General features: G+C 64.5%; 37 protein-coding genes and 2 pseudogenes. 20 read left to right on the plus strand and 19 right to left on the minus strand.

Translation table 11 applies throughout. The features are described 5' to 3' along the window. The first annotated feature begins 368 nt into the window (after nt 1-368). Entirely contained in the window at nt 369-1,127 is a 759-nt protein-coding gene (locus AWB94_RS10930) for a hypothetical protein (RefSeq protein WP_234811697.1), read from the plus strand. Nucleotides 1,128-1,137: 10 nt separating this feature from the next. Continuing rightward, the gene (locus AWB94_RS10935) at nt 1,138-2,073 is read left to right on the plus strand and encodes a DUF732 domain-containing protein (RefSeq protein WP_062658050.1); all 936 of its coding nucleotides are present in this window, start codon (nt 1,138-1,140) and stop codon (nt 2,071-2,073) included. Between the two features lie 76 nt (nt 2,074-2,149). Here AWB94_RS10935 and AWB94_RS10940 read toward each other — a convergent pair whose 3' ends face one another. The 3 genes from AWB94_RS10940 to AWB94_RS10950 all read right to left on the minus strand — a co-directional run bounded on the left by AWB94_RS10940 (nt 2,150) and on the right by AWB94_RS10950 (nt 3,775). Next, nucleotides 2,150-2,890, minus strand: coding sequence for an SDR family NAD(P)-dependent oxidoreductase (locus tag AWB94_RS10940; RefSeq protein WP_062658051.1), 741 nt, complete (start codon nt 2,888-2,890; stop codon nt 2,150-2,152). Between the two features lie 64 nt (nt 2,891-2,954). After that, nucleotides 2,955-3,314, minus strand: a complete 360-nt coding sequence (locus tag AWB94_RS10945; protein WP_062658052.1) for a nuclear transport factor 2 family protein — start codon at nt 3,312-3,314, stop codon at nt 2,955-2,957. 32 nt (nt 3,315-3,346) lie between these two features. Continuing rightward, nucleotides 3,347-3,775 (minus strand): MarR family winged helix-turn-helix transcriptional regulator, encoded by a 429-nt coding sequence (locus AWB94_RS10950; protein ID WP_165605356.1) that lies wholly within the window; start codon nt 3,773-3,775, stop codon nt 3,347-3,349. A gap of 414 nt (nt 3,776-4,189) precedes the next feature. Between AWB94_RS10950 and AWB94_RS10955 the strand changes: the two are divergent. Beyond that, nucleotides 4,190-5,481, plus strand: a pseudogene (locus tag AWB94_RS10955) (MMPL family transporter); the annotation flags it as partial. A gap of 30 nt (nt 5,482-5,511) precedes the next feature. Here AWB94_RS10955 and AWB94_RS10960 read toward each other — a convergent pair. After that, nucleotides 5,512-5,841 carry a hypothetical protein gene (locus tag AWB94_RS10960; RefSeq protein ID WP_062658054.1) on the minus strand — a complete coding sequence of 110 codons (330 nt, stop codon included), beginning with the start codon at nt 5,839-5,841 and terminating at the stop codon, nt 5,512-5,514. Between the two features lie 89 nt (nt 5,842-5,930). Here AWB94_RS10960 and AWB94_RS10965 point away from each other — a divergent pair, with 89 nt between their 5' ends. Continuing rightward, on the plus strand, nt 5,931-6,578 hold the full coding sequence (locus AWB94_RS10965; RefSeq protein ID WP_062658055.1) for a DsbA family protein: 648 nt from the start codon (nt 5,931-5,933) through the stop codon (nt 6,576-6,578). A gap of 568 nt (nt 6,579-7,146) precedes the next feature. Here the strand turns inward: AWB94_RS10965 and AWB94_RS10970 are convergent. Genes AWB94_RS10970 through AWB94_RS10985 form a run of 4 tightly spaced genes read right to left on the minus strand, consistent with a single transcriptional unit; the run spans nt 7,147 to nt 16,696 of the window. Beyond that, on the minus strand, nt 7,147-8,109 hold the full coding sequence (locus AWB94_RS10970) for a PD-(D/E)XK nuclease family protein (RefSeq protein ID WP_062658056.1): 963 nt from the start codon (nt 8,107-8,109) through the stop codon (nt 7,147-7,149). Next, complete coding sequence (locus AWB94_RS10975; protein WP_062658057.1) at nt 8,106-13,589, minus strand: DEAD/DEAH box helicase; 5,484 nt, start codon at nt 13,587-13,589, stop codon at nt 8,106-8,108. The genes AWB94_RS10970 and AWB94_RS10975 overlap by 4 nt, the downstream gene beginning before the upstream one ends. 16 nt (nt 13,590-13,605) lie before the next feature. Further along, the gene (locus tag AWB94_RS10980) at nt 13,606-14,529 is read right to left on the minus strand and encodes a hypothetical protein (RefSeq protein WP_062658058.1); all 924 of its coding nucleotides are present in this window, start codon (nt 14,527-14,529) and stop codon (nt 13,606-13,608) included. Then, entirely contained in the window at nt 14,519-16,696 is a 2,178-nt protein-coding gene (locus AWB94_RS10985; RefSeq protein WP_131805351.1) for a hypothetical protein, read from the minus strand. Before AWB94_RS10985 ends, AWB94_RS10980 begins: the two co-directional genes overlap by 11 nt. Before the next feature lie 332 nt (nt 16,697-17,028). On the opposite strand from AWB94_RS10985, the gene AWB94_RS10990 reads away from it, so the two are divergent. Together AWB94_RS10990 and AWB94_RS35780 are read left to right on the plus strand one after the other, a co-directional pair. Then, nucleotides 17,029-17,940: a NaeI family type II restriction endonuclease gene (locus tag AWB94_RS10990; RefSeq protein WP_234811698.1), complete on the plus strand. Its 912-nt coding sequence runs from the start codon at nt 17,029-17,031 to the stop codon at nt 17,938-17,940. 198 nt (nt 17,941-18,138) lie between these two features. Beyond that, a pseudogene (locus AWB94_RS35780) lies at nt 18,139-18,824 on the plus strand (integrase core domain-containing protein); the annotation flags it as partial. Here AWB94_RS35780 and AWB94_RS11000 read toward each other — a convergent pair. After that, nucleotides 18,799-19,251, minus strand: coding sequence for a very short patch repair endonuclease (locus AWB94_RS11000; RefSeq protein ID WP_084395314.1), 453 nt, complete (start codon nt 19,249-19,251; stop codon nt 18,799-18,801). The pseudogene AWB94_RS35780 and the gene AWB94_RS11000 overlap by 26 nt on opposite strands. A gap of 127 nt (nt 19,252-19,378) precedes the next feature. Here AWB94_RS11000 and AWB94_RS11005 point away from each other — a divergent pair, with 127 nt between their 5' ends. The 5 genes from AWB94_RS11005 to AWB94_RS11020 all read left to right on the plus strand — a co-directional run bounded on the left by AWB94_RS11005 (nt 19,379) and on the right by AWB94_RS11020 (nt 24,908). After that, the gene (locus tag AWB94_RS11005; protein ID WP_084395315.1) at nt 19,379-20,368 is read left to right on the plus strand and encodes a DNA cytosine methyltransferase; all 990 of its coding nucleotides are present in this window, start codon (nt 19,379-19,381) and stop codon (nt 20,366-20,368) included. A gap of 195 nt (nt 20,369-20,563) precedes the next feature. Beyond that, a complete protein-coding gene (locus AWB94_RS35515) occupies nt 20,564-21,289 on the plus strand; it encodes a hypothetical protein (RefSeq protein ID WP_201029575.1) in 726 nt (241 codons plus the stop codon). After that, nucleotides 21,286-21,864, plus strand: a complete 579-nt coding sequence (locus AWB94_RS35520) for a restriction endonuclease (RefSeq protein WP_201029576.1) — start codon at nt 21,286-21,288, stop codon at nt 21,862-21,864. The genes AWB94_RS35515 and AWB94_RS35520 overlap by 4 nt, the downstream gene beginning before the upstream one ends. Before the next feature lie 291 nt (nt 21,865-22,155). After that, nucleotides 22,156-24,570, plus strand: coding sequence for an AAA family ATPase (locus tag AWB94_RS11015; RefSeq protein ID WP_062658060.1), 2,415 nt, complete (start codon nt 22,156-22,158; stop codon nt 24,568-24,570). Continuing rightward, nucleotides 24,570-24,908 carry a hypothetical protein gene (locus AWB94_RS11020; RefSeq protein WP_062658061.1) on the plus strand — a complete coding sequence of 113 codons (339 nt, stop codon included), beginning with the start codon at nt 24,570-24,572 and terminating at the stop codon, nt 24,906-24,908. The genes AWB94_RS11015 and AWB94_RS11020 overlap by 1 nt, the downstream gene beginning before the upstream one ends. A 4-nt stretch (nt 24,909-24,912) precedes the next feature. Here the strand turns inward: AWB94_RS11020 and AWB94_RS11025 are convergent, their stop codons facing one another. Both AWB94_RS11025 and AWB94_RS11030 read right to left on the minus strand, forming a co-directional pair. Next, a complete protein-coding gene (locus AWB94_RS11025; RefSeq protein WP_062658062.1) occupies nt 24,913-25,542 on the minus strand; it encodes a DUF6308 family protein in 630 nt (209 codons plus the stop codon). Further along, a complete protein-coding gene (locus tag AWB94_RS11030; protein WP_062658063.1) occupies nt 25,539-25,952 on the minus strand; it encodes a hypothetical protein in 414 nt (137 codons plus the stop codon). The genes AWB94_RS11025 and AWB94_RS11030 overlap by 4 nt, the downstream gene beginning before the upstream one ends. A gap of 331 nt (nt 25,953-26,283) precedes the next feature. Between AWB94_RS11030 and AWB94_RS11035 the strand changes: the two genes are divergently transcribed. The 5 genes from AWB94_RS11035 to AWB94_RS11055 all read left to right on the plus strand — a co-directional run bounded on the left by AWB94_RS11035 (nt 26,284) and on the right by AWB94_RS11055 (nt 35,522). Further along, nucleotides 26,284-32,592 (plus strand): anti-phage protein ProA, encoded by a 6,309-nt coding sequence (locus AWB94_RS11035; protein WP_062658064.1) that lies wholly within the window; start codon nt 26,284-26,286, stop codon nt 32,590-32,592. After that, nucleotides 32,589-33,650: a DUF2510 domain-containing protein gene (locus tag AWB94_RS11040; RefSeq protein ID WP_084395316.1), complete on the plus strand. Its 1,062-nt coding sequence runs from the start codon at nt 32,589-32,591 to the stop codon at nt 33,648-33,650. Before AWB94_RS11035 ends, AWB94_RS11040 begins: the two co-directional genes overlap by 4 nt. A gap of 186 nt (nt 33,651-33,836) precedes the next feature. After that, nucleotides 33,837-34,193 (plus strand): hypothetical protein, encoded by a 357-nt coding sequence (locus AWB94_RS11045; protein ID WP_062658066.1) that lies wholly within the window; start codon nt 33,837-33,839, stop codon nt 34,191-34,193. A 150-nt stretch (nt 34,194-34,343) separates the two neighbouring features. Beyond that, nucleotides 34,344-34,634, plus strand: a complete 291-nt coding sequence (locus AWB94_RS11050; protein WP_062658067.1) for an ANTAR domain-containing protein — start codon at nt 34,344-34,346, stop codon at nt 34,632-34,634. A 39-nt stretch (nt 34,635-34,673) separates the two neighbouring features. Further along, entirely contained in the window at nt 34,674-35,522 is an 849-nt protein-coding gene (locus tag AWB94_RS11055) for an NAD(P)-dependent oxidoreductase (protein WP_234811699.1), read from the plus strand. Nucleotides 35,523-35,548: 26 nt separating this feature from the next. Here the strand turns inward: AWB94_RS11055 and AWB94_RS11060 are convergent, their stop codons facing one another. Together AWB94_RS11060 and AWB94_RS11065 are read right to left on the minus strand one after the other, a co-directional pair. Further along, on the minus strand, nt 35,549-35,932 hold the full coding sequence (locus AWB94_RS11060) for a type II toxin-antitoxin system VapC family toxin (RefSeq protein WP_062658069.1): 384 nt from the start codon (nt 35,930-35,932) through the stop codon (nt 35,549-35,551). After that, the gene (locus AWB94_RS11065; RefSeq protein WP_062658070.1) at nt 35,929-36,144 is read right to left on the minus strand and encodes a hypothetical protein; all 216 of its coding nucleotides are present in this window, start codon (nt 36,142-36,144) and stop codon (nt 35,929-35,931) included. The genes AWB94_RS11060 and AWB94_RS11065 overlap by 4 nt, the downstream gene beginning before the upstream one ends. Nucleotides 36,145-36,540: 396 nt before the next feature. Here AWB94_RS11065 and AWB94_RS11070 point away from each other — a divergent pair, with 396 nt between their 5' ends. Further along, nucleotides 36,541-37,599, plus strand: coding sequence for a DUF7159 family protein (locus tag AWB94_RS11070; protein ID WP_062658071.1), 1,059 nt, complete (start codon nt 36,541-36,543; stop codon nt 37,597-37,599). 3 nt (nt 37,600-37,602) lie between these two features. Here the strand turns inward: AWB94_RS11070 and AWB94_RS11075 are convergent, their stop codons facing one another. Next, nucleotides 37,603-38,340 carry an SDR family oxidoreductase gene (locus AWB94_RS11075; RefSeq protein WP_062658072.1) on the minus strand — a complete coding sequence of 246 codons (738 nt, stop codon included), beginning with the start codon at nt 38,338-38,340 and terminating at the stop codon, nt 37,603-37,605. A gap of 59 nt (nt 38,341-38,399) precedes the next feature. Here AWB94_RS11075 and AWB94_RS11080 point away from each other — a divergent pair, with 59 nt between their 5' ends. After that, on the plus strand, nt 38,400-38,810 hold the full coding sequence (locus tag AWB94_RS11080) for a MerR family transcriptional regulator (RefSeq protein ID WP_062658081.1): 411 nt from the start codon (nt 38,400-38,402) through the stop codon (nt 38,808-38,810). A gap of 19 nt (nt 38,811-38,829) precedes the next feature. Here AWB94_RS11080 and AWB94_RS11085 read toward each other — a convergent pair whose 3' ends face one another. The 5 genes from AWB94_RS11085 to AWB94_RS11105 all read right to left on the minus strand — a co-directional run bounded on the left by AWB94_RS11085 (nt 38,830) and on the right by AWB94_RS11105 (nt 42,491). Continuing rightward, nucleotides 38,830-39,417, minus strand: a complete 588-nt coding sequence (locus tag AWB94_RS11085; protein ID WP_308213695.1) for a lipocalin-like domain-containing protein — start codon at nt 39,415-39,417, stop codon at nt 38,830-38,832. 120 nt (nt 39,418-39,537) lie between these two features. After that, entirely contained in the window at nt 39,538-39,942 is a 405-nt protein-coding gene (locus AWB94_RS11090) for a hypothetical protein (RefSeq protein WP_131805352.1), read from the minus strand. Between the two features lie 119 nt (nt 39,943-40,061). Then, on the minus strand, nt 40,062-40,544 hold the full coding sequence (locus AWB94_RS11095; protein ID WP_131805353.1) for a hypothetical protein: 483 nt from the start codon (nt 40,542-40,544) through the stop codon (nt 40,062-40,064). Between the two features lie 93 nt (nt 40,545-40,637). Beyond that, nucleotides 40,638-42,182 (minus strand): DUF4185 domain-containing protein, encoded by a 1,545-nt coding sequence (locus AWB94_RS11100; RefSeq protein WP_062658075.1) that lies wholly within the window; start codon nt 42,180-42,182, stop codon nt 40,638-40,640. 3 nt (nt 42,183-42,185) lie between these two features. Then, entirely contained in the window at nt 42,186-42,491 is a 306-nt protein-coding gene (locus AWB94_RS11105) for a WXG100 family type VII secretion target (protein ID WP_062658076.1), read from the minus strand. A gap of 82 nt (nt 42,492-42,573) precedes the next feature. Between AWB94_RS11105 and AWB94_RS11110 the strand changes: the two genes are divergently transcribed. Together AWB94_RS11110 and AWB94_RS11115 are read left to right on the plus strand one after the other, a co-directional pair. Further along, the gene (locus tag AWB94_RS11110) at nt 42,574-43,482 is read left to right on the plus strand and encodes a haloalkane dehalogenase (protein ID WP_062658077.1); all 909 of its coding nucleotides are present in this window, start codon (nt 42,574-42,576) and stop codon (nt 43,480-43,482) included. A 194-nt stretch (nt 43,483-43,676) separates the two neighbouring features. Next, on the plus strand, nt 43,677-44,000 hold the full coding sequence (locus tag AWB94_RS11115) for a hypothetical protein (protein WP_133058218.1): 324 nt from the start codon (nt 43,677-43,679) through the stop codon (nt 43,998-44,000). Nucleotides 44,001-44,027: the final 27 nt, after the last annotated feature.

Consider the following 44,027-nt stretch of genomic DNA (forward strand, 5'->3'; position numbering starts at 1 on the left):
CTCATTTTCGAGAGACCTCGACCTCTATCCCGGCAACGACGCGCCAACCACCTCTACACCCTCATCTGTGAAGAGCCGTCAATGCATCGAACTACAAATTCTGTAGCAAATGCGGGTCGCCGATCGGTGTCGTGCCGTTTCCGGGCGACGACGACGTTCCCGATACGGCGGACGGTAGGGGTAGCCGGCGATCGTTGCTCGTAGGCGGGATCGTGCTCGCGCTTGTTGTCGCGCTCGCATGCGCCGCCGGAGTGACGCTGCTTTTCCGGTCCAATGACGAAGGATCAACAGAGGTGTCGCGAGGTGGGTTCACGACACCTAGTGCGGCTAGCCCGGCGACGCCAGCTGTCTGCTCGGAACCTCCGATCTTGGAGGTGGAATCGTTCGATATGACATCCGCAGGACTCGCGATTGGCACTGCGTTCTTTCCTGGCTGCGCGGGGGTGGAGGTGGAAGCGGGCAACGCGGTACGGGTGACGGTTGCAGACGGGCAGCGCGACATCGCGGCCGGAGAATTCGATTTCTCGGCGGCTCCGGTGGCCATGCAGGGCGGTGCGCCCGGTCATCAGACGCTCGTCTTCCCTGCGGGCATGTACTGGAGAACTCCTGACATGGTGGAGGGAGCTCCGACTCTGGTTGCGCACCGTGGGCAGGGCCGAACTGCAGCTGCCGCCGCGCAGCCCGGGGCGACGAGTGTGGTCGCGTTTGCGCCCGCGGCCCCCGAGCATGGCAGCGTGGACGGCGTGGCTGAGGCCGTGCTCAATGAGCTGCGCGACGCGGACTACCCATACGTCCGCAGCGTCATCGCCAACAGCTGGGTGCCACAGATCAGTTCAAAGCGAGCTGGACTGGTCATCAAGGGGCGAACGCTCACAGATGCCGACGTGCTGGCCGATCATCTCGCATTGCGACAGCGCTACAGCGGCGCACGCTTGGTGTACTCGGGTCAGTGGTCGACCTTCAACGCGCCTGACTGGTGGGTCACCGTAGTTGGCCCGTCATGGTACTTCGCGGCGGATGCCAATCGTTGGTGCGACTCCGAGGGATTCGACGTCGACGACTGCTTTGCAAAGTTTGTCAGCTCCATGTTCGGGGCTGAAGAGGGCACCACCGTGTATAGGAAATGAGTGCGAAGTCATGGGATTCTGCGTGTTCTGTGGAACGGCACTGATTGACGAAATGTCTTGCCATTCCTGCGGTGCCATCAAATCAGGTGAGACGTGGCATGAGGCGGGCCATGACAAGGTTGCTGCGCCGTATGGCGAAACAGGTTGGCGGCCAGACCCGACAGGCCGACACGAGGGGCGCTATTTTGTTGGTGGTCAGCCCACCGACCTGATACGCGACGGAGGTGCCGAAGCGCTGGATCCAGTTGGCAAGCAGCAGCTGGAGGGTTTTGGTGGTGAATCCGCCGCAGATGGAACACAATCTCGTACCGTCCGTCGACGCAAGGTTTGGATAGGCATAGCAGCAGCGATCGGAACCGTCGGTGCGGTCGTTGGAACATATTTCTATCTGCACCGTGATCGTGATAATCCCGAGGACCGATACCTTGCATCTCTGCGCGAGGAAGGCTTCGCGACGGACTTCAACTCTGACGCCAATGCAGTTGCACACGGCCGGCAGGTCTGCCGAAAGCTGGGCGAGGGTAATCCCCAACAAGGGATGCCGGCGGATCAGATTGCGGTTCAGAGCTTCTGCCCAGAATTTGCGAAGGGTTTCCACGTTCTTGAGACGGTGACCATCCACGGCACATTTACTCTCAACGACCCTGAGCCGAGTGCTTACTCGCAAGCCATAGAGGTGGATGGCTCGTCGTGTGCAGGCTCCGGTGGTTACGGTGATGTGGACGCCGGAACCCCAGTAATGGTGAAGAATGGCAAGGGTGAAATCCTCACGACCTCATACCTTGAGCAGGGTAGGGGTGGCCGCTACATGTGTACCTTCGGAATCACGTTCGACATAACTGAAGGTGAAGACCGCTACGTTGTGAGCGTCGGGCGCCGAGGTGAGCTGAGCTACTCGTTCGCCGATCTCAAGGCGGGCGGTGTTGCGATGGTACTGGGCGGTTGACTGTTTGCTTGACTCGTGTCTGTGCGGTGTCATCCGCGACTCGCCGTCGTCGGCGGATGACACCGCACAACCGCGATCAGACTTGAATCAGCCCACCATCGATGGGTAACTCGGCTCCCGTCATGAAGCTGCTCTGATCCGACGCCAGGAACAGCACGGCCGACGCGATCTCCTCGGGGCGGCCGAGCCGCTTCATCGGCAGCTGAGATGCCATGCCGTCCAGCAGATCCTGCTGTTGGTCGGCCGGTGCGAGGCCGGCGAGCCCGGGCGTCTCGATGGGGCCGGGCACGATGGTGTTGACCCGGATCTTGCGGTCGGCCAGCTCAGCGGCCCAAGTGCGGCCCAGCGACCGGATGGCCGCCTTGGATGCAGCGTACAAGCCGAATGCGGGTAGGCCTTCCGATGCTGCGGTGGACCCGGCCAGGATGATGGACGCACCCTCATTGAGCAGCGGCAGTGCCTTCTGGACGGTGAACACCGTGCCGGCCACGTTGCGGTCGAAGTTGTCTCGGTAGTGCTGGGGCGTCACGTCGGCCAGGTTGGCGAAGTCTCCTCCGCCGGCGTTGGCGAAGACGATGTCGAGTCCCTTGCCGTGCTGGGCGATCTCGGCCGCCAGCGCGTCGAGTTCTTCTGGCTTGCTGATGTCGCTGCGCACACCGTGGGCGCCGATCTTCTCGGCCGCCTCAGTCAGGCGGGTCTGGTCACGGCCGGTGATGAAGACGTAGGCGCCTTCGTCGGCGAGCCGCTGCGCGGTTGCCAGGCCGATACCTGACGTGCCACCGGTGACCAATGCTGTCTTGCCGTCGAGCTGTCCCATGATCCGACTCCGTTCTGATGTGGTTCTAGTGAGTTCGACGGCTACAACATAGGTGATGTGTCACCTATTCCGGGGTCAGGATGGTCCACAGTTTCGCAATCCGGCCGTCGACGATCTCGGCGACGTCGAAGCCGGAGGCGACGGTGGTGTCGTCGGGGGTGCGCACTTCCCAGGCGAGGTAGCCCAGGCCCCGGGTCTGGCGCACCGGTCCTGCCTTCACGAAATGCAGACCGGGCAGCTTCTCCTGCAGCTCAGCTGCCTTGGCATTCAGCTCGTCGGGGCCAGTCGCGATGCCCTCGTCATCGACCCACTGCACGTCGGCCGCGTAGGTCTGCGCGATGGCGGCGGCGCGGCGCTGCGGGTCGCGTTCGTTGAACACGGCCAGCAGGTTGGCTTCCATCAAGTCGGTGATGATGTCGCTCATAACACTCCTTGTAGGTGATTAATCACCTAATCCTAGCCGGGAGCTGGCGGCAGCGAGCTGTTGTGATTGAGGTTGACGTGGATGTGTTCCAGTGCCGCGGTGAAAGGGCCGAGCAGGTTCTCGGGCAGTGGGTCGAAGAACAGGCTGCGCACCAGGTCGACGTGTCCGGGCGCGGCCTCGATGATCGCCTGTCGACCGCTCGGGGTGAGCACGACGTTGGTGGTCCGGCCGTCATCGGTGCTGGGCTTGCGTTCGGTGAGGCCGCGTTCGTCCATGCGGCGCAGTTGATGTGAGAGCCGGCTGCGTTCCCAGCCGATCTGCGCGGCCAGGTCGCTGACGCGCATGCCGTCGTCCGTGGCACCGCTGAGGGCCACCAGGACGTCGTAATCCGCCAGCGACAATCCCGAGTCGGCCTGCAGTTGACGGTTTATCTCGTAGTTCATCCGCAACTGGACGCGCATGTACGCGATCCAGGCCCGCTGCTGCTTTGGGCTCAGCCACCCGCGTTTCGGTGATGTGTCCCGCACTCTTCTTGGCGCCACGGTGTGAGTATGCCGGGCCGATACCCGGTTGCAAACCGACGTTGGCAAACGAACGAAGCGAGACCGGGCCGACCGGTTGACACCAACAGTTCGCCGAGCTACGTATATTACGCGCGATAGCGCAACTGTAACGCCGACGAGCTCACGATGGGCGATGCGGGCCTGATCGGGAGGGTGCTGTCGGTGCCGTTGGTCGTCGGCTGGGTCTTGATCAACGTCGCCACCAATGTGCTCGTCCCACCGCTGGAGGAGGTGGGTGAGGCGCACACCGTCGGCCTCAGGTCACAGACCGCGCCGGCGATGATCTCGATGAAGCGCATCGGCGCGGACTTCGACACCATGAAGAAGATGCAGTCGTTCACTGCGCAGATGGCCGATACCACCCATTCCATGGTGCTCAAAACCACCAACATGACGGTGGATATCGCCGAATTACGGGACCACATCGCCGGTTTCGACGACTTCCTGCGCCCATTCGCAACTACTTCTACTGGGAACCGCACTGCTACGACATCCCGGCGTGCTGGTCGATCCGCGCGGTGTTCGACACACTGGACGGGATCGACACCATGACCGACGACATTCAGCAGCTGCTTCCTGATCTCAAGCACCTCGACACGCTGATGCCACAGATGGTGGCGTTGTGGCCCACCAGCATCGAGGTCATGGAAAGCATGAAGACCAATATGCAGACCATGTACCAGACCCGGAAGGGCATGCAAGATCAGGGCTCGGCCATGCAGGACAACTCCACCGCAATGGGGGAGGCATTCGACAAGTCGCTGAACGACGACACCTTCTATCTGCCGCCGGAAGCGTTCAACAACAACGACTTCAAGCGCGGGATGGGTAACTTCATCTCGCCCGACGGCAAGTCGGTGCGCTTCATCATCAGCCACGACGGTGATCCGGCCACGCCCGAGGGTATCTCGCGTGTGGACCCGATCAAGCAAGCCGCCCGGGAAGCGATCAAGGGCACGCCGCTGGAGGGCTCCAAGATCTTCCTGGCTGGAACGGCGGCCACCTACAAGGACATGCACGACGGCGCCCAGTACGACCTGATGATCGCCGGAATCGCGGCGGCCTCAATGATTTTCATCATCATGCTGTTGATCACCCGCAGTCTGGTCGCCGCGGCGGTGATCGTCGGCACCGTGCTGTTGTCGCTGGGGGCTTCGTTCGGAATGTCAGTCTTGTTGTGGCAGCACATCCTTGGCCTGGAACTGCACTGGATGGTGCTGCCCATGGCGGTGATTCTGCTGCTGGCAGTCGGGTCGGACTACAACCTGCTGTTGGTCTCGCGATTCATGGAGGAACTGCACGGCGGGCTGAAGACCGGGATCATCCGCGCGATGGCGGGCACCGGTTCGGTGGTCACCTCGGCGGGCCTCGTGTTCGCGGCGACCATGGCCTCGTTCGCGTTCAGCGATCTGAAGGTTATGGCTCAGGTGGGAACGACGATCGCGCTGGGACTGCTGTTCGACACGCTGGTGGTGCGCTCGTTCATGACGCCGGCGGTGGCAGCGTTGCTGGGCAAGTGGTTCTGGTGGCCGCAAGTGGTGCGGCCGGCGCATTCGGATCGACGGCTGGCCGCGGCCGGGATCGAGCCGGCTGCAGCTCGGTAGGCCGGGGCCGTTCGGCCCCGGCCACGTCCGCTACGGGCTGGAGCTGATGGTGACGTGCGGGGTCACCTGCGGGATCTGATCCTCGGACAGGCCGATGCAGGCCCCACTGTCGGCGCCGGTGCACGGGATGCCGTCGATCTCGGGGATGTCAGGGTTGGCTGCGGTGGTGGTGAAGCCTTCGGAGTCGGGGGAGTTCGGCACCAGGAACGGCGTGCACTGGGTGGTGAACTGGTCCTCTTCTTCCCCGTTGCTGCAGGCCGCTTGGGCGACCGCGGGGTTGATGGTAACCAGGGCGGCCGGAGTGCCGAGCGCGGCCAGGGCGAAGGCGGCGGCTAGCGCGCGCTTGGTCAGATCGTGCATGGGGGCGGCTCCTCGTTCTTGAATCAGTCGTCAGGATTGTACGGCTGAGTCACAGAAGCCACACGGGGAACTGACGGGGTTCATGCCGCCTGCATGATGGAGCCATGAAGTTTCGTGTTCTCACCGGCTTGGTCCTGACGTTGCTGATGTTGTTCCCGGGGGTGGCGTCGGCGGCCGTGGCGACGCCTTCCGGAGACGTCGTGGAGATCGGCGATCCCGACGCGCTGGGGCAGATCGATCTGTACGTGGACCCGCTCTGCCCGTACAGCGGAAAGATGATCCGCTCGCAGGGCTTGGAGATCGGCAAGCGCATCGAAGACGGGTCGCTGCGGGTGAACCTGCGATTCGTCTCGTTCCTCGAGAAGTACTCGGCCAGCGGCACTTACGATGCGCGGGCCATCTACGCGACGTTCGTGGTGGCCGGCCAGTCCGGGGCCAGCGACGTGGCATGGCGGTTCGTGCAACAGATCTTTTCCGCAGAGCGCCAGCCGCACGAGGGTGGGGCGAGCGATCTGTCGAATGACCAGCTGGCCGATGTGGCCGCCTCGGTCGGGGCGCCGGGCTCGGCGGTCGACCTGATCCGGTTGGGCGTGTTCTTGGGTTACGACCCGCATGCCATTGCCGCGTCCAACCTTGCGGTGTTGCACACGTTCCCCGAGCCCGGGGTGCCGACGGTGGTTCTCGGCGGCGAACCGCTGGACGGGGAGTCGGACTGGTTGGCGCGGTTGCCGCGGTGACGGTGTGCCGGCTGCGGGATGGTGGTGAGTGCCAGGCTTCGAGCGGCAAACGAGCTGTCGGTGCCCCGTGCAACGATCTGTGGCCTAGGTAGATTCAGTAGCGAGGATGTCGAAGAGACGACGCATTAAAGGTTGGGATCTGTGGCGGCGTCCAGGAGCTGCTGCACGCGAACAAAGCCAAATCCGGGAGTTGTTCATTTGCAAGAGCACTCGACGTCCCGGCGTGCCTGACAATCTCCTTCATTCGGTCGAAAATTGGCTGGTTGGTGAGCGCTGGCGTAGCGAAGTAGATGCTTCGTCGGCCACCCGTACTCCGGCGTGAGCGCGGTCCTGGACTACTCCGCCCTTCGGCCCCAACCTTATTCTTCCTGGCAGCATGGCTTTCTAAGAGCCTCTCGGACTGTATTCCGCCACTCTAGTTGGGCATCCGCTCGATTTAGAGTCCTCATAATCGAGTACCGCCTCGTTATCGCTCGGGTTGACGTCGGCCAGGTAGACGTACCGGTCCAGCAGAAGGTCGCCGACACCGGTATAGATGTCACATGGATTCTCGAAAGTCTAACGAGCTTTACATCTCTCGGACTTCGCTCACAGGACTCCATCGCCAGTTTACCGAGTCACCGTTCTTGTCCCGCGTTGCAGTGAGCCGCACAAAGCGAACGGTTGAGTCTGTGGCGGCGGTCAACACCGAATCCGGGATGCCACTTACCCATAGGTCGCCGCCGCTCGTCTGTAGCTGCGCCGCCACCAGCCCGTTCGCGGCGTGCTCCGTATGCGTGAGCCGACCTTCCACGCAGTCGCGGCCTAGCCAAGCAGCAGCGGCGTCCCAATGCGGTTGACAAATCATGCGCCGTCGGCAAAAGAAGCACGTCTCGGGAACGGGCTTCGCGATCGATCGATCGGCCACGTGAGCTGCTCGCAGTTCAGCTCGCGCGGCGTCGACGTCGGCCCTGGTTACCTGGACCGGGAGGCGCCCGCGGTTGGCGCTGAAGATTTCTACCCGTGACGGCAGACGACCGTAAGCGATCTCGACGAGATGCGCGTAGACCCGTAGTTGGAACATGGCCCACTGTGAAACCTCGTCGTTCTCCATCTCCTCTGTCTTGAGGTCGAGCAGCGCAACCCTGTCGCCGATGACAACGACGTCAGGCGTGCCCTCAATGCCCAGTGCCGTGTCGACGATTCGCTCTTCGGGGATGACCTGTGAGGTCGCCGACCCTTCCAAGGCTGCAACCAGCTCGCCCGCCCGGGCGCGGAGTCGCGAGCGGATCATCGTCCAGCGGGGCGGGGCAATGCCGCCTGCGGCCGCGAGCGCGCCATCGAGGGCGCGGGCCAGCGCGGCCTTCGGGTCGCTCTCGCGGAAGCCTTCGTCCTTGATCCACAACTCGAGCGCATCGTGCGCCAGCGTGCCTGCATTGCGCTGAGCGGTTGCCGGCCCGTTCCGCGGGCCGCTCGGGCCGCCCGAGGCGGGGCACTGCGTGAGGCGCCACGCGCGGCTCGGCGACAACAGTTCGACGCTTGGCGTAGTCACGGCTGGGCGTCGATCTTGTTGCACAGCTCGAACACGATGCCCGGCGAGCGATCAAGGGTGAAGGCATCCACGAACAGCGTCGCCCTCGTGCCGGCTGACGCCACCTCTGCGTCCGCGGCGATGTCCGCCAGGCGTTCGCTCATCAATATGTTCTCGGTCGCTTCAAGCGGGTGCTTGGCGACGAGCAGGTGGTCGCCCAGCTGCGGGTGTGTGAAGCGCAGGGCGCCGGGGACGCCCGGGACAGCAGTCGAGTCGTAGCCGCGTCCCCAGTTCGCCAGTGCTCGTTCCAGCGCCGACTCGTCGATGGTCAGACGCCGCTCGCGCAGGACCTCCAGGAGGTCGCCAGCGAGTCGCCAATCGAGCAAGGCGTGGTGCGACATGTTTCCGTAGTCGCGCAGGCACCGGTAACAGGATGCCGAGCATTCGGTGGCGTGCTGGGGATCGCCGAGATGGCGGAGGTACTTCTGGACCTCATCAAGCAAGGACTTGAATACGCCGTCCTGGCCGAGGTAGGTGCTGAACCCGGCGCCGTTCTCCAGGCTGTCCGCAAGGAACGCGTAGGGCGCGGGTTCGCCGTCGGACTCGCCCGCGAAGATGCCCGCGACCAGTTCCAAAGGCTCGACATCCAGCATGGCCGACGCAACCTTGCGCAGCAGGAAGGCGAGGGAGTACCATGCTCCGCGGCGACCGTCCGAACGATCCGGAGCGCCGCTCGGCTGCGATCCGGCCAGGAAGTTCAGCCGCAATTGCTGGGCGGCGATGATGTTCTTCTCCGCACCGACGAACAGGAAGTCGGTCGGGCGAACCGAACCGAGCGCGGCGCTGAACGCGTCGCCGGTGGCATCCCACGGGCCGACAAGGTTGCGGTCGTCCTTATCCAGCGCCTCCACGGAGACGTAGCCGCCCCAGAACGGCGCTGTGTCCGCTGCTCGCCGTAAGTTGAACAGCCGCCCGCCGTTGTCGTTGATCACGTACCGCATGCCGGTGCCCGAGTAGGCAACGGCGCCGCCGTCCTGACCCGGGTCGAGCTTGGACAGGTCCGCGAACGCTCGCGCAGCCATTGCCCGCGCGGACCACGAGAAGTTGCCATCGAAGTCGTGCGGGCGACGGCCAGCCCGAAACCCGGTTGGCTCGCGAAGCGGGAACCGCGCGAAACCCTCCGGGCCGTTGCCGCACTGCGGGCAGGTCGATTGTCCGTTCAGGTCTTCGGACGTCAGGTACGAACACGACCGACACAGGTAGATCTCGTGGCTCACGCCAAGCGCCTCGCCGACAGTACGGGGCCGGTTACCGGAGGGCTCGAAGCCGACGATGCCGACCGACGTGTAAACCCGGCCGTCTCGCACGACCTCGCTGAGCGGCGAGAACTGGCTCGATGCCATGGCCAAATCGCGGTCGATCACCTTGGACGGTGGCCATGGGTAGTTCGAGCGTGGCCGGTCGAGGTACAAGTACCGGACGCTTGTCGGGAAGCCGAACATTGGCAGCACGCCGTGCTCTGCCAGCAGCTGGCTGAGAGCATCATCGCCGGGCGACGCGACCGCCTCGGCGATTCGCTCCGGCAGCTGTGCCACGCACGCCGCCGCCAATTCAGCGGCCCGGGCAGCGAGCGACGTCCGATCGGTCAGTGAGGCTGCCGCCTCGTCAATGGCTGGCTGGTTGCTGGCGAGCCACGCATCCAGCCGGGGTCCGACGTCGTTCCACGCGGTACGGCTGCCGAACGGTCCGTGGACATTGACGCCAGGCTCCCAACTGCCACCGTCTGCCACGATAGCATCGCCGATTGTCGGCATCGCCATGCGCAAGATTTCGGAGTTCAGTGAGCGGCTCACGATTTCGGGCCGACCCGCCGCCAGGTACGGCTCAGGCGTGGGGTCGTTGGTGATCCGCTGCGGCTGGTCGAAGTAGTACTCGTCGTGGCTGCGACCGCGACAGACCGTCAGTGCCACGGCAACCGGCGTTCCGCGCCGGCCGGCCCGGCCGACCCGTTGCTGGTAGTTGAACCGGGTCGGCGGCATGTTCCCAAGCACGACCGCCGACAGGGAGCCGATATCAACGCCAGCCTCCATGGTCGTCGTGACACTCAGGAGGTCAATGCCGTCAGCGCGGGGGATCTCGGGGTCGGGCCCCGAGTCGAGGAACACGTCCTGGAACCGGGATTGCCGCGCCTGGGCATCAACACGGTCCGTCTGACCCGTTAGCTCCTCGCAGTTCAATCGGAAGCGTCCGGACCGTGTTGTCGCCTTCCACCCGTAGTAGTCCTGTTCGGCATTCACCGGTTCGGACTCGACTGGCAGCGGCCCGAAGCAGTTGGTGCAGAAGCCGCACCCGCGGGTCAGGTGCCGGCGGCGGCAGTTTGCGCAGGTCCACCACTCACCGGAGCCCCGGCGCAGCACGACCCGAGTCGGATCGATGAGGTATTGGCGGACGGCCGACCCGCAGCGAGTCAGGAACATCTGCTGCAGGTCGACCTCGGTCGGGCCACCAGCTTGTTCGATCGTCCGCCAGAAGCCCCGGAGCTTGGCGGGCGCGTTGTCGCTCGTCTCGCGCAGGCCGAAGAACCGGCGCTTGTGGGCCAGCACGCGCAGGCTGGCGCGGGCGTAGGCCAGGTCGCTGCCTGGCGGGATGTCGAGCGGCTCCGTGTCGTTCGCGAGTGCGAGCCAGCCGAGGCCGAGGGATTCGAAGTCGCGGCCTGCGCCGGAGAACAGACCCTCGAGCAACTCCGTGAGCAGGCTCTGATCAATCGACCGCTGGAGGTCATTTTGATCCGGCCCGAGATTCGCTCGCCGCGATATCGGGCTGGCGCCCCAGTCGTACAGGCCGGTCCACGGCCGCGTCGGCTGGTCCTCCGGTGGGTCCGTCTGCTGCAGGCTGGCCCGCGGACCGCCGGGATTCATGCCGAGGTCCAGCAGCTCCCCAGCGAGCGCGCCAGCGACCACGTCGAGCGTCGGCCCAGCATTGAATCGTGCAAGCAGCGCGGGTTCGTCCTCAGGCTTCGTCCCGGGGCGTCCCTGCCAGATCTCGACGAGCTGCCGCAGCACGTTCAGGTCGCGCACTTCGAGCCGCCCGATTGCATCCCACGTGCCTTCGACCCGTTCGTTTTTGGCGTAGAACCGCCGCGCAAGGTCGAGGTCGGCATTTGCATCGCCGCGGGCGTCCAGGTGCTCGTTGAGGAGCAGGCGTAACAGGTCCTGGTAGTGGCGCAGGCCGAGACCGGAGGACAACTTCGCCGCATCTTGCCGGCTATCCGTGAAGAGCACGACCTTGCGGTTCTGGTCACCGAGGTCGGTCGCCAGCTCGGTCGTGAGGACTTGGTTGACCTTCTCGAAACCGGTGCGCATGCCGCGGATCGGCGAGCGCTGCGTCAGCGGGTCGGTGGCCGGTCGTCGCCCACTTGGGCCGTACAAGATCGCCCAATCGTCGCCGCACGACGGGCACACAGTTGGGAAGGGGCTGACGTCGGTGATTTCGCGATCTCGGCGCCGGGCGGGTGGCAGGTAGGCGTGGAAGGACCATCCGGTGTGGTTGCCTGGCCCGCCGGTGTTGCGGATCTCGCCGCTCGCTGGGTTCAACGCGCTGCGGCGGAAGGCGTACTGGACGTTGCCGCTGTTCCAGCTCGGCCGATCCGGTGCTGTGAGCGAATCGACGGGGTTCGGCCAATAGACGAGGTAGTTGGCGGCGTTGCGTTCCAGCCGCACCTGGTCGGGCAACTTGGCGAGTTCGGGCACGTCTGCCAGCAGGAGTGTGCGCACTGACTGCCGTTGCGTGTCGCCGTCCGGCGTGAAGCCGCCGAGCATCACGTCGCCGCAGCTCTGGCAATACAGCAGTTCGAGGACGCGTGAGCCGCAGCCGCAGCGAGTCATGGGTTCGCCGTACAGCTTCCCGACGGGTCGGGGAGTACCGTCGGCGGGCACTTGGTCGCACGCGGGATCGGTACATGCCCAGACGCCGGGCACGTTGCGGAAGAAGTAATGCGCCCGCAGTTTCGGATCGGCCTCGGCCGGGCTGGCGCTCATGCTGCCGAGCAGTCGCGCCAATGCGGCGCCGCCGGTGGCGACGCCGGGGAACACACGGGCAGAGAGATCCGGTAGGAGCTTCGCCGACGTGGACTCGTGGCCCCCTTGCAATACATCGAGGAACGACCGACGCAGCGAGTCCATCAGGTTGCGATCACGAGCCAGCGCGACCACGTCGTCGTCGGACGAAGCGGTCTGGATGTCTGCGGCATCCTGCGCGGTTCCCGCAGGCGCGGCGGGCGGCATCGCGAGGCTGCCTTCGACGAAGTCGAACGAGGCGGCATCGACGCCGAAGAAGGTCTCTAGGTACGCCTGGTCACGCAGGGCGTCGATCGATGCCGAGGCTGCCAGGATTCGCAGCTGGTCGGGCCGGTCGTTGAGGCCGAGCCGGTGCTTTAGGTTCCGCAGCAGGAAGGCGACCTCCGTGCCGGCGGTGCCGCGGTACATGTGGAGCTCGTCGATAACCAGTGTGAATCGGTGAGTGGGGCTGGCGTCCAGCCATGCCCGAGTCTGATCGAAGAAGCTCCGCTCGCGTTCGCGCAGCAACATGATGTTCAACATCGAATAGTTGGTGACGAGCACGTCCGGCGGCGCCGCGATCATGTCCCAGCGCGAACGCATCTCGGCACCATCAAGACGAGGCACGAAGTACTGCACGTCCTCGTTACCGGTGGCGGCCGCGACCTGCGTGGCCCGTGCTGCTCGCCGTTCGGTTTCAAGCAGGCCCATTTGCAGGCGTTCGATTGCCCGCGGGTTCTCCGAGTTGCCGGTCACCGGCGTTGCACCGGTATAGCGGCCGAAGTAGAACCGGTGGCCCCGGCGATTCCGGTCGAGCCAGGTCCGCGCTTGCTGACTATCCAGGGCGCGGCGCATGCGCATCAGCTGGTCATCAACCAGCGCGTTCATCGGGTACATGATCAACGCGCGGACGGCCGCGCGTCGGCCGATCTCGCCGTCGCGCTGGGGCCGGAAGGTCCGCGGCGATGTGCGCCACCACGGAACGACTGGCGCGGGCGCGCCGCTCCACGTGCGCGATTCCTCGAGTAGCGACGCGAGGACCGGCAGCAAGAACGACTCGGTCTTGCCTGAGCCGGTGCCCGCGGTGATCACCATGTTGCGTCCGGCGGTCAATCCGGCCTGCAACGCGCGTTCCTGGTGGAGGTACAGTGCCCGTCCTTGGGGGATGAGGCCCGCCTCGGCGAAGGCGGCCAACTCCTCTGGTGCGGCGCAGTGCGCGACCGATTCGGCGATCGTGCGCGGCGCGTTGACGTACTCGGGCCGCAGCTCGATCAGCGGCTCGCGGTACACGCCGTTGTCACGGTCAAATAACCCCTGCCGCTCGTCCTGCAACCGCCTATCGGCGAGCCCGAATGGGGTGTTGTAGTACCGGAAGTACGCGTCCTTGAGACGGTCAAACGTCCCCGCGACATCGAGGCTTCGTTGCACCGGAGGAATGGGTTGCATGGGAGCTCGGACCTATCTATTGAGAAGCGATGCGTTGGCGGATGGACTGGGTGACACGGTCGGCAACTGACCGCGGGACGTTGTCGTAGCGGGCAGTCTCGGCGAGGTCGCTGAACTTCGCGACGAGACCGCTGCACAGCACGAGGGCCCGCGCCTGCAGCGGTGGCAGCGGGGCGCCGTGGTCAACAAACACCGTGCCGATTTCCTCGCCGCTGACGGTCCGCTCGTGGCGCCACCGGACGACTGACTCGCCCTGATCCGCGAGCGCCCAGAGCACACCAGTCGCGTGGTCCGTCTGGCGCCAGTCGTTACCGGTGCGGTAGGCGAATCGGGGCCGGTTTTCGACCTTCCAGCGGTAGAGGCCGTCTCGGTCTGGCTGTGCGGTGACGAACTGGATGCCCTGTGTTGGATCGACTGACAGCCGCTCAGTCGTTGCCGCCCACGACGGGGGCGCGGCAGGCGCTCCGAGCTCGATCTGAGGGATGAGCGCGGCGATGTGCCGAGCTGCGTAGCCTGCGTACTGCACGCCGATCTGGTCGAGGGCGGTTGTCATGGCGGGGACCGATTCGGTTTGGAGATAGACCGTCGGCGTCACCGCGAGACGGTTTGTCCCTTGGCAAGCCTGATCGACCACTTGATACGCGATCTCGTGCTCGTCGAGCTGATCGAGCAACGTCAGCGGGCGCGCACCGGTCAAGACCGCCGTGCCGCCGCCCATCGGCAGCAGCGCCGCCGCGGGAGGCGTCACTGCCCATCGGCCACGCCGCCAGTCCACCTCGACGTGCCCGAGGGTTGCCATGTCGCGCAACCATCGACCCGACTCATATGCCTGCGGGTTGTGAGCGGTCGTGCGGAAGAACCACTCGACCCGGCCGCGAAGGTCGCGGATATCGCCAGCGCCGGTCTCACTCATCCAGGCCAGGAGGATCTCAGCGCCCACGTGCCCGCCCCCATGCCCGTGCGTACAACTGCCAGAGCGGGTCAGCGTGCGGAACCGCAGCGCAGACCTCCGTCCATACCCGTTGCTCATCCGGCCCGAGCGACTGGAAAGCCGGCTCCTGGGCCTGCAGCCGGATCGCACACCAGCCAGTCGCGCGCTTCTGTACCAGCCACACCGCGCCCTGCGGCGCGATCTCGAACATGCTGAAACGCAGTTCAGGCAGTGCGGTCGGTTCCGGGGGGTCGGCCAGTGGCAGCACGCGGCCCGTGCGGAAGAGGAGCCAGCTCTCGATCGATCCGCGGCGAGCGAGGACCGGCGTATCGGTCGGGCCGTCAGTCGTAATCGCCCCGCAGATCTCCGCTGACTCAACCTCCTGAAGATGACCGCGTGACCACCCGATGCTGCCGGTACCCGGTGGCATCCGATCGTCGTCGGACGTGCGTACGACCTCGAAGGTCAGGGTTTCACCGTCGGCGCTGATGGTGTGCGCGCCCTCGGTGAATCCGCCGGTGAAGTTGTGGAACGGAACCGAGAAAAGCGATGCCTTCAGCTTTCCGTGCCGATTGTCGAGCGCCACGTCCACCATCCGCGGCGTCTCATCGAAGGGGAGCAGCAAGTCAGGCTCACCGCCCGACAGGTACAGCCGGTTGGTGAGGTGGCGCATCAACGGCAGGCCTTTGATCAAACGCGGGCGCAGCGTGGCACCGAGCCGCAGGCCCGCGGACACCGTGCTGGGCAGTGCCTTGAGCAGCGCATCGAGCCGGTCCTGGTCGGAGAACACCAAGCGGTCGAACACCGCGAAGCCCGGGCCGATCAGTCGCTGCGCGAACGCGCCCGGAAGTCGCCGCCAACCCTTGTCGGCTGCCGCCTCGACCGCTGCGCTGATCTGCGCGACCGCGTCCGCGGCGATGATGAAGGCGTGCTCCTCGTACGGCTGGATTGCATCGACGGATACCCAGCCACCTGCGTCAGCGCTGAGCGTCAGCACGAACACTTTCCGCGGTTCGAACTCGGCCACGGCTCGGTCACCACGGGCAGTGAATCCGGCGGTGAGCGTGGACCGCGTGACCTCCGGGAGGTTCTCGGCGTGATACATCGAGGTGTGGGGATCGGTCGCGATGATCGCCTCGAACGGCACGCCATTCGCAGTGCCCCGGAGGAGGTCGGCAGATACATCGTTGACGGACGGGATGACCCACCACGCCCGAGCATCGTCGAGATCGACTGCTAGGCGGATATCCAACGGGCGAAGTCCCTCAGGCGTGATGATCTTGCCGTCCCACGCCGTGGCCAGGTCATGAACCAACTGAGCTAGGAACGGACGAAGCTCCTCGTCGCCAAGGGCCGCCTCGAACTGCTCGCTGAGCCCGTGACTTCGGTAGCGCATCCACCGCTCAAGCCAGCTCAACACGGTCTCGGCCGCCGGCACGTCACCCGGCCGCAGCCGCGCCTGGGCGAAGAACTGGGACAGAGCTGCCCGTTCACTACGCCGCACCAAGGTCTGGGACAACGGATACCCGCGCCGCTTGTCGCGTTCGTGGCCGCGCACCGTTGAGGTGCCGTACGCACCGTCAGCTTCGTCGAGCCAGACCGCGAGGTACTCCCACATCGCGACGACCGGGAGGAATGCGCTGCCCTCGCGGAGACGCTGCCGGAGCATCCGGACAGCACTGTCGGTGCCGTCCGGCAGCAGAACCTCGGCAAGCCGGATGTAGTACGAGTTGCTGCTGTTCTGGCTGTCCCGGCGCATTTCTGACGCAGCCAGCACGCTCACGGCCAGCACCGGCAACGTCGGCGGGGGACCGTCGCACCCGGCGGCGAGCCACGAGTTTTGCAGCATTTCGACCTTGGCAAACATGTGCGCTGTGCTGCCGACATCGACAAGATCCCGCACCGCTGCGGCGAGAGATCGCGCGCCGTCCTCGTCGGGCGCACTCAGCCGGGTGAGCTCGTCGCGATCGACAAACAGCACCACGGGCTCGTCCGCGTGGTCATCGAAGAATGCCGACTCCAGGCGCTGCTGCCATTCTGCATAACGGCCTGACAGCACCTCGGTCTCGGAGTGGACGCTCACTTGCATCCGGCCATATTCGTCGCGCAAGTGCGCTGCGGGATCGCCCGTCCCAGCCAGATCGCCCCGACAAGATCTGCTTTCGACATGCAGCATCCAGCAAATGTCCCGGCACGAACGCCCGTTCCAGCGGCAGCGGTGTTCAAGATGTTCTGTATCCCCCGACAATCGTGTTCAGAAGCATGCCACGAGGTGCCGACAAGTTTGGGTCGAACGGCCAGAGCGTGTCTGGTTCGTGGTAATCATGGGACGCCATTGCCAGATCAGGATTGATTGCAGATGGGCAGCTTGCAGCCGTAGAACCTAATGAGTGAGTGCGGGCCCCAGCCATGGCTTGTTATCCAGTCGGGTCATCACGAGGTATGGCGCTTCCCGAAATAGCAGTGGGCGACGCCATGCTCTCAGCCACGTCCGGTAAGTTCCCGCGAGTGACCGAGGATCAGCACGTCGATTCGGCCGTTGAAGAGGTAGCCGCAGAGATTCTTGGTCTCGATCCAACGGGCGCGCGATGGGGCGCAGTAATACGGCATACGTACGACATGATTTACAACGGCCCCGAGACGGGCCGCTTCCGCTGGTCCCAGTTGATGAAAACTGAGAAGACCCACTTCGGTACGGTATTCGAGATCAATGCCCAGCGCGAGTTTGGTTTCGACGGAGGCGACAAAACTGACTATCGCATCGCGGGTCACCAGGTGGATGCCAAGTGGAGCCAGTCTGAAGGGGGCTGGATGCTTCCACCGGAGGTTTTCGATGAGATCGCTCTTGTCGCTACCGGAAGCGATCCTGATGCCCAGTTTTCACTAGGACTCATTCGTGTCGTCGAGGCGTATCGACGCGAAGGTGCCAACCGTGACAAGAAGAGTTCCCTAAACCCTGCCGGACGCCGGTCGATTAGATGGCTGTGGCGTAACGCACCGATTCCCGCGAGCATATTGTTGCAATTGCCCGATGAGGTCGTCACGCACATCTTCGCTAGTCGTTATGGCACGCAGCGCGTCAATCGATTGTTCCGCGCAGCCGAGGGCCGACTCGTGCATCGCAACACTGTACGAACCGTCGCGATGCAATTGGACGATCAGAAGCGAGTACGCATGAACGGTGGTGCCCGCAGTGCGTTAAAGCCGGAGGGCTACATCATCCTGAGCAGCTATCACACCCATCTCGCCAAAGCGCTGGGCGTTCCGCAGCCAGATGACAAGCACTACATCTCCGTTCGAGTAACACCTGGTGGCAACAACGATCCGCTGATCCAGGGATGCCGCTGGAAGCGGGCAAGCCCTGAGGATCCGATCTGTGAAGCACCCACATTGCCCGACCGAGGCGTCAGGGAGAACTAGACGGTATGGAGGCTGACTCGAGGCGTCGGGCTGCAATCGGACGTGGGTTGCCGGTGTCGAGTGAACACTCGCACCGGTAGAGCCCCAGTTGCAGGCCAGGAGGCCTCCGCTGTGTTTGAACGGTATGTGTGTGGTGTTGGACCTGCACGTGCTTTCGGTGGTTGCGCATACCGTGGATGAAGAAACGGGTCAGGTCGACCAGCGCGGATGAGCTACTTGCTGGGCATTCATCCCTCCACCGGCCTGGCCAGACTGTGATGGATTGAGCGACCGGCCCACCGGCGGATGGAGTTGGCTTATCCCGGTGATCTTGTGCACGTAGAGTTAAGAGGCTGGGCAAGATCCGCGCCGCCGGTGGTTGGCACTTACTCGCCCGCAGCGCCGGGAAGCGCAATTCCCGAGCGGACCGCAGCCCTAGCGTCCTCGATAAGCGCTAACGGCCTGCGCGCGGCTATCACTTTCTGCACCGCGATCGAGGCGCACCCGCCGCTGGCCTACAGCGAGCTGTTGACCGACGAGCGCAAACAAACGGCTGAGGCGTTCTGGTCACGCGCCAATAGTTGGCTCGCCCAGTGCGGCATAGCAGTGCAGAAAGTGTTGATTGACAACGGCTCCTGCTACCGATCGTTCGCATTCCGAGATGCCCTCGGCCTCATCGAGCACCGGCGAACCCGACCCTATCGGCCACAGACCAACGGGAAGTGGAGCGCTTCCACCATACCTTGACCGATGAGTTGGCCTACCCCCGGCTCTACCGCAGCCATGCCGAACGCTGCGCCGAATCTAGCGCTGGCCGCATACCTACAATTTTCACCGCGGCCACGCCCGCACACGGTCAAGCACCCGCTAGTCGCGTACCTAACGTCTCAGGTCAGAACAACTAGTCTCACCGCCGGGTGAACCGGAACGTAAGAGCTCATCGACAGCGTTGGCCACCAAGTCAGCGGGGTTGTGCGCCCAGAACCGCAGGACCGTCCAGCCGGCAGATCTGAGAGCTCCCGTTTGTTCACGATCCCGTTTGACGTTGCCTTCTAGCTTCGGAGACCAATACGCGCCATTAACCTTTGGCCGGTGGCCGTGCTCTGGGCAGCAATGCCAGAAACACCCGTCCACGAAGACCGCGACTTTGTGCTTGGTGAAGACGATGTCAGGACGGACGAGCCGCCCATCAACACGCAGCGGTAAGTCTTTCCGGAAGCGATAGCCACGGCGATGAAGCGCGGACCGCACAGCGACCTCGGGTTTCGTGTCGGTACGGCGGATTGCAGCCATATTGCGCGATCGACCTGGCGACGTCGTGTAGGCAGGCATCGTCGGCGTGGGTGCGCCACGTTTGGCAATCACCCGACTAATCTACGACGGTGCTAGCACTTGTCGGTGGGGTAAGTCATGATCGAGCCAAATCGAACATAGGTTCGATCCCTCACGGAGGTAACAGATGATGGACACACTCAGCTGCTTAGAAATCTGCGCAGGAGCCGGCGGACAGTCTCTCGGACTAGAACAAGCAGGTTTCGCGCACGAGCTAGCAGTAGAGATCGAGCCCGAACCTTGCGAAACGTTGCGGATCAATCGGCCGCAGTGGAAGGTCCACGAGGGTGATGTGCGCGAGATCGACGGTCGTCCGTATCGTGGGATCGACTTGCTTGCGGGCGGCGTGCCTTGCCCGCCTTTCTCGATCGCTGGCAAACAACTCGGGAAGGACGACGAGCGAGACCTGTTTCCGGAAGCACTCCGACTGGTGTCCGAAGCCAAACCGGCTGCGGTGATGCTTGAGAATGTTCGCGGGTTGTCGACTGCAAAGTTCGACGGGTATCGGCAATGGGTCCTCGACGCATTGGCTTCAATGGGTTATCGCGCTGATTGGCAAGTGCTAAATGCCAGCGATTTTGGCGTGCCGCAGCTACGACCGCGCTTTATCCTCGTTGCTCTCAAGAGCGCGTATTTCGACAGCTATCAATGGCCAACACCACATGCAAAAACTACGACGGTCGGTGAGGTGCTCAAGCCTTTGATGGCGAGAGACGGCTGGCCAGGCGCGGCAGCTTGGGTGAAAAGGGCGAACGATATAGGCCCAACGATTGTTGGTGGTTCGCGGAAGCATGGCGGGCCAGACCTCGGGCCGACTCGAGCGCGCGCGGCTTGGTTGGAACTCGGAGTCGACGGCAGGGGCCTCGCGAACTCCGGGCCAGACGCAAGTACGCCGTTTCATCATGTCCCGCGCTTAACTCTCGAGATGGCTGCGGCGATCCAAGGTTTCCCGAAGGATTGGGTGTTCTATGGACGAAAGACCGCCGCCTATAGGCAGATTGGCAACGCGTTCCCGCCTCCTGTCGCCGCAGCCGTCGGTGGGAGCATTGCCCAGGTGCTCGCGGGGCGACAGGCAAAAGCGCGCCAAAACAGCTCCTTGGTGGCGCGCAGCGCTTGAGAAGCTGAAACGGCGCGTCTGGACAGCCCAGAAAGAGTCACGTCGTATACCGATATGCGCTGTGGCCGTTGGGCACTGCACGCGGCGTCGATGACCAGATGTGCTGGTGCTGTTCGGCCTAGCGTCCAATCAATGCGGGACTGACATCCAAAGTCTTACTTCGTTTGACACAGAGTCTTCGCTACGGAGCCGGAGGTGACTGCGGTGGAGAAGGTTCCGTTCGGTCAGCTGGCGGCGGCTGACCTCGTCCTGGACCGCGTTTACTCGGGCGGAACTCACGGTCATGCGGGAGACGACGCGATCGGAAAACTCCTGCCGGTCGGCAACCAAGGAGGGTTTCGCTTCGCAGGAAGCGTAGTGAAAGAGACCGTGCGGCTCGTGGTGCTGTATACGTCGAGGGCGGAGGTTGACTGGCCCGACCAGATTGATCCTACGACAGGTGATTTCACTTACTATGGGGACAACCGGAAACCTGGCAGGGTTATTCACGATACCCCGCGAGGTGGAAATCTGCTGCTACGGAATATTTTTGCCGCATCTCGTGCAGGTGCAGACGAACGGCGAAAAGTGCCGCCCGTACTTCTTTTTGAAAAAGTCAGCGGCCGAGATGTCATTTTCCGGGGATTGCTTGCGCCTGGGTCTCCGCGCCTAACGAGTGACGAAGAACTTGTCGCGGTATGGCGTACTACGCGCAATCTGCGATTCCAGAACTATCGTTCCCACTTCACCGTTCTGCAGACGCCGATCATTCGGCGAGAGTGGCTCGATGAGGTTGTCGCGGGAAATCCACTCGGGGAAACTTGCCCCGCCGAATGGCGGCCCTGGTCAGAGCGAGGATCTACCGAGCGCTCGAAGCACCACGCAGCCTTACTGTGCGCAGCAAGGAAGAACAACGGCCGAAACCTAGTGATATGTGGATGATCCGTGCAGTCCACAGATATTTCGCCGACTCCCCATTCCAGTTTGAACACTTCGCGGCAGATATGTGGATTAACTCCGATCCGCATGTCGCGTCGGTTGAAGTAACACGGCCTAGTCGCGACGGTGGGCGGGACGCCATTGGCGAATTCCGTATCGGCCCGAATGAGGATCCCGTGCGGCTGCAGTTCGCCCTTGAGGCGAAGTGCTACGCCCCCGACGCTGGCGGTGTTGGCGTCAAGTTCGTGAGTCGGCTCGCCCGGATCAAGCACCGAGAGTTCGGGGTGTTCGTCACGACGGCATTCGTTGCCGCTCAGGCCTACCAAGAAGTTCGAGAAGACCAGGACCCAATCGTTTTCATGACGGGCAAAGATCTGGTTCAGGTCTTGCGCAGGATGGGTTTGTTCGACGAGAAGTCACTTGCCGCATACCTTTCGATGCAGTATCCGTTGGTGCCGACCGAGCATCGAGTAGGAGGCGTAGATGTTGCATGGCCGGAGGAGCCGATCCCCGTTGACAGCGCGTCAGAACTATCTGGGAAGCCAGAGGGGACACCTGCTAATGAGGCTAAGTTCTGAGGCGATGGAAGTGACTGTGCCAGTGCCGGAGTCCTATGTGCTGGCAGTTTTTAGCTGGTTATGGCCGATTAAGAACTGCGTACGTCAGGAAATCTGCGGCTGGCGGCAGCATTCACCGCAGCTGAGCGAATTTATCCTCGGGATGGGAGGAGAGTGGCTGTCGGCCGATACTGCTTCGCGTAACGCCGTGACTCGGTTCATCGATCGCGTACCGCGCCCGAACGTGTAAGCCGGGCCGCTGTGCTGACGATTCTGACTTCGAATGTCGCCTCCTCGTAGTTCAATCACCTTGTGGCGGAAACCGAACGTGATCCTGTTGACGACGCCGAGCAGTCCGTCCAGGACGCGATCCTGCAGTTATTAGACGCGGATAACGCGCTCGATGCGATGGCACGGGAAATCGTGTTGAGCGCCCTCGCCGACGTCGTTGACGAAACCGACGGCACCGCACAAAGCGGCTGGTCGGCGACTTATCTGACCAACATCACGGTGTCCGGTTTCCGCGGCATCGGCTCCACCGCCAAACTCGATCTTCACCCGGCCCCGGGCCTGACGGTCATCAGCGGCCGCAACGGTTCCGGAAAGTCCAGCTTCGCGGAGGCTGTCGAGCTGGCACTGACAGGAAGCAGCTACCGCTGGCGCGGCAAGCAGGCTCTGTGGTCGGAATCCTGGCGCAATCTGCATAAACCGAACCCCTGCGCGTTGCGGGTCGGGTTCACCCGCGAGGGCAATGGTCCGGTCGTGGTCGGGGTGGACTGGGAAGCAGACGCAGACCTGGCGGATCGCACGCTATGGACACAGCACGACGGCGGGCAGGCCATCGACGGGATTGACAGCCTGGGCTGGGCGGACGCTCTCGAGCTGTACCGCCCAGTGCTGACTTACGAGGAACTGGGCCGGCTCTTCGACGGTGGACCATCCGCGCTGTACGACGCGCTGGCCCAACTGCTCGGCCTCGAAGCCCTTGCTGCCGTTGAGAAGAAGCTCGCCGCTGACCTGAAAGACGTCAAGTCGGTACGCGACACGGCTGATGCCGCGCGCAAGCAGGCCATCGTCGCACTGTCGGCAGCCGACGACGAGCGGGCAGCCCCGCTGGCCAAGTTGCTCAAGAAGCATGTGCGCCCGCTCGACGAGATCGTGGCCGTAGTGACCGGATCTGGACCCGCAGAACAAGAAGTGATCCGGCCGCTCGAAGCGCTGAGCGAGGTTGTCCTGCCGCAGATCGCGGACATCGAGCGCTGTGTGACGCGGTTACGTGCCGCCGCGGAGGCGCTGCGACGTAGCGAGCAGGATATGGTCGCGCTGACCGCCGAGCGCGTGGATCTGCTGCACAGCGCTCTGGACTATCACGCCCGTGCCGGCGATACCGACTGCCCGGTATGCGGGGACGGACGACTCGACGACAGTTGGGCAGACCAGGCGCGGACGGCCGTCTTAGAGGGGGAGCGTTCGGTCGCCGAGTACCGACGCGCAGTAGCCGAACTTAAATCTGCCCGTGCTGACGCCGACGCCATGGCTAGGCAACTGCAACCCGCGCAGGCGATCCGCGGCGTGGCGCTGACCACCCTCGAGGCGTATAACACGGCCGTCGAGGGGGCTCGGGTGCTACCTGTCGATCACCTAGCATGCGCCGCCTTCCTCGAAACGGCTTTGCTTGAGGCAGTGGCAGCCGCCGAGGCGCTACGAGATGAGGCGACCAAGGCGCTGGCGGAACGCGAGGATGCCTGGGGCCCGGTGGCCGAACAGGTTGCGGCGTGGATCCCAGCGGAGCGCCGGGCGCAGGAACTCGACCATCACTTCAAGGCGATCACCGCTGCGCGGAGCTGGGCCACCACACGGGGCGCCGAGTTCCGCAATCTTCGTCTCAAACCGATTGCGGCGCAGGCCCGTCAGATCTGGGCCGAGCTGCGACAGGAAAGTAATGTCGACCTAGGTGAGATCAGCCTGACGGGCACCGCGACCAAGCGCAAGGCCGTCCTCGGCGGATCTGTCGATGGCGAGCCGACGCAGGCACTGTCGGTGATGAGCCAGGGGGAGCAGAACGCAGTCGCACTGGCACTGTTCCTGCCACGCGCCACCTCGGTGAAGAGTCCGTTCCGCTTTGTGGTGCTCGATGATCCGATCCAGGCGATGGACCCGTCGAAGATCGATGGATTCGTCCGAGTGCTCACCGACATTGCCCGCACTCACCAGGTCGTGGTGTTCTCCCACGACGACCGGCTGGCCTCGGTCATCAGGGAAACTGGGATCGACGCCCGACTAATCGAAGTCGTTCGCGAAGTGGGGTCCAAGGTCAGGGTGCGCCCCAACATCGACCCTGCCCGGCGCCTGATCGACGATGCCTTCGCCATGATCCAGGATGACAAACTCCACGACGACGTGAAGGGCCGGGTGGCGCCGAACCTGTTCCGGATGGCGCTGGAGTCCGCGGCCAAACAGGCGCACTACGCACGGCAGTCGATGGCGGGGACGGAACGTACGGTCGCCGAGGAGCAGTGGCAGGCGGCCAAGACCACCCGCCAGCGCCTCGCGTTGGCGGTTCTGGGCGACGCGAAGGCCGATGTGTCGGGTTGGCTCGCTGCGCAACCGGGCCGAAAGAACGTGCTGGACATCGGAAACGTCGGCGCGCACGGGAAGGTCGGCAAACTGTCAAAGGCGGATGTTCGCGACCTGGAGCGCGCGGTCAACGACCTTGTGGGCTCCTAGTGAGCGCCGTTGAGCTGCTCGGTCAGGCGCAACGAATTCTGAACGATCCACGTCCGGATGGCCTTTCATCGCGCATGGCGGCTTTCCTGGCGCGTCAGGCGCTGGAACTAGTTGTCGACCAACGGTGTATCGAAGTCGGTGCGCCGGCGTCCTGGGCCAGCATGCGCAGCAAGCTGGCGGTGCTGCGCTCGTTGGATACTGCGGAGGCGGCCGACTCGGCGGCGATCGCCTGGAACCGGCTCAGTGCGGCCTGTCACGTGCATGCGTTCGAGTTGCAGCCGTCCGCAGCCGAGGTCACGCATCTGTGCAAGGTCGTGGCGTCCCTGCTACCGGCGTGATCGGTCAGGAATCGATTCCGGCGTTCCGCCTTGCGGCCTTCGCATTCCGTGACTGACTGCACCGCATCCACACCGCCGCATCGAGCAGGCGAAGTGTCGAAATCGACTCCGCGGGTGCGTTATCTGGACGACTGGCTTCGATCGAGTCCCGGACCGCGGGGTCACTGAGGCAGGCACGCAGCGCTATCCAGGAATCGTCTCCGAGATGCAAGGCCTCGATGATGACGCTGTCGACCACCGGGATGAGGCGGGGCCGCTTACGGGCCATCAGCTTGCTCGCCCGGGTTCGGCCTACCTTGGGAAGTTTGCGCAGCGCCCAGTAGAGAGCTTCGGCATGGGCCAGGTCCTCGTCGGACGCATCCCACAGGTCCACATCTCCGGGCACGGCCGCGAGCAGACCGTTGAATTTGCTGGCGTCGCTTTCCAGCAGGCTGCGGACCGAGGATGGCGGGAGTGCGACGTCGAGGAGAGTCACCGCCAGTAGGTCTGTCGTGGTGAAGCGGATGCGGTCGTTGTCGGGCAAGGTGTCGAATGTCGTGGCGGCGAACGAGCCTTCGGTGTCAAAGAACTGCTCAATCAGCCGCATGGCGGGCTCGGCAACGAAGGACAGAACCCGCTGTTGCAGATCGCTCATGGCAGCCGCTGCCGGGCCGGGCGCGCGTAGTGTTCGTGAACTGCTTTGATCTGCCTCGACCAGAACGCCAGCTTGTCGTCGGCGGTTGCCGTGTTAGGCAGCAGGCCTAGTTCGGTGGCGAACTTGTAGAACCCCGGGCCGGGATCGTTCTGGCCGATGTACGCCACGATGGCCGACAGCATGACGCCGGACTCGCCAATCGTGCGGCGCACGGCATCGCCGAGCACCCCTCCCACAGCGGCACGGTCACGCTCCAGGCCGAAGTCGAAGGGGATATGACCGGCGGCGCGGGCCAACGCCGAGTTCAGCTCGCTGTAGCTGACGGTCCGCTTTAGGCGAGCCTGGTCAATCAGAAAGCCCACCGCATCGTCGACTATGCGATCCCACTCGTCGTCACTGCGTCCGTACACCCGTGCATCCTCCCCACGATCAACGGTCCATCACATCTCGCAAACCGTAGCCGGGCAGTCCGACACGGTCCGTCCGATTGCGTCGACCGAACTTGTCGGTGGCATGTGCGAATCTGTCCGGCTCGCCACCGGCGGCCCTGGAACCCGATGAACGGAGCCTCAAGTGGTCACCTCCCGCCACGACCGACAGCAAATTGACCCATACGCATATATTGCCGCGGGCTTGATGTCATGGTTACATGTATGGGCCTTTGCATCGGGTTATGCCACAAGGGCATTCAGCGTACGCGCTGATTGGCAGCAAACTCGTTCGAAGGTAGGGGTGTAAGCAGTGAAAGCCGTTGACCGCCATCAACTCGTCGGGCAGACACTGACCACGCTGGCCGGCGGCCTGTCGCCGTTCGTCAGCCAGGTGCTCAACCGCCTCTTGCCTCCGGGCACCGACTGGGCTGAACTGCTCCGGGCCAAGGATGCTGCGAACGGGCGCGGAGGCGGGGAATATCGCAGCCGCGACGTTTCGCTCATGCTGCGCGCGATGACCGAACGACTCGGTGACCTCGGCTATCCGTTCAACAAGGCCATGCCCAGACAGGCCGAGATCTACGCCAAGGAGCTGCGCGAGGTCCGCAACAAGTGGGCGCACACCGGCGAGTTCAGCGACGCCGAGACCTACCGCGCCATCGACTCGGCCGAACTGCTGCTCCGCGCCATCGGGTTCACCGACGTCGCGGAGCGCGTCCATCAGCTCAAAGCCGCGGTCGCGCCAGCGGCTCCCGTAGGCAGGCACGCCCTGGCAACCGCCGTCGAGCCCACAACCACGACCGCTCCGCCACCGCCGGCCGAGGACGCGCCGCGCATCGACATCGTCGCCATCAGCGACTTGAGCTATGCGATGGCCCATTGCCGCATCCCCGTCGTCGAGCACATCACCGTCGATAACACGGGCGGTGACCGACACGGCGCGGTCCTAGAGGTGAGCGTGGTCAGCGCCGACGGATCGCACGGTGACCCCGCCGAGATCCACCTCGACCTGCTCGCTCACCAACCCACCGTGTTGCGCACCGTCGACCTCAAACTCGATCCGGCGTCGATGCTGCGCGTCGATGAACAGCGTCCGGGTGAGATCCGTGTCGTCCTGCGGGACAACGCCGGTGCGGTCCTCGCCGAGGCCACCAAGGACGTCAACATCTTGGCCGCCACCCAGTGGAAGGCCACCCCGCCGCAGCTCGCACTCGAGATGCTCGCGACCTACATCCAGCCCAACGCCGCGACCGTCGCCACGCTGATGCTCGATGTCTCGGACCGGCTCAAAGCAGCGACCGGCAACTCGTCGTTGGACGGCTATCAGAGCGAGAGTCCCGAACGGGTCGATGCCATCGCCAGGGCAGTGTTCAACGCCATGAAGGCCCGCGACATCCGCTACGCCGAACCGCCGGCCAGTTGGGGCGACATCGGCCAGAAAGTCCGTACCCCGGCCGAGGTGCTCGACGGGCGCCTGGGTACCTGCCTGGACACCACCTTGGTGATGGCCGCGGTCTTCGAGCAGTGCGGCATCAACTCCACCATCTGGCTGCTGCGCGGTCACGCCTTCCTGGGTTACTGGCGCATCGACGGCGCCATGTCGAACGTCTCCACCACCGAGCCCATCGAGGTCATCAACCAGGTCGACCTGGGCCATATCGGACTCGTCGAGACAACGATGGTGACCCAGTCCGCCGCCGACCCGACGTTCGACGATGCCCGGCGCGCGCCGCGCAACCGGCACCTGGCAGAGAACCTGACCGACGTTCTCGGCGTCACCGACGTGCAGCAGGCTCGGCGGGCCCGGGTCTTCCCGCTGCCCAGCCGCAGTGTCGATGCTGACGGCAATGTCGTTGTCTCCGAATACAAGCCGGGAGCCGGCCCGGTCATCGCCCCATACACCCAGAGCGAATCCCGGCACGCGGCACAACCGGACGCGGTGCCCGCCCGCATCAGCCAGTGGAAGAACGCACTGCTGGACCTCAGCCTGCGCAACAAGCTGATCAACTACACCGACCGCGCGGGCTATCGGCTCGACGTGCCTAGCCCGGCACTGAGCCGCTTCGAGGACGCCATCAACGCCGGCGCCCAGATCTCGCTGCTGGGCTCCGACGAAGTCCAGAACGTCGACATCGCCCGCGGAATCCGCTTCGGCCGCGACTTACCGGAACCGGCCCGCGAACTGCTGCTCGCCGACAAGCACGGCGCCTACATCGACATCACGACGGCGTCCTACAAGAGCAAGCTGCGCTACCTGGCCAACAAGGCGAAGACCATCGTCGAAGAGACCGGCGCCAACAACCTCTATCTCGCCTTCGGGATGCTCAGCTGGGAACTGGCGGACCGGCCGCTGAAGTCACCGCTGGTCCTGGTGCCGGTGACACTGCGCACCACCAACCGGGGCGAACGCTACGTCATCGCTATGGACGAAGCGGGTGCGTCGACGCCGAATTACTGTCTCGTCGAGAAGCTGCGCACCTCACTGGGTCTGGAGATCCCGGCGCTGGCCCAGCCCGACGAGGACGCCTCGGGCATCGACCTGACCGGCACGTTCAACGCGGTCCGTCGGGCCGTCGCGGACGCCAAGCTGCCGTTCCTGGTCGAAGATACCGTCCACCTGTCCATTCTGCAGTTCGCGAAGTTCCCGCTGTGGAAGGACCTCGACGAATCGTGGAAAGAGCTGTCCCGCAATAGCTTGGTGCGCCACCTCATCGAGAACCCGCAGCGCCCTTTCGTCGATCCGGTCACCGACCGCGCTGAGCCGAACCTCGACGAACTCGGCACGACCGTGCCGGTGCCGGCCGACGCATCGCAGTTGCGCGCCGTGGCCGACGCCGTCGGCGGACGCACCTTTGTGCTGGAAGGGCCTCCCGGAACGGGCAAGTCGCAGACCATCACCAACCTGCTCGCGCACGCAATGGCGTCTGGGCGGCGGGTGCTGTTTGTCGCCGAGAAGCGTGCGGCCCTCGATGTCGTGAAGAAACGCCTGGAAAGTGTTGGGCTCGGCGAGCTCTCCCTTGATATCCACGACAAGTCCGCGCGGCCGGCGGCGGTGCGTGCGCAGATCAAACATGCGTTGGAGCTACGGCTAAACCACGACGCCGACTTGCTGAAGACCAAGCTGCAAGTCGCCGAATCAAGCAGGCATAGCCTTGCGCGCTACGCAGAACGGCTGCACGAACCGAACGCGGTGGGCCAGTCGCTGTACACCGCCCGGTCCTCGGAACTCGCCGCCGATCAGGACGTGACACCGCTTTCTGTACCGAAAAGCCTGGTCACCAACGCTGATCCGACGGTCTTCGACGCCGTCGCCCAGGCCCTTCGGACGTTGCCAGAGAAGGTGGACGATGCGCGTCCACGCCCGGATCACCCCTGGGCATTCGTCGATTCCGTCCCGCCGACCGGTCTTGACCCAGCCCGGATTCACAGCGCAGCGGTGATGTTCGACAACGCACTCGCCGAACTGCAGGCCGGTGGCATCGCGTTGGAAGTTCTCACCAGGTATCGCCACCCTAACGATGTCGATGTCTGGGCGGGACTAACTGCGGAACCGCGTTATCCGTTGGCGGGCCTGGATCAGCTGCACACACCACAGGGTCATGCACATTTGACCGGCATCGAACAGATGCTGGCCCATCTGCGCCAAACCACGCCGGAGTGGCTGTCGACCGTCACGCCCGCGGTCGTGGACCTTGATGTGCCGGCCATCCACGCCGCCGCGCTGGCCGCCGACCAATCCGGCTTCTTCGGTCGCAAGAAGCGCCGCCGTGCGGTGCTTGCGCAGCTGGCCGAGGTGCTGACGGTAGACCAGGCAGCGGTCGACCTCAAGACATTGTCGAAGCTCACCGAGCAGTTGCAGCAGGGGCACGCCGTGGTAACTGATCTGCGGCAACGGGTTTCGGCTCTGCCGGTGCCAGTGTTCGACCGGGCATGGAATCCGTTCATCCATGCGGATGCCACGCACCTTGCGGCGACGGTGAGTGCGGTGCGACGGGTCGGCGCGGTTCTGTCGACCGATCCTGCCCAACCGCGCCTTGCCGATTTGCGTGCGTTCTACAGTGCGCATGCCTCGGGAGCGTTCGCGTCGGCGTTGCAGGCTTGGTCAACCGGCTGGACGCAGTTGGCCCACGCGACGGGCGCCGACGTGTTCGGAGAGGGCTTCATCGCCCGGTGGTGGTCGGGCCGCGATGGGCGCAAGCTGGAGTCACCGGTGACGATCGAACGCTGGGTTGCCCTGCTGCAGCACGTCGAACCGCTGGTTCGCGCGGACATGCCGGACGCCAGGGCGCAGATCCTCGCCGGCAACGTCGCGGCCGAAGACGCCAGCCTGGCGTTCGACCGCGGGGTGGCCGTCACGTCGATCTCTGAGCGTCTCGACGCCAGTGGGCTCAGCGAATTCGATGTGGCCGCCCACGGCAAGGCGATCGACCGGTTCACCAGCAGCGCCGCAGCGATCCGCGACGAGTTGTGCCGGTCGATTCCTGCCGGATTATTGGCCGCGCGCAGATTCGACGCCTACACCGAGAGCGGGCAGGTTGGTCTGCTCAAGCGCCAACTGGACCGCAAACGCGGCGGGATGAGCGTCCGGGGCTTGATGGACAACTTCGGCGAACTGATCACCCAGATCATGCCCTGCACGTTGATGAGCCCCGATTCGGTGGCGCGGTTCTTCCCGGCGCAGCCGGACATCTTCGACATCGTCGTGTTCGACGAGGCGTCACAGATCCGGGTCGCCGACGCCGTCGGTGCGATGGGTCGTGCGAAAGCCGTTGTGGTGATCGGGGACAGCAAGCAGATGCCACCTACCAGCTTCGCCGAGACCAACGCGGCCGTCGACGAGGAGAAAGTGGATGCCAACCCTGAGGTGGTCGCGGACGAGGAATCGATCCTCAGCGAATGCGTGCAGGCGTTGGTGCCGCAGCAGTGGCTGTCCTGGCACTACCGCAGCCAGGACGAGGCGCTCATCGCCTTCAGCAACATCCACTACTACAACGGCCGGCTGGCATCGTTCCCCGCGCCACGGACGTCCGCGTCGGGGCATGGCATCTCGCTCGTTCGAGTCGACGGGCACTTCGAGCGGTCCGGCAAGGGAAAGACACTACGCACCAACCGGGTCGAAGCTGACCGCATCGTGGCTGACATCCGCCGCCGGTTCGCCGAATCGCCTGACAAGGCACCCTCGATCGGTGTCATCACCTTCAACGCGCAACAGCGCGACCTGATCGAAAACCTGTTGCGTGACACAGGGGATGAGCGGCTGCTGCAGGCGTTGGACCATCCGGATGGGCTATTTGTCAAGAACCTGGAGAATGTGCAGGGCGACGAGCGCGACACCATCTTGTTCTCGGTCGCGTTCAGCAAGAATGACAAGGGATTTGTGCCGCTGAACTTCGGTCCGCTGTCGCGGCCGGGCGGAGAACGTCGGCTCAATGTCGCTATCACCCGCGCCCGTTGTGAGGTGGTGCTCTATGCCAGCTTCGACCCGGGTGATCTCCGTGCCGAGGAGACGACGCAGGTCGGCACCAAGCATCTGCGCGCCTACCTGGAGATGGCTCAGCGGGGCGTGGAGACCATCACCCAGGGCGGTCGGCGCAATGCCGTGATCGATCGGCACCGCGACGACATCGCCGTCGCACTGCGTGCCGAGGATCTTGTGGTCCGATCCGACGTCGGCCTGTCCGACTTCCGCGTCGATCTGGTGGTATCCGATCCGGACGAACCCGACCAGCCGTTGGTGGCGATCCTGCTCGACGGCACCGAGTGGTACGGCCGCCGTACGGTTGCCGATCGCGACGGACTCCCGGTCGATGTGCTGTCGAACCTGCTGCACTGGCCAGGAGTCGAGCGAATCTGGTTGCCGGAATGGCTGAGTCAGCGCGAGGCCACGATAACGCGTATTCGTGATGCGGTGGCGGCTGCGAAGCAGCGGCGAACAAAGCCGCCCGTTGCCCAGCCCGTTGAAGTGCCTTTCCCGCCGGCTCAACCAGAGGTTGTGGCATTCAAGTCGGCGTCTGCCCTTACGTCGCAGCCCCGCCCGACAGATGCACCGCGGCACTTCAACCTCGCTGACTACACTGGGTGGACGGCCGTCGTGATCGGCGGCGTGAGCGTGCTCGACGAGATCCACACCAGTTACAACCGCTCTCACGTCTTGAAGATCATCGAGTCGATCATCGAGGCGGAAGCACCGGTGCACAAAGATCGGTTGGCGAAGCTGGTGGGTGGCGCGTTCGGGCTTTCGCGGGTCAGCGAGGATCGCAAGCGGGTCATCCAGAGCATGGTCCCGGATGAGTTCGCCCGGGCCGAGGACGCGGACTTCTACTGGCCCACAGGAATTCAGCCGCAGACATGGCAGACGGTCCGAGTACCCAAGGCGGGGGAAAATCGCCCGATCGACGAGGTAAGTCTCGTGGAGATCGGCAATGCAATGGTGGTCGTCGCTGCGCAATCCGGTGGCGCTGTGAAGGACGATCTCAAACGCCAAGCCATGGCCTTGTTCGGAGTAAAACGGATGGGCGCGGGTGTGGCGGTGCGCCTCGACGCTGCGCTGGAACGTGCAGTTGCCGTTGGGAAGTTGAGGGTGGCGCCGTCGGGTGTTGTGGTGACGGGGGCAGCATGAGTGCCAGGCCGGAACATTACGAGCTCTGGAATCAGCAGCGTAGTGACTGGTGCAACTATGACATCGTCGGCGAGAAACACTATGGTGCAACGATTCGCAGTTTGCTTCCCGAGGACTGGCCGCGGGACGGATTCGAGCTTCGGCGAAACTTCGAGCTGGTTCCTGAGCCGGATAACGAGCATGATCGCTGGGCGATCTCGGTACGGGCGGATGGTCGTACCGTAGGGTACCTGCCTCGCGACGACTGCAAATCGTGGGCCAACGCGGTTCGTCGAGTGATTGCATCCGGCTTCATTCCGGTCGTGCCGGGACGGCTCTACGCGTTCGACGTAGTGCGCTGGGACGACTGGGACGGGCGAGGCGGTTTGGCGGCGGACTTCGCGGCGAAAGTGCAAGTCAAGCTGGGTGATCCGCAGTGTGCACTACCGATCAACGACCCGCCGTCAGTGCCTTACACGATCATTCCCCGTTCGACGATTGTTCAGGTAACGAAAGAAGACGAACACTCGGATGCTCTGCTGAAGTTCGTTCCGACTGGCGGCCACGGGATGTTGTACGCCTCGCTTCATGAATGCGCGTCGGCCAGTGCTGGGGCTGCGAAGTCGGTGGTGGAAGTCCGAATCGACGATGAAAGGATCGGTCAGCTGACACCGCAAATGAGTCAGCGATTCCTACCGATGATTCGTCACCTCGCATCGCGAGGATTGGTAACGGTTTGTTGGGGGGACATCAAGGGATCAGCGGTCGCCGCGGAAGTCCGCATCGACGGCATCAAGGCGAATGAGGCGGACAGCGCCGTTCTCGATGGTGAGCTCGTCACGCTTCCCAGATTGGTGGCGGTTGAGGTGGATCCATTGGATTACGTGCTTTCCGGGGAAGTCGAGAGTTCGGTGCAACTGCCGGCCCGGTATGACCCCGAGCCCGAACGGCCAGCTCTACCTACGATGCCGGCCGCAGCGCCTCCGCTGCCGCCAGCGTCGTGGTACGAAGATCCTGGTGATCCGCGAATGTTCCGCTACTGGGACGGAAACCGATGGACCCGAGCACGTGGCGCCTAAGGTCAACTAGCCGGCTCCTTTTCGTCGTCCCTAGTGTCGGACGCCCGCCACGGCCAAAACCGTGCTCCGTCTGAGCCGCGCACTCCGCGGGTCGGTCCGAGCCCGAACCAAAGCAGTCGATGTCGCCGGGCGCTGATGAGTAGTTTTACCGATGTGCCGCAGTGTCCTTTGCCGCAGGGTGGCGGTATGCCCGCTGAGTTCCCCGCTTACACCGCTCGCGAATCAATCTCCCGCCCAGCCGGTCTCGGCCTGATGCTGTGTTGCTGCTCAGCCATCTGCCTCGCAGTAGCTGCGGTGCTTACGTTGACGGTCTGGGGCAGCCCAGAGTTCGCCGCAGACTTCGATGGCGGTACCCGTACCGCGCAGGTTTCCGCAGATCTTCACCTGGCGACCGGTTTGCTCATTGGTGGCGTGCTAGCTGCGACTGGCGGCATCATCTGGGGCGGTGGCCACAATGTGCGCGCCGTCGGCATTCTGCTGCTCTTGTTGGGGGCGCCGGGAGTGGCGATCCTGACGCTGCCCCTGCTGGACTACTACGGCTGATCCGCCGTGCTGTGCTCGACCACACACGCCTTCACCGCCAGTTGTGATTAAACCCCAGGCAGACGGGGTATCAGCGTCCCGCTGGCACCGATGCTCCCTCCAGGAACATGGTCCCGCTCATCGTTGGAGAACGTGAAGGAGTGCTGACGAATGTTTGCCCAAGATGCCAGGTCGGGTGCAGTGGTCGGATCGGACGAGCAGCGATTGCTCGCCGCCGCTGAAGGTGTGTTGTTGGCACTTCGTCGCTATACCCCACAGGCCGCGGCCGATGAGCTGCGTACCGCCGCACGCCGGCACGGTGTGCCACTGTCGACCATCGCGCTTGCTCTGGTCGATCTGGCGTCCTGCCGCCAGGTGGAGGGGACGCCGGGTCCGGCCCATATTGCGGCGCAAGAGGAATGGGGCTCGTTGCTTGGCAGTTCCGCGGCGGCCGCAGCCTAGGCTGCGCGCGGCGCCGGCGCCCGCGGCAGAATGACTCTCATGCGAGTCGCGGTTCTTGGTACGGGCGCCATGGGCGCCGGCATGGCGCAGTCCCTGCTCCGCGAGGGGATCGACGTCGTGGTGTGGAACCGCACACCGGAGCGCGCGCAGCCGTTGGCCGCCTCAGGTGCGGAGGTGGCGTCCGATCCCGCTGAGGCCGTCGCTGGAGCGGACGTCGTCGTTGCCATCCTCTTCGACACGACGGCAACCCTGGAGGTGATGGGGACCGCGCTGCCTGCGATGGCCGACGGCGCCGTCTTCGTACAATGCGCCACCGTCGGTATCGAGGGCGCCGCCCAAGCTGCGGCCGCCGCCGCTGAGCATGGTGTCGCCTTCCTGGACTGCCCGGTGTTGGGCACCAAAGCGCCGGCCGAGCAGGGCAAACTGGTGATGTTGCCGTCCGGTGATCGCAGCTTGCTCCAACGGGTGCAGCCGGCGTTCGACGCCATGGGCACCAAGACGCTCTGGGCAGGCGACGAGCCGGGGATGGGATCGCGGCTCAAACTTGTCTGCAATGCCTGGATCGGCGCGCTCGCTGCGGCCATCGGGCAGTCGTTCGCGCTGGCGAAAAGCCTTGGCGTCGACCAGCAGCTGATCCTGGACGCGTTCGACGGCTCGGCGGCGGGTTCGCCCTATCTGCAGGCGAAGGGCAAGGCGATCCTCGAATCGTCCTTCGCGCCGCAATTCAGCGTCGACGGCGTCCGCAAGGACACCGGATTGATCCGCGACGCGATCATCGCTTCGGGGCTGTCGACCGCATTGGTCGACGGGGTTCGGGCGGCCTTCGATGCCGCGAGCGCGGCCGGGCACGGCGACGAGGATATGGCGGCGGTCTACTTCGGGTTCTGACCGGTGGGACCGTCCGCGGCGGAACCTCAGTTCGGAACGACGGTGACCGCACAGCGGATGCCTGGCGCTCGACTCAACCGCGCGTCCGCGGTCAGCAAGGGGCACTCCAGGGCCTCCGCCAATGCCACATACATCGCGTCGTACGCCGTCACCGTGTCCCGAAGCTCCCAGACTCGCTCCAACAACGGTTGCGCGGCATACCGATTCATGCCCAGTCTCGCCCAGACATCAATCGCTTGCCGGGCCTGCGCAGGCGTCAGGGCACCCGTGGCGGTCTGTCTGCGCAGGGTGCTGAGTACCTCGGCGTCCACCAGGTGCGGGGCATTGACGACTTGTTCGGAGGCGAGGCGCCGCGCCTGCCCACCGTTCAGCAAGGCCGCGATCGCTGCAGAGGCATCGAGGACGATCACCGGCGCTCGGCGGCTACGTCGGCCGCGATGTCGGCCGCCGGGATAGCCAAGTCCGGTAACGAGGCGAGCAGTGCTGCGTTGTCGACGCGTCGCGTCGCTGCGTCGAGCTCGCGGATCGCGACTGCCGTCACCGATGAGTTGGTGGCGCGCGCCAACCTTGCGAGGCGGTCCATAACCTCGTCGGGGACGTTGCGGATGTGTAGCGTGCGCATACCCCAACTGTAGCGGTGATACAGCTAGATGCTAGCAATCTGCAACCAAACCATACCCATACACCAGCGGGCAGTGAGGCGACATGGTTACGAGTCGAACGACGCGCATCACCGTCGACTTCGCTCTGACCTGCGCAATCAGCCTCCGAGACGCCACACAGACGCGTGAGTGCAACGATGTCGATCTGGTTCGCCGGGGGCTGGGCACACCTGTCGCTTCAGCATCGATCCACTCCAACCGTCGCCCGGCAGCTCGTACCCACGATTCGGGACTGGCCGGGCCTTACGTCGCCGTCGCACGGGCCACCGGCCAGACGTGACGGTGTGGCCTGCGCTGAGCCCATGGTCACAAATGGGTAACCTCAACCCGAGAGTCGATGGATCAGGGGGAACTCCATGAGCCTCGTACTGGGCCTTTCGGTGACGACGAGGGATGTTCGCGGCGAGCTGGTTGACGGTGCCACTGGCCAGGGCGAGCACCTGGACCGCATCGTGCTCGACGCCGCCGACGTGGAGGACTACCTGGCCACCCTGCCTGCCGACGAAGACCTGCACGCCGTCGGTCTGACCTGGACGCCGGACGCCGAGTCGGCCGCCATCAAGGTTCGCGAGGCGCTCGACGTCTACGGCGGGGGAGCGCGCGTGGTGGCCGTTCGCGAGGTCGAGGCGACCGAGGCGCTGGCCCGCGGCATCGCCGAGATGACCGGTCACGATTTCCTGGTCGTCTGCATCGTCGAGCCGGATTCCGCGATGGTCGCGACGGTCGACGGCTTCAGCGTGGAGGTCGAGCAGATCGAGCGGATGGACGCCGCGACCCTGATCGACCGGGTGTGCGCGGTTGTGCGCAGCGCGCGCCCCAGCCCCGACGTGGTGTTCGTCCTGGGCTCCGAAAATGCCGACGAGCTGGTTGACGCCCTGCAGCAGGAGACGGACCGCCCGGTGGTCACCGCAACCGAGGCGGATTTCGCGCTGACCCGGGGCGCCGCCCTGGCCTCGGCGTACGCGGCGAGCCTGCCTCAACCGGAACCGCGCGCGCCGCGGTTCACGCGGGTGCGCCTGCTGACTTCGGCGCTGGGCGTGGCGAGTGTGGCGTTGGTGGTGTCGGTGTCGGTGGTCATCGGATCGCAAGGACTGCCTGAGCACAGCAACCGGACGACCGAGCCCGTCGCCGCATCGGCGCCGATCGCACGTCCGGCCCCGCCGGCGCCGAGTGCCGAGACCGTCCGTGCACTGGCGCGCGAACCGTTTGCGTTGATGAATTTGCCTGTCGCGCAAGCACCGCCACCGCCCGCGGCGCCCGTACCCGTCGCGCCGCCGCCCGCGCCCGAACCCGCCGCGCCGGCCAACGTGTCACCGGCCCCGCCGGTCTACGTTCCGCCGGCGGCCCCGCCGCCCCAGCCGCGGCTGCGTGACCGCATCTTGGACAAGATCCCGATCATCGGCCGCTTCCGCTGACGCTTACCGGTGGGTGAGTCCGCCGTCGACGGGGTACTGGCTGGCCGTGACGTAGCTCGCGTCATCGGAAAGCAGGAACAGCGCCACCGCCGCCGCTTCGTCGGCGCTGCCCACCCTGCCGAGCGGCACGCGGCTGACCACGCCGGCCTCGAACGTCGAACGAGTCGTGTCGTCCATGAAGCTGCGAAAGTCGGTGCTGATCGCGCCCGGCACCAGCGTGTTCACCCGGATGCCACGCGGCGCCAACTCGGCGGCCCAACTCCGCGCTGCGGCGATCAGGGCTGCCTTGGTGGCCGCGTACACCGCGGTGCGCGGTGCCCCCTCGTAGGTCGAGGTGGACGACGTGACCACCACGGACGCCCCGTCGGTCAAGCTGTCGGACAGCGCGGCCAGTTGCAGCAAGGGGCCGCGGACATTGGTTGCCATCATGGCGTCGAAGAGTTTGGCGTCGGTGTCGGCAATCGTGGCGATATCGGCGTAACCGGCGTTGAGCCACAGTCCGTCGATGCCGCCGCCGGCGTTGGCTTGCGCGAGGGCACTTCCGGTGTCCGGCGTGGAGGCATCATTGAAAATGACTGTTGCTGAGCCAATTTCACGCTGCGCCTGAGCGATCCGTGCCGGATGGGTACCGGTGAGCAGCAGCTCGGCACCCTCGTCGGCCAGTCGGCGGGCGCCGGCCAGGCCGATGCCGTTGGTCGCGCCGGTGATGACGATGCGCTTTCCGCGGAATCGAGGTGTCATGTCGGCGACGCTACGACCTAGAGTTGGCTCTAGGTCAAGTGCTGGGGGAGGTCCGTTGGATGACCGGCTACACCATCGGTGAGGTTGCGGAGGCGACCGGGCTCAGTGTGCACGCGTTGCGGTTCTACGAGCGCGAAGGCCTGTTCATCGAGCCGGTGGAACGCACCTCGAGCGACCGGCGCCGGTACAGCCAGACGAACGTCGACTGGTTGCGCATCTGCACGCGGCTGCGCGAATCACAGATGCCGCTCGCCGATCTCAAACGGTTCGCCGCCTTGGTGCGCGAAGGGCCCGGCAACGAGTCCGAACGCCTGGCGCTGCTCGATGCGCATCGCGCCCGCGTCGACGCGCAGATGCAGGCGCTGGAGCAGGCGCGCGACATCATCACCTGGAAGACCCAGCTCTACGAGACGAAGCTGCGCGACGGCGACGCCGAAGGCTTGTGGGACCCGACGGCTGCGTCGTCGTGATCAGACCTCGGGATCGGTCCTACCCATTCGTCACGCGTTCGAAGATGATCTCGATCGACGTACCGTCGGGACGGGTGAAGTGTTCGGTCATGCGATCACCGTCGACAGTGATGCGCAAATCCTTTGTCGTTCGCACGTTTCCGACCCAGTTGGGAAACGTGGCGCCCTCCACTCGGTTGCCGCTGAATTCGCCGTTTGCGTCGACGGTGTATGTGCCGAACATGCCGATGCTGCCCGCCATGGCGGCCCGGTTCTCTGCGTCGGTGCCTTCGCCTCGCACGTTGGAGGCGAAAGGGGCCACCGTGGAGTCGGTGAGGACCTCGACGTAGTGCATGTCCGGAGTGAACGTGAGTAGTCCGCTCGGCCGCTCGCCGTACGCCGGCACGGAGGTTCCCTCCCTCTCGATCGACGCGGCGACCATTCGCCAGGTTCCGAGCACCTGATTGGGTGGTGACGAGGGGGCTGAACAACTCGACAACATGATTGCCATGATTGCCGACCACACGGCGAGGGCGGCAGAACGCGCGATCATCGAGGGTCTGCTCCTGAGACTCGTAGCGTCGGCAACGGAACGCACTGCACAGTTAGATCTGCCGACAGATTCCATGGCTAGGTATCACGCTAAATGTGCTTCCGTGCACCAGCCAGGTATTCATGGCGAAGTCATAGACTCTGCCAAGCAATGCTGCTACGGCCGCCAGCGGCATTGCCGGTTCATCGTTGCGGGCTAAACCTTCGGCAGCCAGCCCGACCATGCCGGCGACAGGATGAAGCCGCGGCCTTGAGCGTCCTTGCAGGCAGTCGTTCCCTTGTCGTCGACACCGCAGACGGCGCCACCGACGGTGATCGAGTGGAACGGCGGGAGCGTCTTGATGGGCTGACCGTGGAATGCGTCGGTCGGGCTTTCTTCGTTCGTCTGCTTCAGGCCGGTCACCGTCCCGATCCAATTTGACCGATTGAGGCCCCTCGACGGGTCAGACGCCGCAGGAGGAAGTGCCGGCAGATTGTTTCCGCGACACTGAGGTTGTAGCGACGTGAAGTTACACACCACTCCGTCGGGGGTGAGGAAATAGGTCCCCGAGCTGAGGTGCCCCGGTGTGGTGGTGTCGATGCGATAGTCGGCGATGTCCACGGGGGCATATCCGTCGAGACTCAGGAACTTCGGTGTGTCGGCCTGCGTCTGGGACAGCGGGGCAGCGGCGAACAACGTTGTCGCGGCTGCTAGGACCGCCGGCCAGCGCATCTCAGCAACTAAACCTTCGGTAACCAGCCCGTCCACGACGGCGAGACGATGAATCCACGCCCTTGCGGATCCTTGCACGCGGTCGTACCTGAGTTACTGACACCGCAAACGGTTCCCTCAACGGTGATCGAATGGGCGGCGGGAAGAGTGTGAATCTGCTGCCCACGAATTGTAGTGCCATTTACATACCCGGGGTTCGAAGACTGATACAAGCCTTTCTGGGTATCGATATAGCTCACCCGCGAGTTGGGATCTTCCAACGCCGGGACGCTCGGAAGATTATTCCCGAAACACGCGGCGCCGCCATCGTCGATGACACACACGACTCCGCTGGGCGTCAGAAAGTAGTCGGTCATGGTCGGCTGTCGGCCGGGGTTATCGAAGGCAATCGCGTAGTCCTGAGTGTTCACTGGCGTGTAGCCACTGAGGTCTGGGAATTTCGGTGTGTCAGCGTGCGCCGCGGGCTGGTGAATCATGGCGAGCAGACTCACCGCGCCCAACGTCGTTCGTATCCGTCGCATCGCCGCCATGTTCCTCCCCAATGTCGCTGCCCGAATGATCTGTCGCGAAGTATGCCTGCCACGTTACGGGGGTCGGTTGGCGTTGACGATCACCTGTTGTGAGTTGTAGACGGAGCCCGGATTGGGTCCTCTTTGGTCGCTGTTCCACTGACTGGCGAGAATGTTCATGTTGTCCAATGTGGAGCCGGGCATGATGAACCCGCCGTAAGGCTGGGGAACGGCGCGTGAGTCGACAACTGTGGTTGGAACGCCCTGCATGATTTGAGTCGGGTCATTGGCAACCCGTAATTCAACGTTGCCGGTGGAGCCGTTGAATCCTGAAAGCACGGGTTTGCCGTCGATCTGCTGAAAGCTCAGTTCGCCGAATTTGACGCCTCGATCGGTCATCATGACCGGTGCGTCGTTCGGATCGCCAAATCCAGCGCCAGTCCACGGCCTCCAGGTACCTCGGTTACCGACATCGGTGCCTTGGTTGGGGTCGACCTGGTACATCGTCACGCCCGAACTTCGATCGAATGAGTCCGCAACGATGTAGATCTTGCCGTCTTGGCTGCTCTGGAAGCCGCTGATCTGGGTGGGTCTGGCCCCCTCGCCCGCGGCTGGCGCCCAGGAATTGGGAACTGGTTGCAATGGCTTGGAGAAGTCGCCGGTGACTTTTACCAGCCAGGACCCAGTCGGTTCGAGATTGTTCTTGGTGCCGACGACCATCATGTAGGTGTCTTTCCCCACCGTGAACGTGCCTCCGGGCAGGGTGTCATCGGCGCCGAGGGCGTAGTCCGGGATGGCGAACAGCTCGTTATCACTGCCCTTTGGGCCGGTCAAGGGGACGCCGTAGTGCGGCCGGCCCTGCGAGTCAAACGTCACGGGGACGGCGACTGACCGGTAGTGCGGATCAGCGCCGACATGGTCACCTTCGAACGCGTCACCGAAGATTGCCACCTGCTTCCCATCGGGCAATGTGACGACTTCGCCGAGGTCGGCGGCGCCGATGCCTGGTATGCCAGGGTCGCTCCCGGTACCAGCCACCGGACCGAGGTTACGGGCCTCGCCGCGCTTCAACGGACCAAGCATGATGTCGGGCAATGTCGAGGCTGAAGGCGCCGGCTCCGGCAACCCCGATGCCTTCGCGATCGCCTTGGCCAGCTCGTCGTCGATCCGATCGCCCTCGATGATCGCGTCGGCGATCCGCGCCTTCACCTCGGCGATCTTCTCGGACACCTTCGTCTGGGTCTCGGCGTCCATGTAGTCGTAGCTGGCCGGCTGGCTCACCTCGCCAGTCGCTAAATCCACCTTCACGGCGGGAGCCTCGGCCGCGAAATTGAGGATGTCCTTGACCTTGTTGGCCAGCGCGTCGGCTTCCTGGTGGGCAGTGTCGATCAGCGTGGCGGCCGCCTTTATTCGCTCGGCCTGCTTGTCGTGGTCACCGGCCGTCGAGAGCACCGCCTGCCGCGCGGTATCGCCGGACTCGCCGTCCCAGTCCGAGGCCTGCATCGCCGAGCGCAGAAAGTCGGCCGAATCGGCGTGATTTGTTGCGACATCATGGGCGGCCTTGCCCAGGTCACCGATCTCGGGCGGCCAGTTCAGCAGCTCCTGCAGGGTGAGCGCCACGGGCTACAAGTCGCGCCCGGCTGCCTCGATGTCCTCGGCAGCGCCACTATCGGTCTTGGTGTAAGCCTCCGCGGCCACCCGGTGACCATCCGCGTGCTTCTCGTGGTGAGCCGCGAACTGGGTGGCCGAGGTCTGCCACTCACTCAGCATCGCCGGCAACGCGGCGGCAGCCTTGCTGGCCCCGAGCGCCACCCCGCCCGCGCGCGACTGTGCTTGCGAGTGCGTCGTGGTGAACGACTCGGCGTGACTGCTCAGCGACTCCGCAGTCACCTGCAATTGGGCCGGATCGACCCGCAACGGCTTTGCCATGAGATTTGCCCCCTAACCCCACGATTCTAGGCCCGCGCCGAATCCCTCCGGAACACCAATTCAGCGCTGTACCTTCGACCCCGTGGAGATTCTGCGTACCCCCGACGACTGCTTCACCGATTTACCCGGTTACGGCTTCGAGCCGCACTACGCCGAGGTCACCGGCGCCGACGGCACCCCGGTGCGCATGCACTACATCGACGAGGGTCCGCCCGACGCGCCGGTCGTTCTGCTGCTGCACGGCGAGCCCAGCTGGTCCTATCTCTACCGGCACATGGTGCCGGTACTGGTGAATGCCGGACTGCGCGCCGTCGCCATCGACCTGGTGGGCTTCGGCCGCAGCGACAAGCCGACGCGGCGCACCGACTACACATATCAGGCACACGTGGACTGGGTGCGGGCCGCCATCGACGGAATTGGCCTGACCGCTATCACCCTGGTGTGCCAGGACTGGGGTGGGCTGATCGGCTTGCGCCTGGTCGGTGAAGAACCCGACCGGTTCAGCCGCGTGGTGGCCGCCAATACCTTCCTGCCGACCGGCGATCGACCGCCGGGCAAGGCGTTCCTGGCCTGGCAGCAGTTCAGCCAGCAGACACCGGTCTTCGACGCCGGCGCCATCGTCAACGGCGGCTGCACCTCGGCATTGCCCGACGATGTCATCGCCGCCTACAACGCCCCGTTTCCCGACGAGACCTTCAAGGAAGGCGCCCGGCAGTTCCCCACGCTGGTGCCGACCAGCCCGGACGACCCCGCCACCCCGGCCAACCGTGCGGCCTGGGAGTCGTTGGGGCGCTTCGAGAAACCTTTCCTGTGCGCGTTCTCCGACTCCGATCCGATCACCCGCGGCGGTGACCGGGTGCTCGCCGCGCACGTTCCCGGCGCCAGGGGCCACGAACCGGTCACCATCACCGACGCCGGCCACTTTCTGCAGGAAGACAAGGGTGCCGAGCTCGCCGCGGTCGTGGTGGCTTTCATCGAACGCACGAGCTAACCATCAGCTTCAACCTATGTTCAGCGATTTGCCAGCTGGCAGTGGCCTTTTCGTGATCGCGGGGCACACGTACACCGAACCATGACCGCGCACATAGCTTGTCCTTAAGGTCGATAGCAAAACTAACTATCAGACGTCCTCCCGATCCGCCGGCTGCGGTCCCCGGACGTCAAGGCTGGAAAGGATTGATGGACATGAGATTTGCGAAAGTCGTTTCTGCAGTGGGGATTACCGGCGTGCTCGCGATGGGTATCGGCACCGGTGTCGCCAGCGCCGACCCTTACTGGGGGCCGCCTGGACCGCACGGTCCCGGTTGGGGCCGCGGACCCGGACCCGCGGACTGGCATCACCCCGAGTGGGTCGGCTGGAACGACGGTTACCCGGCGCCGGGCTGGCGGCCACCGGAGGGCTGGGAACCGCCCGTCGACTGGAACAACCCCGGTGGTTGGGCTCCGCCGGCCGATTTCCGGCTCTTCATGATTGAGGGTGTAGAACGGTCAGCTGCTGTCGGCCTGTGATTGGGGTGTCTGGTTGGCTGGGTGTGC

It is taken from the genome of Mycolicibacterium canariasense (genome assembly GCF_002101555.1).
Lineage (GTDB): Bacteria > Actinomycetota > Actinomycetes > Mycobacteriales > Mycobacteriaceae > Mycobacterium > Mycobacterium canariasense.

What these genes read in the sequence shown, in the direction of transcription:
- AWB94_RS10935 (WP_062658050.1), top strand. Translation starts at nt 1,138, where the DNA reads ATGGGATTCTGCGTGTTCTGTGGAACGGCACTGATTGACGAAATGTCT.
- AWB94_RS11045 (WP_062658066.1), top strand. Translation starts at nt 33,837, where the DNA reads ATGCCCGCTGAGTTCCCCGCTTACACCGCTCGCGAATCAATCTCCCGC.
- AWB94_RS11050 (WP_062658067.1), top strand. Translation starts at nt 34,344, where the DNA reads ATGTTTGCCCAAGATGCCAGGTCGGGTGCAGTGGTCGGATCGGACGAG.
- AWB94_RS11055 (WP_234811699.1), top strand. Translation starts at nt 34,674, where the DNA reads ATGCGAGTCGCGGTTCTTGGTACGGGCGCCATGGGCGCCGGCATGGCG.
- AWB94_RS10950 (WP_165605356.1), bottom strand. Translation starts at nt 3,775, where the DNA reads ATGCGCGTCCAGTTGCGGATGAACTACGAGATAAACCGTCAACTGCAG.
- AWB94_RS10985 (WP_131805351.1), bottom strand. Translation starts at nt 16,696, where the DNA reads ATGCTGCATGTCGAAAGCAGATCTTGTCGGGGCGATCTGGCTGGGACG.
- AWB94_RS11065 (WP_062658070.1), bottom strand. Translation starts at nt 36,144, where the DNA reads ATGCGCACGCTACACATCCGCAACGTCCCCGACGAGGTTATGGACCGC.
- AWB94_RS11025 (WP_062658062.1), bottom strand. Translation starts at nt 25,542, where the DNA reads ATGAGCGATCTGCAACAGCGGGTTCTGTCCTTCGTTGCCGAGCCCGCC.
- AWB94_RS11040 (WP_084395316.1), top strand. Translation starts at nt 32,589, where the DNA reads ATGAGTGCCAGGCCGGAACATTACGAGCTCTGGAATCAGCAGCGTAGT.
- AWB94_RS11080 (WP_062658081.1), top strand. Translation starts at nt 38,400, where the DNA reads ATGACCGGCTACACCATCGGTGAGGTTGCGGAGGCGACCGGGCTCAGT.
- AWB94_RS11075 (WP_062658072.1), bottom strand. Translation starts at nt 38,340, where the DNA reads ATGACACCTCGATTCCGCGGAAAGCGCATCGTCATCACCGGCGCGACC.
- AWB94_RS11115 (WP_133058218.1), top strand. Translation starts at nt 43,677, where the DNA reads ATGAGATTTGCGAAAGTCGTTTCTGCAGTGGGGATTACCGGCGTGCTC.
- AWB94_RS11085 (WP_308213695.1), bottom strand. Translation starts at nt 39,417, where the DNA reads ATGGAATCTGTCGGCAGATCTAACTGTGCAGTGCGTTCCGTTGCCGAC.
- AWB94_RS11070 (WP_062658071.1), top strand. Translation starts at nt 36,541, where the DNA reads ATGAGCCTCGTACTGGGCCTTTCGGTGACGACGAGGGATGTTCGCGGC.
- AWB94_RS35520 (WP_201029576.1), top strand. Translation starts at nt 21,286, where the DNA reads ATGATCCGTGCAGTCCACAGATATTTCGCCGACTCCCCATTCCAGTTT.
- AWB94_RS10945 (WP_062658052.1), bottom strand. Translation starts at nt 3,314, where the DNA reads ATGAGCGACATCATCACCGACTTGATGGAAGCCAACCTGCTGGCCGTG.
- AWB94_RS11105 (WP_062658076.1), bottom strand. Translation starts at nt 42,491, where the DNA reads ATGGCAAAGCCGTTGCGGGTCGATCCGGCCCAATTGCAGGTGACTGCG.
- AWB94_RS11005 (WP_084395315.1), top strand. Translation starts at nt 19,379, where the DNA reads ATGATGGACACACTCAGCTGCTTAGAAATCTGCGCAGGAGCCGGCGGA.
- AWB94_RS10940 (WP_062658051.1), bottom strand. Translation starts at nt 2,890, where the DNA reads ATGGGACAGCTCGACGGCAAGACAGCATTGGTCACCGGTGGCACGTCA.
- AWB94_RS11000 (WP_084395314.1), bottom strand. Translation starts at nt 19,251, where the DNA reads ATGCCTGCCTACACGACGTCGCCAGGTCGATCGCGCAATATGGCTGCA.
- AWB94_RS10960 (WP_062658054.1), bottom strand. Translation starts at nt 5,841, where the DNA reads ATGCACGATCTGACCAAGCGCGCGCTAGCCGCCGCCTTCGCCCTGGCC.
- AWB94_RS10975 (WP_062658057.1), bottom strand. Translation starts at nt 13,589, where the DNA reads ATGCAACCCATTCCTCCGGTGCAACGAAGCCTCGATGTCGCGGGGACG.